Raw genomic sequence first — 53,755 nt, 5'->3', positions numbered from 1 at the left:
ATTTTTGTTAATCCTTTTATGTTATCTAAGCTACTTTTTCAGCAGCCTCAAGTGGTTTTCGCGGGGAATCTCGTGTTGTCCGCGGACGTTTTTCCCCGCCCAGGTCGTTTTGGCGGGTTTTCGGACTGTGATTTGGACTGATTTTCCCCGCCAAAGTGGTTTTGACGGGTTATTTCTGGGCAAAAATTCAATTCCCGAATAAAAGGGACAATACCACTACTGGTCGATTCCCAAAAACTGGGCCTCGTACAGGCGACGGTAGGTTCCGTCCTGAGCCAGCAACTCCTTGTGCGAGCCCTGTTCGGAAATCCCTTGTTCATCGACGACGATGATCCTGTCGGCATGCTTGATGGTCGTCAAACGGTGGGCGATGATCAGAGTCGTCCGGCCTTTCGACAGGTTATCCAACGATTCCTGGATGACTTGTTCGGTTTCGGTATCCAGCGCGGAAGTCGCCTCATCCAAAATCAGGATCGGCGGATTTTTCAGGAACATACGCGCAATCGAAAGCCGCTGCTTTTGTCCGCCGGACAATTTGACGCCGCGTTCTCCGATCATCGAGTCGAACCCATTTGGCATTTCCGCTATGACTTTTTCCAGATTGGCCATCTGGGCTGCTTGTTGGATTTCCGCATCGGTCGCGTCCAATTTCCCGTAGGCGATGTTTTCCCTTACGGTTCCCGGGAAGAGGAAGACATCCTGCTGCACGACACCGATTTGGTTGCGCAAGGACCGCAACATCAAATCCTGGATGTTGATGCCGTCGACTGTGACGGTCCCTTCAGTAGCTTCGTAAAAGCGGGGAAGGAGGTTGCACAAGGTCGTTTTCCCGGCGCCGCTTGGACCGACGAAAGCGACCGTTTCGCCAGCCCGGATCTTCAGATCGATCCTGTCCAACACTTTTTTGGAACCGTCATAGCCGAATGACACTTGGCTATAGACGATATCGCCTTTCAAATGGCTCACTTCGATGGCACCGGGTTTATCCAGAATATCCGGTGTGCGGTCCAACTCTTCGGTGAAGCGTCTGAAACCGGCGATGCCTTTCGGATAACTTTCGATCATAGTGTTCACTTTCTCAATCGGACGGACAAAAATGTTGGACAAGAGGATGAAACCGACGAACTCGCCGTAGGAAAGCTGACCCTGGATAGTGTAATAGGCTCCGAAGAACAGCGCGAACAAGTTGATCAGCCGGATCAGCAGATAGTTATAGGAAGAACTGATGCCCATCATTTTGTAGAAGGCAATTTTGGAGCGACGATAGGCCCGGTTCAATCCTTCGAACCGTTTCGCTTCATAGGCTTCGTTCGCGAATGCCTGCACGACGCGGATGCCGCTGACAGACGCTTCAATCCCCGCACTGAATTCCCCCAGCTCTTCAAAAATGCGGGTATTGATCTTGGTCATTTTCTTGTTGAAAAAGACGAGCGCAATCGTAATGAAGGGAATCATGACGAAAGTGGCGATCGCCAACGGCACATGGATCTGCAGCATCAAAAGGAAAGATCCCAACAAGGTGATGATGGTGATGAAGATATCCTCGGGCCCGTGATGCGCAACTTCGGAAATCTCGAACAGATCCGTCGTCAGCCGTGACATCAATTTGCCGGTTTGCTGGTCATCATAGTAACTGAAAGGCTGCTTCTGCATGTGTCCATACAGTTCCCGGCGCATATCGGTCTCGATGTTGACCCCGAGTACATGCCCGAAATAGACGACGATATACTGCATTGCTGTGTTGACGATGTACAACACCAACAGGCCCAGCGAAACCATGAGTATCAAATTCCACTGCCCGGAAGGCAAAATCGAATCAATGACGCTGTTGACGACGACCGGGAAAGAAAGTTCCAAGACAGCCGCCAAAATAGCGCAACAAAAATCAAGCATAAACAGATGCTTGTAGGGTTTATAATAGCCGAAAAAACGTTTAAGCATGAGTACCTCCTCTAAAATCATTCGAATATAGTTATAACATAGATTGCCGGAATGAGGTATTGATACGCTCCTTTAAATTCCTGCGGACTTCTGGAAAAAGTTTGTTTGAATAATGTTGCTTAACATCCGCATAGTGGTACAATTATATTAAAATAAATATCCCTCTATTGGCATGGTCCAGAAGGCTGAGCTCTTGAGTATCCGGACATCAAAAGCTGGACTCAATCAATGGGCGATACTACAGTCACAGAAACATTTGCTTAATCAATTGGGTAATCCGTAGGTGTTTATATAGAAGGATGCTTAGGATCACAATTCGAAAATTGGAGGAGTAAGAGAATGAGAAAATGGAGAACAATCGCAGTATCGATGCTGTCACTAGCTTTATTGGCCGGATGTAGTGGCGCTAAACCTGAATCAACAGTGGAGGAATTTTTCACGGCTGGCCAACAACTTGATACCGAAGCAATGGCAGCAGCTGTCCTTTCTACGAATGAGGAAGAAGTGACGGATCCGGAAGAACTTCTGACCGATGATTCGAATGAATACCTATTGGAATATTTCAAAACCAATGCTGAAAAAATGACTTACGAAGTAACCGGAAGCGAAATTGACGGCGACAAAGCAGTCGTGACGATGAACGCGAAATATGTTGACGGCGCACCCTTGATTAAAGCAACAATCAGTTCCGCATTCATGAAAATGTTACCCTTGGCATTCAGCGGTACGGAAATGACCGAAGAGGAAACGAATCAGATGTTTGCTGATACGATGAAGGAACAGGCAGAGATCGTTTCGGAAACGTTTAAAGAAGCTACTTTGAAAATCGATTTAGTAAAGCAGGACAACGAGTGGTATATCAAGGAAATTACTGATGAAATGATGGATGTGGTCATGTCAGGCTTTATGTCACTCAGCACCGAATTGGAGGGCGCTTTTGAGGAAACCGAGCCAGTCGATGAAACCAGCACAGAGGAATCTACTACTGACTCCTCTGCAGCCGGGAAAAGAAGCAATCCAGTGCCTTTAGGACAAGCCATTGAAATTCCGGTTGAGTATTCCAATGAGGATTGGACGGAAAACTATGAAGGAACCATTTCACTTCAGATCAATGGCATCACAAAAGGTCAGGCTGCCTTGGACACTCTAATGGCTGAAAATCAATTCAATGAAGCACCTCCTGAAGGCATGGAATGGGTCATTTTTGATGTAACGATGAAATTGTTGGATGGGAATCAAGACACACCTTTTACGATACTGCCAAATTTTGAAATCGTTTCATCATCCGGTAGCGAAATTGCCCAAGATGCATACGCTAGCCTCGATGGTAACGAATTCGGCTATTCGGATATTTTTCCTGGAGCAGAAGCATCTGGACGTGTAGTTAAATACGCTCCAATAGGAGACAACTTCTTAATTTCCTATGATGAAAATTATTCGGCGTCCTTCTACTTCAGTGCACAATAAAGGAAATGCTTATGACGGAATATGAAAAAATTAAAAAGATTGAAGCATCTGTCGGTGGCTACTTTGGTGGTCATTACCAAGTAGAGGTAGATTTGGAAAATAATTTGGTCAACTGGAATCATGGCGGTGGAGGAGAACCAGCAAATATGGCTCTTAGAAACATTCGCTTAGCCACTGCAAAAAAATTTGTTGAACAGCTGGAAACATTAGATTTGTTGAATTGGGAAGCCGAATATGTAGATCCGGGCTTCCTCGATGGAACTCAATGGCATGTTGAAATAGTGATGGATGGCCTTACAATTACTAAACATGGAGGTAACTGTTATCCTGAGCAATGGGGGGAATTCCGACAGGCTATCTCTAAAATCGCGAGAAAGCCATTCAGGTAAGTTTAAGATGTGAATCAAACATTCAACTATTTCCAGATCCATTCTCTGATAGGGCATAATAAAAATGAAGGGGTCGTCTCAAAATTAATATGTGAGGAGAATTGCATCATGAAAAAACTAAAGGAAAGGCTAGTGTCAATACTTGCTATAGGGTTTGTTTTGACAGCCGGATTGTTTATACTAAATAAAACTGAAATAATTTCCATCCAAACTAATAAAACCTCAGAAACAGCTTTAACGCAGGAAAAATTAGTAGAACTGTCAGAATTGGCGACATTAAAGTATGAATACAGTAATGTAATAATAAGCCGCACAGATAGGAGCATACCAGTGCCTGGATTTCCTGATTTTAATTTTGCAGAGGCAATCAAGCTAATCGAATATTCTGGGTATCTAAAGGCAGGAACAGATTTTTCTAAGGTTCAACAAACGTACGATGAAATTTCCAAACGATTATTAGTAAAAGTCCCGAAATCCTATATTCTCGATAATGTTGTTGAGACAGAAAAAACGAAAGTGGAGGATGTCAAAGGCAATATATTTTCGGATTATCCTGCTCAGATAATTTTTGACGAAATAAATGCTCATAAAAAACAACTTGAAGAAGAAAAAATTAGCCAAGGCTTTTTGGAAGAGGCAGACAAAAGAGCAGAGTTATTGTTGATTTCTCATTATAGCTCCAATGGTTACGAGGATGTTATAATCGAGTTCTATTAAAATTATTACTGGTGAGAATCACCGCCGAGCGGGTTCATTTTTTAATGCTGTAATCAGCTATGTCAACTTATGCTGAAAAACCACACAAAGAGGGACTGCCTCAAAGTCGATTTCAAATGACCTTGAGACAGCCCCTCCTTTTTTGTTATCGGATTTAGTTATCTTCCGAATGGCGTTCGCTGACCTGGAACTCGTCAGCATTCTCGAACATGTATTTCACCGTGAGGGCTTCCTCACCAGTCAGTTGTTTGAAGTCATTTGTGAAGTTGTCCATCTTGCCCAAGCGAATCGCTTCTCCGAAAGTGACCATGCCTTCTGAAGAGAAGGGTGCTTCGGAGTCTTTTTTGAATGCGCCTTCTGTTGTTCTCGGAACGCCCATCGCATCAAAGATGGCGTAGTTCTCATGGATTCGTAAAGCGGAGAATGTCGGGCGCTGCAGTAACGGTTGACTCTTTCGGTGTGATACAATTTGAGCAAAGAGGAAAAGTGAAAAGGTGTTGAAATCCGTCAGATCGTCCAAACTGTGCCAAGAAGAAAATAATATGGAATGGCCGCAACAGTACTTGATGTCGTTTGTGTGGCTGTGACTTAAAAATGAAAGCGCTTATTGATTTGCGGGTTTCTTTCGGAAAAGGAGTGGATTATTTGTGATTACGTTAAACGAGCTCGGTTTTATCCGAGCAGGAGTAGCCGTTCCAAAACTTCAGGTTGCGGATCCAACATTCAATTGTCGGCAAATATTGGATTTAAGCTTTAAAGCCGCTTCTCAAAAGGTCAACGTGCTTCTGTTCCCTGAACTCAGTATCACGGGCTACAGCAGCGGGGATTTGTTCCATCAGCGTCTGTTGCTGGAGGCGGCCGAGAAAGAGTTGACGGAATTGCTGCAGGGGACAAATTCTCTTGAAATGGTGATTGCGGCAGGGATGCCTGTGCGGGCAGACAATCAACTGTTCAATTGCGCTGTAGTATTCTTCAAAGGCAGAATATTAGGCATCGTCCCCAAAACCTTTATCCCTAACTACAATGAATTTTATGAGAAACGTTGGTTTTCTTCATCCGTTCACCGCATTTCCGACAAAATCAACCTCTGCGGGCAAGAGGTCCCGTTTTGCGAGAATCTGTTGTTCAAAGATGCCGGTTCGGAGTTGGTGATCGGTGTGGAAATTTGCGAAGATCTATGGGTTCCGATTCCACCCAGTTCCAACCATGCGCTGAACGGGGCCAACCTGCTCCTCAACCTATCGGCCAGCAATGAAGTGGTGGGCAAGGCAGCCTACCGAAAAAGTCTGGTGGCGGGACAGTCCGCGAAATGTATCGCAGCATATCTATACGCCTCGTCTGGCTCCAGCGAGTCTACCACCGATCTGGTTTTTGGCGGGCATGCCATCATCGCAGAAAACGGATCCTTGCTGCAAGAAGACAGGATGAACCTACAGGAAACCCTGCTCATCCAGGATATCGATATCGAGCGTCTCATGAATGACCGCAGAAAAATCAATTCCTTCATGGGCAATGTGGAACGCCGTGACTATCAAACCGTCATTTACCAGCTACATCACGCGGCAGCAGCTCCGGATGCGGAAAATGAAACGACTGACTTTCGCCGCAAGGTTGACCCTAAACCTTTTGTCCCGGCAGAAAAACAGACTCGTGAGCAGTCGTGTTCCGACATATTCACCATTCAAGCAACCGGATTGGCCCAACGTTTGAATAAGACAGGCATCAAGAAGGCGGTGTTGGGGATTTCCGGTGGCCTCGATTCCACCTTAGCCCTTCTGGTGACCTATCATGCGTATAAGCAGCTTCAGCGCCCAGCCAAAGATATCATCGGGGTCACCATGCCGGGATTCGGGACATCCAATCGCACCTACGCTAATGCCGCATCACTGATGCAGGCGTTGGGGATCACGACTAAAGACATATCTATCCGGGACGCCTGCATCCAGCACATGGAGGATATCGGCCATGATCCAAATGAAAAGGATATCACCTACGAGAATCTCCAAGCGAGGGAGCGGACCCAAATTTTAATGGATATCGCCAACCAGGAGGCAGGACTGGTGGTCGGTACGGGCGATTTGTCGGAGTTGGCATTGGGTTGGTGCACGTATAATGGCGATCAAATGAGCATGTATGGCGTCAACTCCAGCATACCAAAGACCTTGGTTAAATATTTAGTAGCATGGTTTGCGGTATCGGCTGAGCCCAATATCAAAAAGGTACTGGAAGATATCCTCAATACGCCGATCAGTCCCGAATTGCTTCCGCTGGATGAGACCGGGAATATCCAGCAGATGACGGAAAAGGTTATAGGCTCCTATGATCTGCACGACTTTTTCCTTTACTATGTCCTGCGGTTCGGCTTCAGCCCCGCCAAGATCATTTTCCTGGCTGAGCACGCCTTTGAGGACAGCAATAGGCAAACGATCATCAATCAACTCCGGGTGTTCTACAAACGTTTCTTCACCCAACAATTCAAACGCTCCTGCATGCCGGACGGCGTGAAGGTAGGTTCGGTCAGTCTTTCCCCCCGAGGTGATTGGCGCATGCCGAGTGATGCCAGCTATGAACTTTGGCTTAGTGAGCTGGAGCGGATGGTGTAACATAATAGGACTATGCTGGCCGTCTCTGGATCCGGAGGGCATTAGTAAATCTATGTTCTTTCTATGGATGAAAAACAAAAAAGAACGTGGGGCCATCAAGGCAACCACGTTCTTTTCTCGTATTATTTATCTTCCGAATGGCGCTCGCCGACTTGGAAGTTATCGGCATGCTCAAACATGTATTTCACTGTGATTGCTTCTTCTCCGGTCAGTTGTTTGAAGTCATCCGTGAAGTTGTCCATCTTGCCCAAGCGGATTGCTTCTCCGAAAGTGACCATGCCTTCAGAGGAGAAGGGTGCTTCGGAGTCTTTTTTGAATGTACCTTCGGTGGTTCTCGGCACGCCCATTGCGTCAAAGATGGCGTAGTTCTCTTCGTCGGAGATGGCTTGGTACGTGACGTTATTGCCGGTCGCTTCATTGCCGTAATTGACGAAATCCGTGATGGTCATCAATTCAGGCCCATTGATGTTCAGGACAGCATCGTGGTATTTATCGGTAGCCAATGCATTCGCAACCGCTTTGGCGCAGTCTTTACGTGAAATATAGGCCATTTTTCCGTCAGCCTGGTTGTTCTGCATGACGCCACCCATTTTCACAAAGGTGAAGTAATTGGTTACCATGGCTTCAGCGTATTGAGAGTTGCGCAGGAAAATATGATCCATTCCGACTTCATTGATGTAGTCCTCTGTGAAGATGTGGTCTATTTTTTCGATGCTCGGGTTGGATTCGTCAGCCGCGTTCACTAATGAAGTGTAGATGATCTGCTGAACGCCGGCTTCTTTGGCGGCATCCACCACATTTTTATGCGCGTTTTGGCGTTTTGCGCCGACGAAAGGCATCGAAATCAGCGCAACTTTATCGGCATTTGCGAAAGCTTCAGCCAAGCCGTCTTTGTGGTTAAAGTTTGTTACATGTGTTTCAATGCCTAGGTCTGCATATTTTTTCAGAGCAGCCTCGCTGTATGCGCAGAAGATCAGTTGATCTTTTCCGACTAAATCCAAAAGGTATTCTGCTGCCTGATTTCCAAGGTTTCCGTCAACGCCTGTCAATAATAATTTACCCATATTTGTATCGTCTCCTGTCTGTTTTTAACTATCTTCATGATATGTGAAACAGAGAGCAAACTCCAACACAAAAAGCGAATGGGTTATCCGGAAATCGAATAATGCGCTTTGATGGAACGGATAAGAGCTTGGATGCCTGGCTTTGCATTGACGGATAAATATCCCAAGGCGATCACGAAAGTATGGAAGGAGCCTTCGATCGGGATCATGCGGATTTCGTCTGACGGATAATTCAGATTGTAGTTGTCCGGAAAAAACCCGATCAGGTTTTCGGTCCGGATCGCGAACAATTCGGTTTCAACATCGTCCACTGTTTTGGCAATCTGGGGCTGATAACCGTCTTTTTTGGCATGCTGCACCATCAAATCGTAGGATGCGCCGATGACGGAAGGGTCCAGCATGACGAGCGGGTGCTGATACAGTTCAGCAAGGGTAACCGACGTTTTGTCGAACAATGGGTGGCCCGCGCCGACAACGGCTTGGTATTTACCGGCATACAAAGGCACTGTCGTGATGTCCTTTTTGCCTTCAAATTCGGAATCGAAAGCGATGGCCACATCATAGATGCCCTTTACGAGATAATCGGAAATATTCTTCAACAGCACCTTATTCAGATTCAGTTCGACCAGTGGGTTTTCTTTCCGGAAAGCCGGGATGACGGAAAGTAGCGTCTGGATATCCGTCATGGCCGAATATTCGATCGACAAGGTTTCCCGCTGATTGGCCTGAAAATTGCGCATTTTCTGCTGCATGCTTTGGTATTGCTTCCACAGCACCAGCGCTTCCTCGTAGAAAAGCTGGCCGGCTTCCGTCGGCTCGATCGGCGTCTTTTTGCGGTTGATCAACCGGATCTGGAATAATTCCTCCAATGAAGCGACCGTCTGGCTGATGGTCGTCTGCGACACATAGTTCCGCTTAGCTGTCTCCGTGAAACTGCGGCAGTCCACCAGGTCAATGTAGTATTTGATTTTTTCGATGTTGATGCGGTTCGCCTCCAATCAAAAATCCTTCTGTCTGTAAAGTACCATATCCTACTATTAAGAGGCAATCAGAGATTTTGACAGGAATGTTTCACGAATTCGAGTCTGAATGGAAGCGTACAGACAAATTTATTTCAACATAAGCGTTTTGCCAGTAATTATTAGATGAATGGCATATACTAACGTTAGTTATCGAGGAGGTATTTAAATGAAAATAGAACATATCGGTCTTTGGACTGCGGATTTGGAAAAAATGAAAGAATTTTACTGTGATTTCTTCAAAGCAACGGCAGGTGAAAAGTACCACAATCAGAAAACGGGATTCCAATCCTATTTCTTGTCCTTCGCGGATGGCGCTAGATTGGAGATCATGCATCGCGAAGATGTGATCAAAGGGTCCCAAACAAATGAAATACTGGGCTTTGCGCATTTGGCCATCGCAGTAGGCAGCAAAGAAATAGTGGACGCATTGACGGAAAAACTGGTGGATGCTGGCTATCCTTTGTTGAGCCCGTGCAGAGTGACCGGCGACGGCTACTATGAATCGGTCATCGGCGATCCGGAAGGAAACAGAATCGAAATCACGATTTGACAATAATATATGAGGTGAATTGAATGGATCTGAGAGCAATCGTTTTGGACATCGATGGCACATTATTGAATGACCAGAAAGAAATCAGCCCGAGAACAAGGGATTCGTTATTGAGAGCGCAAGAAGCCGGAATCAAAGTCGTGTTGGCGTCCGGAAGGCCGATATCCGCAATGGAGCGGTTCTCTAAGGAACTCAAAATGGAGCAGCACCACGGCCTGCTCTTGTCCTACAATGGAGCATGCGTGACGGATTGCGCAACAAACGAGACTTTGTTCAGCCAAAGCATGTCCGAGCAGGTGGGCAAGGAAATCCTGGTGCACCTTGCCAATTTTGAAGTGAAGCCGATGGTCGCGCACAAGGATTACATGTACGTGAACAATGTGTATGACTGCATGATCACCGCACCACCGCATGGATTGAAGAACATCATCGAGTATGAATCCCGCAGCGGCAATTTCAAATTGTGCGAAGTGGACAACCTTGCCGATTTCGTGGATTTCCCATTGCACAAAATCTTGGTCGCAGGGGAACCGGAATATCTGGAAGAAAATTGGAAAGAAATCCTGCTGCCGTTCGAGGGCCGCGTGAGCGGGTATTTCTCCGCGCCGTTCTACTTCGAATTCACCGACAAAGGCATCGATAAAGCCTTCGCGCTGGATAAATCCCTGCAACCGCTGGGAATCAGCAGCGAAAGTGTCATTTCCTTCGGCGACGGAGAAAATGATACTTCGATCATCGCCTACGCAGGAGTCGGCGTCGCGATGGGCAATGCGATTGATTCCATTAAAGCGAGCGCGAACGAAATCACGTTATCCAACAATGAGGACGGCATCGCGCACATGCTTGAAAGATACTTGTGAAAACAGAATATACCGAAAAGCCAGACCGCATCCTTAACTTTGGATGGGCTGGCTTTTTTCTACAAAGATATTACCCGGTGAGGAGCGCTTCACCGGGTAATATCCGCCAAATGAGGACCTCTTTCCCGTCGAGGGCGGCTTCACCGGGAATTATAAGTCAGATGAAGTCGAAATTACCGGCGAGGACTTCCTCACCGGTAATTCGTGTCCGTGGCGGCTGAGCATGTTAGTTAAGAATTGATTAAAAGAATAAATATTTATTGTAAAACGATAAATTATAGACTAAACTAGCATTAACAAATCCAAACGAGGTGTTGAAGAAATGAAACGAGAAACATTCTTTTTGAAGGCGGTCGTCGTTCTGATGGGACTTCCGGTGGTGGCGCTATGCATTTTTATTATCCCGGAAATTGCGGCTTTCCTGGTCGAACTGGTCCCAAGTCTTACTTATTTGCAATATCCATTTATGATCGGACTGTACGCATCTGCTGGCATCTATTTCGTCGCTCTGTTCCAAGTCTTTAAACTGCTGGGCTATATCGATAAGGACTTGGCATTTTCCGATTTGACTGTGCAGGTGCTGAAGAACATCAAACTCTGTGCAGCTGCGATCGGCGGGCTGTTCATCCTGTTCATGCCGCTCATTTTCATGATGGGAGACATGGATGACGCTCCCGGCATCGTCCTGATCGGTTTGATCATCATTTTTGCCTGCATGGTGATTGCCGTTTTTGCTGCCGTCCTTCAGAAACTCCTGCAAAATGCGATTGCAATCAAACAAGAAAACGACTTTACGATATGAGGTGCGTAAAATGGCAATAATCATCAATATAGACGTCATGTTGGCAAAACGAAAAATGAGCGTCACCGAACTGTCGCAGCATGTAGGCATCACGATGGCGAATCTCTCCATCCTGAAAACCGGAAAAGCGAAGGCGATCCGCTTCTCGACATTGGAAGCCATCTGCAAAGCCTTGGACTGCCAACCCGGCGATATCCTGGAATACCGGGACGAGGAAGAGGAATAACGGTTCCGCGCCAAAATCACCCAAATAACACCCAAAATACAGGGGAAACCCTTAGCCCGATATAGTGCGAACATTCACAATCCGTGGTAAAATAGTAGGAAAAATGGAGGTTTACCATGGCTAGATATGAAGAACAACGCAATTTTCTGAAATCGGATTTTAAAACATTCAGCGCAATCGAAACGGATAAACAAAAGGGGATTCCGCAGCCACCGAACGTCAAATCCTACGATGCGGATGCTGAAATCGTGGATTTGCCTGCCGTCGATGGTGGGGTTGTGAAGAAGGAAAACATCTACGAAATCATCAAGGAAAGAAGAAGCGTGCGTCACTATGCTAAAGATGCGCTCACAATAGATGAACTTTCCTACCTGTTGTGGAGCACGCAAGCCATAACGGGCACCAACCGTTCAGGCATCACCTTCCGCACGGTTCCGTGCAGCGGCGGGACACATTCGTTTGAGACCTATCTGTTCATCCTCAATGTGGATGGCTTGAAGAAAGGCGTATACCGTTATTTGGCGAATTGTCATAAGCTGTTGTACTTGAGCGAAGTCAACGACATCGATGAACAGGTCGACAAAATGACGCTCGATCAGCCATTCGTGCCGAATTTTGCCAAACGCGCATCGGTCATCTTCTCCTGGAGCTGCATCCCATACCGCTCGGAATGGAAATACGACATCACCGCGCACAAAAAAATTCTGATCGACATCGGCGCGGTCATGGAAAACTTGTACTTGACGAGCGAGTCGATCGATGCCGGTACTTGCGCATTGGGCATCTACGACCAGGACATGGTCGACGAGCTGTTGCATTTGGACGGCGATGATGAATTCACGATCTTCCTGGCGGCTGTCGGCAAGAAAGTGGAGAAGAAGGAACGCGGATAGGTCATCATAATATCAGGAAGAAACTCTATTCATTGGAGTTTCTTTTTTTGTGGTGAGCGAAGGAAGTAGCATTGGAATTGAATCTATGATCAGAAATAGCCCGCCAAAAGCATTTTGGCGGGCTATTTCCGTTCAAGTCTCAGTCAGAAAAACCGCCAAAACCCTCTTGGCGGGGAATTCCTCCACGAACTTAAAGTCTAAAAGTGTGAGCAAAAAGCGGAACGACTGTTTCGATACACAGTCGTTCTGCTTTTTGATTTTATTCTATTACATCTGCGTAAAGTGAGCTGTTTTTTTCTAGCATGCTTTTGGCGAAAGGGCAGCGAGGGATGATTTTTTTGTTTTCCTCCCTGGCCATTTCCACCACGCGATCAACCAACTGCGCCGCGATTCCCTGGCCGCGGTAATCGTCATTCACAAAGGTACTGTCGATGACGATCATGCTGCTGTCCTCAAAAAAATAGGTTATTTCGCAGATCAAGTTTTCGTTTTCGTCTTTTTTGTAGAAACGTGAGTCACCTCTATCAAAGTTCATCGTCAGATCTCCTTTTTATTTTTTGATTTATTTCCATCATTAAATATCCATTCTCCATTTCATATTATTCCTGCGGTTGGGACCAGTCAAGCGATTCGTACTGAAAAGATAGTCACGGCGAATGGGAACATCTACTTGTAAATCATTAATGAAACGGTATACAATAAAAATATTGTATAAGGAATTAAATGTTATAATCGTTGAGACATGAGTTGGGTACAGATCTGTTCAAAATTGTTTAATTCTTGTCGTAACCGACCATCCGTGGTCGATTTTTTTAGCAAGAAAGGGGAAATGATATGGTTTCGAAAAGATTTTATGAAGTCTTATTCACATCTTTGTTCATTTTTAGCCATGCATCCATAACTACTGGGGCAATGGCAGCCGAATCGCCAGCCCAGGAAGCAGTAACCGAAAACAGCTCGGCCGATTTTCAGGATGTCATTGTACGGTTTAAAGACAAACCGGGTCAGGCAGAGTTGCATGCATTCAAGGGCCTGGGTGGTGACGTCAGCAATGTTTTCACCATCATTCCTGCGATTTCCGGAAGGCTTCCGGCGAAAGCCATCGAAGCACTCAAAAATAATCCGCAAGTGGAAGTAGTCGAATTGGATTATGCTGTCAAGGCACTTGAATATTCGTCAGAAGATGAGCTTGGGAATAGTTGGGGTGCCGATCATATCAACGCCGATTCAGCTCTTGCAGCTGGTTTTTCTGGTGAGGGAATCAAGGTCGCCGTTTTGGACTCCGGAGTGAATTTCAATCACTTTGACCTAAGAGATAACTTTGACTTTTCTGAAAATGAGTTAGGCTACGATTTTGTTTCGGATGATTTATTCCCCGAGGATGTCTATGGGCATGGTACACATGTAGCAGGAACACTTGCTGCAGCGAGCAACGGTTTTGGGGTTGTCGGCGTTGCGTCAAACGCACAGATCGTGGCACTCCGAGTTCTGGATGAAAATGGGGAAGGTACCGCAAGCAGGATCATTGAAGCGCTGCAGTGGATTCAGAATTATAATGCCGTGCATCCCGATTCACCGATACGCATCACAAATAACAGTTATGGCACCGGATCCAATTCGTCACAGCTTGAGGCAGCCTTTGATGTGTTGGCCAGCTCCGGTGTTCTGCACATAGCCTCAGCAGGCAACGACGGGAGTGCTACGGGCAACGGAAATAATGTCAGTTATCCAGCCAAATATGCATCGGTAGTGGCCGTTGCGGCTCTCGACAAAACCAATCAGCGAGCCAGTTTTTCCAGTACGGGATCGGACGTAGAAATAGCTGCGCCTGGGGTATCCATTCTGTCGACATGGAAAGACGGTACCAACATCGCGGGCCCACAGCCATTTTCGTTCGCAGGTTACGCAGGCGAGTACTTCATTGAAGCGAACGGAACATCAATGGCTTCACCTCATGTCGCAGGTGTTGCAGCTTTGCTGATGGCATCAGATTCTAGCTATACTGCGGAGGAGGTCCGCAATAAAATGAATGAGACGGCTTTGGATTTAGGGGAAACTGGTCGGGATAAATTATACGGTTACGGATTGGTGGATGCTTCCTCAGCGCTGGGGATTGGGCCTATTACCAATAAGCCTCCTGTCGCGTATTACCAGACCGTTGGCACAACGCAAAACACTTCTGTAGTGATCACGCTCATCGCTGCAGATCCAGAAGGTGATCCGCTGACCTATACGATTGCCTCAGCTCCGGCAAATGGAACAGTGAGTGGGACAGGGGAAGATATCACCTATACACCGAACACTGACTTCACAGGCGCGGATACCTTTACGTATGAAGTAAAAGACAGCGCAGGATCGACCGCCAGTGCAACAGTGACCATAAATGTAGCGCCTACAGGTACAACTGCAAGGGCTGTGGACTTAGATGTCCAGATGAGCGCTACAACCAGAAAAATAAACAAAATAAATTACGTATGGGCTACAGCCAAAGTGAAGGTCATGGAAGCCGGTGTCCAAGTAGCTGATGCAACTGTCACCGGCCATTGGGAAGATGCAACAACAAGTCCTGATTCTGGGAGCACCGGAAAAAGCGGGACGGTATCATTCGCATCCGAAAAATTGATCCAGGCGACTGAACAACAAACTTTCACTTTTGTTGTCGATAGCGTGATTATAGGAAAAGTAAACTGTATTATTAGTAATCAGACGACTTATTCGATAATGAATTGATCGAACGTTAAGAAATTCTCTTTGTGTTGATAGAGGTCGGGACTTCGGTTCCGGCCTTTTTGCTGTTTTTTTTCAACTATTTAGTTTGGTTCTCATTATGAAAACAGATTCATTTATTTATGAATAAAAAAAGGTAATATAGCGAATTATACTGAAAGTTAATTTTAATTCAAGAAAAAGTTGAATTTCAGACAATATTTCAGAAAAACGTTGTTGCTGCAGTGTGGAAAGCGGATTCTGTGAAATTTTTCCCGTTTGACATGTTGGATGGACTCTCTATAATGAGGGATGTTGGTCTGGATGTATTCTGATGATGAATCTATCCAAAATACGTTAATTAGATTGAGTCCATTTGCTAGCTACCTGAAAATTGCCTTCAAATGAAAACAGATGGTAATAGTGTCTCGTAAATGAAAGCGGTATTTCCGGTGTGGGTAAATATAATTACATTACAGGTTAAACCTATTAGCTGTAATAGAGTATATCCAGTTGCGGATGGTGGTTTAATTTTTAACAACACAAAAAATATAAAATTGTGAGGAGCGTTTTATTTTGTCGAAAAAATATATACGGATTATCATTGCCGGTATGCTGTTGATGCTTGGTGTCGGGATCCCGATGAACGGGTTGGCATCCTTTTTCAAACCGGTAACGGAAGCAACCGGATTTTCAGTTTCTCAATTCAGTTTGGTGGGCAGCTTCCTTAATCTGACCGGGATTGTAGCGGTACCATTAGTCACCAAATTTTTACTTCCTAAAATTGGCTTGCGGAAAACATCCATCCTGGGAGGCATTTTCGGAGCGGTAGGCTTCTTCCTGTTGGCCAACGGTAAATCCTTGTTCGCATTCTACTTGGCGGCAATCGTCATCGGAACATTCATGATGTCGTCAACAGCTATCGTTGCCGTAACGCTTGTGAATAATTGGTTCCGCAAAAGCCACGGCCTGGTTATGGGACTCGTTGCTGCATCAATCGGGTTAAGCACTGCGATCACTAGCGCAATTGTTCCTTCTTTCATCCAAAATTATGGTTGGGAAAAAGGGTTCTTATTATTGGGCGGCATGTACGCTGTTGCTTTGTTCCTGGGGGCGTTCCTGTTGATTGAAAAGCCCGCTGACGTCGGCATGTTGCCTTATGGCGTGACGGAAGATTCGCTTGCAGCCGAAGCAGAGCAAGCGGCGAATGATTCTTCGTCGGTCGTCATAAAGCATAAAGATACGGATATGACCTATGCGCAAGCGCTGCGTTCGCCGGTATTCTACTTATTAGCCTTGTCATTCGTGTGTTTCGCGATGATTTCTACATTTACGCAACAAATTCCGATATTCTTTACGACAAAAGGCGCTACTGATGTTCAAGCAGGTATGGTTTTGTCGATCGCGTCCATTGTCATGATCGCTTCCAAAATCATCATGGGCATCATCAGCGACAAGCTGGGTGCAACAAAAGCATTCTACATCTTCACAGCAATCTACATCCTTGCATTCTGCATCTTTGCTGCAACGGATAACATCACGATCCTGATCGGAGCAGCGATGATTTATGCAGTGAGCACAGGCGTTCCTGCCGTAATGAACCAATTAGTGACGTTTGAGGTTTTAGGCAAAAAGGAATTCACGGCTATTTGGGGAATCTTATCGACAGCTAGCAGCCTGGGTTTAGCTTTGGGCGGCCCTCTGCTGGGTTACTTCTATGATGCAACCGGCAGCTACAACACGACAATCCTCGTCAGCATCGCCTTCATGGCTGTTTGCTTAGCTTCGTTCTTCTTCGCTGTAACGTTGAGAAAACGTGAGCTTAATAAGGCTTAATAGCCCATAAATAATAAAAAATATGGTCGGGACTTCGGTTCCGGCCTTTTTACGTATAGTAAATTATTTAGTTGTTGCTCAATATGTCAATCATTGAGATAATCAAATGAGTGATAATACTCATGTTGTTAAATGGGTTTGGGAGGTTTTGAAATGGTCTCTGTAACGAATAGAATAACGCAAGTAAAACAGCCTAGAGGTGGGTATATAAAGCCAAAAGATTTTAAGCTCGTTGAACTAAATGACAGCAAAGAATTGTTTCCTGATGAAAATACGCACAGTACTCTTGTCGGTTTGGCTGTTGATTATCTGACTAGATTTACTATGGGAACACCTGCTAAAGAAGCATTCCAAATTTCAATCCTCGGTTCCGTGCTTGTTCATGAGAATGATCATGCAATGGAGCTTGTAGATGCTGTTATTGGACTTGACGATAACTCTATTATCAATGCCTGCAAGTTAACTGGATTCGATGTAGCTCGCAGAGCGGGTGTTGCAGCTTATAAATCTGTTGAGACTATTCTTCCTGATCATGAAACCATTTCAAACATAAGGATTATGGTTGAGAGAAGTATTACTTTTCTAGAAGAGTTTGGCCCTGTAGTTAAAGATGGATTTACTTTTGAGGGTGGATACACCCAGATAGTTTCCAGTGGAGATGGTGATTTTTTAACGCAATCCACTCTTTGGGATTTTAAAGTTTCGAAAAAGGAACCCACTAATAAACATACCTTGCAACTCCTAATGTACTATTTAATGGGCTCACACTCTATACACGAAGAATTTCAAAGTGTAGATAAATTGGGGATTTTTAACCCCAGATTAAATAAGGTCTACTTATTGAACATTAATGAAATTCCGTCCGTGGTCATCACTCAAGTGGCTAATGATGTTATTGGGTATTAAACTGAATAACAAATACTAACATCTAGAAAGAAGGAAGAAAATTGAATATGGCTAAATTATTTATTGGCAGCTTCAACTTAGGTGATCAACTGGATAAAAATTATTATCGGATAGATACACTAGATGAAAATTTTCGAGATAAGCATTTTGGAGGGTTGGCTGTAGGGGATTATGTATTACCAATGCAGAAGGGCATGGTTTCTAAACTGTTCAAGTTTACAGGATTTGAAACCATAAATAATAACATTGAAGCAAAATTTGATGTTATCAAAAATTATGAGAAAGAAATATCCTTCTCAAAATTATGCTTTTGTAAATATTTTGAACCCGATTTAGTGCTCATGAATAAAGCCACCAAGGCAACAAAAGGTGTAGGTTTCCATGCACTGAAAATGTCTGATGATTCCCCACCCTATGATAAAATCGATTTTTTCAAAGATGTAAGGCGATATTTTATATGCAAGGAAGAAAAGCTTTCGGACACAGACTACTTCAAACAAGCGGATATATGTGTTGTTATCTCAGATGAAGAAAAAGATAGTATCATTGATATCGTTGAATTCAGTGGACACGAATTCAATCGGCAAGAAACTTTCTGGGAGTTGTTTAATGAAAAAGTGCAGCAAAGCAAAGAACAGTATTCTTTAGGAGAATTATTAACGTATGCTGATGCTAAAAATGATAACGCTCCATCGAAAAAAAAGTATTTACAATCCGTGCTGAAAGCGCTTAGTGAGGAATCTGTTTTTTCAGTAGATAAAATTGTAGCACTTTATGATAATGTCATTGTTGGACGAAAAAGAACACCCGCACCGAAGAAGTCTGTTATTGATCCTCCAATTGACGAAGATGATAACGATATAATTGATGCAACCATCGAGAATCAATCCGTTTATGAACAATACGCGAGCCTTATGGATTTTAATCCGAACATCATCCTTTACGGACCACCAGGAACCGGAAAGACCTTCGGAGCCATGAAAATAATTGAAGCATTTGAAAAGCTTTCAGGTAATACATCCTCATTCCAAGATGTAATTGATGAAGAAAGAGCGAAATTCATCACGTTTCATCAGGCGTTTTCTTATGAAGAATTTGTTGAAGGTATAAGGCCTAGAATCGATGAAGCAGGGAACATATCTTATCCAGTTGAACCTGGTGTTCTGAAAGAAATAGCCGATACTTGCAGAATTCAGAATAAGAAAAAAGATATACAAAATGATGCTCTTTCCAATACAACACAAAATAGCCGTGTTTGGAAAGTCTCACTTGGAAGAAGAAATTTAGATGAGCATATTTTTAAAGTATTGAGGGATGGAAACGAAATCGCTATTGGATATGGGCCGGATGAAGATATAAAAGAATGGGATGACAGCAAAATTGATGGCAGCGATCATTCAGGTCTTTTAAAGGTATTGCACTCCAAGGTTGAGATTGGCGATATCGTATTAATTTTTGACAGCATACGCACTATTAGATTAATTGGAGTAGTGACTAGTGATTACTTTTATACTGATAAAGATAGTTTTGGCTATCGACACCGTCGAAAAGTACAATGGCTCATGAATTGTGAAGAAGCTCCTATTAACATCCTTCCGCTAAATCAGGGTAAACAACTAACGCTTTCCTCGATTTATGAACTGAAAGTGCCGGTTTCGGATGCAGTTGCTCTGATTGACACCGAGGAAAATAAGGATTCCCCTATGAAACCGTACTACTTGATCATCGATGAAATAAATAGAGGGAATATTGCCAAAATATTCGGAGAATTGATAACATTAATAGAAAAAGATAAACGCGAGATTCTGTCCTGTACACTTCCTTATTCAAGAGCCCAATTAACATTGCCGAAAAATCTTTATATTATTGGAACAATGAATACCAGCGACCGTTCAATTGCCTTATTGGATACCGCGTTACGGCGTAGATTTGCATTCATCGAAATAAATCCAGATGTTTCGTTGATTGAAAAACAGCACCCAACACTTGGGGGTCATGTTTCGCCGTCTCTATTATTACAGGAGCTTAATAATCGCATCGCAATTAAAATTGATAGGGACCACCGTATTGGGCACAGCTATTTCCTAGGAGAGGATCTTGTCACTAAGAATGACCTCTTTAACCTTTGGTATTACAAGGTTCTCCCGTTGTTGATGGAGTACTTCTATAATGATATAAAACAAGTAAGCACCATTGTGGGATCTATATTTTTTGATGAAAAGACAGGCGAAGTGGTTCATTTGAATTTAAAGGCAGATGAGAATGGCATCTCTGATTTCGAACAGGCTCTAATCGCTATCTACGAAAGAGGAGAATAGTATGTCTCAGACAGTCATCACTGTTTATGAGGACAGAAAAAAACATGTCCCACTTACCCATTCACAAAAAGCTGATATTCTTTCTTTTAGAACAATAATTGGAGCGAATCACATCCATCTGGACTACGATGGTACTTTACAGGTAATGAAATATGTAGGATTCATATCGAAAGGGAATACGCGTTTACAGATATTACCTAAAATATATGAAAAAGTATTTTCTCATGAAACCGATGTGCAGCGAGAATCCATGCGTGTAATGCAAAATTTGCTGCGGGTATCAGAATTCAATAAAATACTTCAACTCCCAGACCAGGCAAGTTCTGCTGAGCAAATGGATTTAATGGAGTTATTCATCGGGATTTTTTCTGAAAAAATAATTAGCTTATATTCTCGTCAGATGTACCGCGAATACATTGATATCGAGGAGAACAGTTCTTTTATTAAAGGTCGAATTCAATTCTCTGAAAATATCAGGCAAAATCCTGTAAGAATGGATAAGCATGTCGTGAAATATCAAAACTATGAACAGGATAACGCGCTCAATAATATAGTCAAAACGATGGTGATAAGGCTGCTTAGGTTGACACAAGATTCCAACATCAAGAAGAGCCTTAAAAAGGCTCTACTGTTCTTTGATGATGCAAGTGAAGTTTCGTTATCCATAGAATTATTTGATTCAGTCAAATTTACACGGTTAAATATGCAGTTCAAACCTGTATTTGAAATGGCGAAGATGTTCTTCCTTAACCTTTCTCCTGAGAGTTATGCCGGAGATGAGACCATTTTCTCTTTTTTGGTTCCTTTGAATGAATTATTTGAGTACTATCTCTATAAAGTATTTTCTGCTTTAGGAAATGAGTTTTACGCTAAATATCAAAATCGTCATCGTTTTGTATTTTCTCCGCGGGGGGATGATATATATATTAGGCCAGACATACTTGTTGAAAAGAGCAATCAGTTGGTTCTAATTGCAGATGCAAAATACAAAAATCCAAATTACGAAAACGGGCGATACACAAAAATAAATCAAAGTGATATTTATCAAGTTTTTGCATATGCCCGGGCTTATGGAATCAACAAAGTAGCGTTGATTTATCCGTTATTTGATGACCATCAAACACCTCCGCAATATTCGACGCTTAAGGACAGTTATGGTGATATTGAATTAACCGTTGTATGCATAGATGTCAAAAATCCGGAAATCAGCGATCAGAGCAAGTACTTAAGGACCCTATTAATCCCAAGCAATTCATAGCAACTGGTTATGTTGTGCTAATTTAAAATATTATCGCTCAACATCGAACCGGATATTTGCATTCTGGGCGTTATGAAGTCTGCCAAATCAATGAAATCTAAAAGGGGGATGCAAATTGTGATTGCTGAAATAAAGGGGAAGCTGAGTCAAACAGGCCATAATTTGAATGACAGGTTAGAAGATAATCTAACCGGGAATTTTTTTGGAACATTAAGGTACATCCCATTTGATTTAGCTTTGCGAAAGATATTATCAGGTGGAGTGTATCCAAGCAAAACAGGCGATTTAATTGGAAAAATTAGCACTGACTTTTGGCGCGATAAAATTGAATTTTGGCCATACGATAAAGAAGGCGAAATTGATGCTTTACTGCATTTTGACGATACGATAATCGGTATTGAAGTAAAGTATGCAAGCGGACTATCATCTGATGACGATATAGATAACTCTGCTAATATAGACGAGCAATCCATAGAAGAAGAACAAAGCAGAAATCAGCTTTCACGAGAGTCCAGGATCGTTTCAAGACATGGTGCAGGTAAAATAAAAATTTTACTTTTCATAGCAAATAGCGACTCCTGCCGCGCTGTTTTTGATGATGTATTAAATCGCAAGATTATCAGTAATGATGTCAAACTGGCGTACATTTCCTGGCAAAGCATTTTGGTGGAACTGGAAAAATTGAAACTCGATAATCGATATTACCAAGTTATTATCGACGATTTAATTTCCTTGTTGAAGAAAAAAGGATTCGAAAGTTTCAAAGACATGAATGTACATTTTGCTGTGGATATTGATCAAACAAATTTTTATTCATTCGGTGCAACAGATTCTTTAGCTTTTAACTTTAAAACGTATAGTACGATTGAGGGGGACTTATACTATGAATTCAGTTGAAGAAAATATTCGGAATGCCTTTATTGCAGTGCATAAGACTTATGAAAATGTTGATAAGCTGATGGAATATAGCAGGACCATTGCGAATGAGAAAACAAACTACAAAACTGCCAATGGAAAGTTTTTAAGGTGGCGATCGGATAACGAAATTTCCGGTTGGTGTATTGATGATTTTATCCTTTTATTCCAAAGAGAGACGGATAAAAAGTTAAACAATGAGTGGCGTGATGGACCAATATATGTCATGGAAATCATGTTGAGCAATGATAAAGAACTGGAACAAATGCCCACTGTTTACTTGTCAAAGTTCGAGTATGAAGATATCTCCTCATGGTATAAGGGGTGTTCGCCATCAAACCATTGGCGATTTTATCACCCTTTAAGAAACGCGGATAATATGGTAATCCAAATGAATGGAGTAGAAATATCCCAAGCAATTCCCAAAACCAAAGAAATAGCAGACCAATACTACTGGGGAGTCAAAAAGGTGAGTTTTGTACACTTACCCCTAGTGGAAATAAACGCTGAAAATGTGGAAGAGAAAATATTTGGTAACTTTGAGAAATTGCATCTCTCCAAGTAAAATAGCCAGGATCAACGTCAAAAGTTAAAGTTACCATAACCAAATGTGATTAAATGCCTCTATTTAATAAATCAAATAAATAAACTGTTAGAAAAGTAGAGTCATCATCCGACGAAGGTGATGGCTCTTTTATTCGGCTGGGTGTATATCTAGTCCAACCGTTAAGAGCTTAAACTTCTTTTTTGAGTTGCTAGTAAAGTCGTATTTTCTCTAAGGGAATCTAAACATCCAAATGAAATATTTGCAGTTACTATTTACAAGTACCAAGGATGGCTTATTAAGAACATTGTTTTTCGGCCCTCACTTAAAGCATGTCTGCTGTATTTTTCTAATCAAAGCCAGAGGACAGGGAAGGGAAATTTTTCTTAAATACAATGAAATCATGTCATGCTTAGAGGAACAACCTTATTCTATTTCGCTCCCGTAGATTCGGCAGAAAGTGCTAGGAGCTAAAATAAGATTGAATAAATAATGGAATATTGAGATAATGAAAAAAGACAATCAAGTGATATTGCGTGCCGGAGGAGCAGGGATAGGATGAAAAGAGCACCAGCTGAATTATACACAACTGTAATGAATGAAGTGACCTTTTTGATAGCTTCACTTGGTGAAAAAACTGATGATAAAGAAGTTTTAGAACAGCAAAACCAAGCAAAGAAGAAATTGAATGGGGTATATAAGGAATTACAATTATCTCTCGAACACCTCGAAAAAAATGCTGAGTGGGATGTATTTACGATAGCATTTTACGGAGAAACCAACGCTGGGAAATCTACGCTAATTGAAACATTGAGAATATTGCTATCTGAACCCACCAAGTTAGCAGAGCGAAAAAAGTACTTTAGTTCCTCTCGAGCTATATACCACAGTGAGAACATACTCAGACAATTCGAAGAAGACTTGAATCAAGCTAATATTAGCTTTGAAAAAAATGTTGGACAAATTAATGAAAAACTGGAAAACGCAGCTTTTGAAATAAGAAAGTTAATTGCGGAAAGTGAATTGGAACATTGGAAAGTAGACATCTTGGACCTTTTGATTTTTAAAAAGCGTCGCTCTAGTTTGTATAACTTTATGATGAGTTTCTTTAATACTATGTATGAACAGAAGGAAATGATCCAAGCTAAAGAGCGAATAGTACAACTCGAAACAGAAATATCTATCACGAATCAAGCACTCGATCTGTCACGACAAGAATTAAACGAAATAAACGAAAAATGGCAAAAAAAAATTGCAGTAGTTTCTTTGGAAATATCAGAATTACAGAAGGTATTATCAAACGAAAATAGTGAAATTCTGAAATATACTGATGGCAAAATTATTGGTGATGGTCGCTCTGATTACACACAAACTGTTGGCGAATACAAATTTAGCTATGAGAGTCAGAATTTTGCAATTCTTGATTTACCAGGGATTGAAGGTAGAGAAGAAATTGTCATAAATGAAATTAATGATGCAGTTGAACAAGCGCATGCAGTTTTTTATATTAGCGGGAAATCGGCACCACCGCAAAACGGTGACGAAAAGTCAGAAGGGACTATCGAAAAAATTAAGCGTAATCTTTCTCAGCATACAGAGGTCTATTTTATTTATAATAAGCGTGTCAAGAATCCAAGACAACTCAAGAAAGTATTGATTAGTGAAGATGAGAAATTAGCTTTAAAGGATGTTGACGACGTTCTAAAAAAGGTTCTGCCAGATCAATATGAGGGGCATAAAGTTCTTAGCGCTTACCCAGCGCTATTATCAGTTGGGAATTTTTGGAAAGACAAATTTTGTAAGAATCAAGAAAAGTTTATTGAGCAGTTTGGATCGACTGTGAATATTCTAGAAGACAGTAGTGTTAAAGATTTTAGTGACTGGTTAAGAACCACGCTTGTAGATGAGAGCAAATCAAAAATAATCAAATCGAATTATCGAAAAATATCTGTGGTGATCGGTCATACACAAGAGAATATTTCAGAAATTCAAAAACAATTCAATAGCCTCGAAAAGGAACTTAAGCTAAATAAAAAATACACAGACCGAAAATTGGATGAAGAGTCTGAGATGCTTGTACAAAAATTGGACAATGAAGCATCTAGGATAATTGGAAATTTCAAGAATAGGTTAAGGAAAAAAATGTATGCCGAAATCGATAAGGAAATCGACAGAGACTCATTTAAAGCCATTTTTGTGAAAGAGAGCGATATTGCAATAGAAATAACCCGGCAGCAGCTCGAAGAGGAAATGAAATTTATCTTAAATGAATTTGAAGAGGAAATAAATGAAATTGTCAGCAAAAATGAGAGGTATACCGCTGAGCTACTGCAATCTTTTGAGGGTTCTGAACATTTTGATTTTGAGTTCGAACCAATTTTCAATATAAAAAGTAGTGGCAGCATTGCTGGTACAATTGCATCCCTTGTAACAGGAGTAACGGGAGTTATATTGTCTCTTACGAATCCAATTGGTTGGTTTATAGTGGCCTTGGCAGTAGGTGGAATGATAATAAGTGTTGGTAAAAATATTTTAAGTTTCTTCAATCATGGGTATCGTAGTTCACAGCAGAAAAAATCAACTGATGAAAACATTGAAAAAATGGCTAGTCAATTATCAGAAAGTGTACGCAAAAATATTAAAAAAACTAATGATCCTTTAATGGGAGGGATCGAGGAAGTTAAAGATAATTTGATTTTTAAGATCAAGTATGTAAATAGCATGAACCAAGTATTCCAAGAAGCAGAAAGAAAGCTAAAGATATTATCATGGGAAATAGAGCAAGAGGGGATGGACGGATCAAATGGAAACAATTGAAGTCTTTAAAAAACAACAAGCACAAACGATTGAGGTATTAAACCGATTGCTAAATTTTTTAAGGGAGGCTGAACAGTTTGGTATTACCATTGATCCGAAATTTATGAATAAAGTGGAGATTGCGATTAATCAAAAAGAGGAAGAAAAACTGAAAATTGCACTTGTGGGTGGCTTTTCTGAGGGGAAAACATCTATCGTTGCAGCATGGGCAGAAAAATATGATAAGGATAAAATGAAAATCAGCCAAGCTGAATCTTCTGATGAAGTGGTGATTTTTAATTTTGATGATTTTGAATTAATCGATACACCTGGGCTTTTTGGATTTAAAGAGACGTCGAATAAAGAAAAATACATGGACATCACAAAAAAATATATAAGTGAAGCGAATTTACTTCTATATGTCATGAACCCAAATAATCCGATAAAAGAAAGTCATAAAGATGAATTGATTTGGTTATTCAAAGATTTGAATCTACTTTCCCGAACCGTATTCGTATTGAGCCGTTTCGATGAAGAAGTTGATATTGAAGATGAGTCTGAGTACGAAGAGGGACTGCGCGTTAAGAGGGAAAACATTCTTGCCCGTCTTATTGACTTTGGAATTATATATTCATCTGAAGAATTAAGTATTGTGGCAGTTTCAGCTAATCCCTTTGAACAAGGTGTCGATTATTGGCTGCAACATATGGAAGAGTTTAAGAAAATCTCACATATAGGTGATCTTCAACATGCTACAACTGAAAAAATCGAAAAAGCAGGGAGCACAGGGGCCTTAGTTTTAGAATCTCAACGAAGCATTATCCGAGACATCTTAGGGAGAGAATTGCCATCAGCAGAACAAAGGGTACAGGAAGCAACAGTGGAGTTCCAGAAGTTCAGAGAGGCATGTGAAGATATTCAAGCAGATATTGATAAGACCGACCGCAAAATCAGCAATGCAAGAATAACTCTGCGGGAATTCATTACGGATTTATTTACTGACTTGATTCTCCAAGTTGAGGGAACGGATATGGAGACTATTGGCGCTTTTTTTCAAAGAAACATTGGTGATGAAGGGATTGTACTTGAAACGAGAATCAAAAATGAGTTTGAACGCCAATTAGGAAGCATGGAGCATGAAATTAAAAAGATGGAGACGAGTTACAATGCGAGTTTTGAGCACTACAACAGTATAGTAGGAGAGTTTGCTAAAAGTGGGATTAAAGCTGGTGGTCAGTTCATGAAAAAAGGAGGTTTAACACTAACCAACAAAGGAATATTAGCTGCAAGAGATTTTATTATGCCTTCATTTAAATTTAAACCATGGCAGGCAGTAAAAATTGCCAACGGTGCAAATACATTTTTTGCTGTGGCCGGAGCTGGATTAGGAATTGCTATTGAACTTTGGGATAGCTGGAGTAAGCTAAAACAACAGGAGGAATTCGCTCGGGGTATTACTAAATGGGTTGAGAGTTTTAATAAACAAAGAAAAGAGTATTTAGAATTTATTGATGATCAAAACACTTTCATTACCCAGTTTTTCCCAAGTTATAACGAATTGCAGGATAGGATTCAGATGATGAAGAGCGAAATGATAGTGAAGGAAAAATTTCAGTCAGACTTTCGGAAATGGCGTGATGATGGGGATATTATTGAGGCAGATTTTGAAGTGATTTCATAGACGAGGATTAAAATGATCAACACCAATCTTTCAATTCTCGCCATTCGTTTTAAAGGTTGTACTAAAGCTTGGGAACAGCGTGAGTTAGGAGAAATTTATACAGAGAGGAATGAACGAGGGAATGATTCGTTAAAGATCCTTTCCGTTTCCATCCATCATGGTGTTTCAAACGAAGAATTAGGCAATAATACTTTAGGGAAAAAAGTGCGAAGAAGCGAAGATAAGACTTTATATAAACATGTTTATTTTGGTGATCTTGTTCTAAACATGATGCGTGCGTGGCAAGGTGCAATCGGAGTCTCAAAGTCAGAAGCGATGGTTAGTCCGGCTTATATAACTGCTATTCCCAGTGCGCAGTTATACCCTTTATTTATGGATTGTTATTTACGTACAGATAAAATGATTGGTCAAATGAACAATCTTTCTTATGGAGTCACCGACTTCAGAAAAAGACTATATTGGGACTCGTTTATAAAAGTTGAATGTTATATACCTACTGTGTTTGAGCAGGAGAGAATTACATCATTCTTCAACCATTTCGACAGGCGTATCGACCTTCATAAGCAACAACTGGATAACTTCACAGAATTCAAGAAAGTTATACTACTTAAGATTTTTAATCGAGAATTACGCTTCAAAGACGATGGTGGAAAAGATTTTCCAGAGTGGGATGAAATTTGTCTCGGAATGGTAGGTTCATTGCTCAATGGATATGCATTTAAAAGTAATGAATATTCTTCAGATGGAAAATACAAAGTAGTAACTATTTCAAATGTAACTGGAAAACGTTATGCTGATACATCAAAAACAAACAGGATGAATTCCTTACCTTTAAATATTCAAGAACATCAAATGCTTGAGAAAGGAGATATATTAATTTCCTTAACTGGTAATGTTGTTAGAGTTTCTATGGTTAATGATGAGAACTGTGTATTGAACCAAAGAGTAGGTCTTTTGAAATTGGAAAGTGAAAGAGTGAATCATGAATATATTTATCAGTATTTGAAGAATGGTATTTTCGAAGCGAAAATGATTCAATCTGGTCAAGGGGCTGCCCAAGCAAATATTTCAAAAGGGAATATTGAGGAGTATGATTTATTATTGCCATGTAAAAAGGAACAACTAAAAATTTCTAAATTGTTATTTGAACTGGAGGAAAAGACTTTAACGATAGAAATGAAAATATTAAAATTGAGAGAACTGAAAAAAGGACTTATACAACAGACATTAGTATAGCGCTAGAGACATCTATATTAATCAACTATTGATACAATAAAATTCTATTTCTGCAATAGTAAACACACTATCATTTAATAGTGATTTAATGATTGCAAATGAATATTAGGAGAGCGTAGATGAAATATCAAATCAAGGATACACCATATTTTGTGCTTACAGAAGAAAAACCTATTTATCAGGGTGGTATTGGGAAAATCTACAATTGTAGTGTTGTGGATGAGAGTGGGAGTATAGTTCAAAATAATTTAGTATTGAAGAAGATTGGTAATGAGGAAGACTTTAAGCAATATCACAGATTTGATAGAGAAATGAGATATCTTCAGAAACTGAATCATAAAAATATATTAAAGCCCGTGTATTGTGATTTTGATGAATATTTCATTATTATGGATAGGTACCCTAATAATTTGGAAGATTATATAAAAAATCAAGAAAACAGTTTCGATGATTGCATTAACATATTTTCACAAATATTAGATGGGGTGGGGTTCTACATTTCGGAGGGTTATCTTCATAGAGATTTAAAGCCACAAAATATTTTGTTAGATTCTGAAAGTAATGTTAAAATTACAGATTTTGGAATATCTTCTAGGTTATTTAGAGAAGGAACGATTAACTTAACCGTACTAAGTGGTGGTGCAGGAACGTACTATTTTTGTGCTCCAGAACAATGGAAAGATTTAAAAAATGCTGACGAAAGGTCAGAAATATTTAGTTTAGGACGAATCTTATATGTGCTATTCACTAAGGATTTTAGTTATTATGAAATGACTAAAGTGGGTGAAATAAGTCCTCAAATTAGAAGAATAATAAAAAAAGCTACTGAATTCAATCCAGAAAAACGATACCAAACAATAGGTGGATTTGCGAGTGATTTTGATTTGCTCAAGGAACCAACTCCAAGTTTTAACGTTAAAGATTACAAACTGGATAAAGTTATCCAATTAATTTCAGAAAATCGTATTAGCGATATCAATTTTGAGGATGAGTTAGGTTTTATTCTAAATACGACTTATGAGGATAAGGTTGATTTAATGATAAAGCTTGATGTAAATTTGCACAAGAATATATGGGATAATCACACCGTTTTTTATACCGAATTTATCAGCAATATTTGTGATGATATCGAAACCCGAGGGTACCCTTTTAGTTATGTTGACTCTATTGTTTCATCAACGGTCTTGTTACTTAGGGGATTAAACGGAATTTTAGATATCGAATTACAATTACGAATAATTAAATCTAGTGCGAGAGTAGCAGTTTATCATAATAGATTTTGGGCGATGGGACATGTTGGCAACTATATTTCAGAAATAGATGATCCATTTCTGAAAAAATTACTACAGGATGATGATGGAATTCATTTTAAAGATGACTTAGAAATAATCTCGAATTATGAAGATAGCGATGTACTGCAAGAGATTATAGGGTAATACTTTTTGTGGGTCACAAAAGATAAATCATCAACAAATATCATTCACCTATGCTACGAACATGCATATCGTCTGAGCGGGTATTTACCGTTAAAATACTAAAAAGCGAAAATCTTGATTTTCGCTTTTTTATTTACCCCTAAACCCAATGTTCCACCACCCCCTTATGGTAAAATAACCATATTGACTTACACGAACAGGAGGCGATCCGATGGGGTTGCAGTTTATTTTAGGCAAGGAATCAGCGGACAAGAAACAAGCGATATATGAGCGGATTTCGCGGATCATGACGGAGGAGCCGGATGCGGAGGTATTCGTGCTGGTTCCGGAGCACGCGAAGTTCGAGGCGGAGATGTCGATACTGGAAAAGCTTTGGCAATTCGAGTCTTTCCGCGGTCAGGACATGATGGGCTCGATGAATCTGCAGACGTTCAGTTTCAGCCGGTTGGCGTGGTATTTGCTGAAGAAGTCACCGATCTTCCAACAGCAGCAATTGTCGGAAGCTGGCCTCAGCATGCTGGTGCGGAAGATTTTGATGGAGAAGGAGCAGGAACTGATCCTTTTCCGCCGGGAAGCCAACAAAGAAGGCTTCATCAAGCAGCTGACTGATCTATTTCTGGAGCTGCGCAGCGGCCGCATCGAGGAGGAAGATCTGCAGGGGATTCTAGCAAGCCAAGCCGAATCCGGCAACGAGGCTGATTTCCAGCTGAAGTTGACGGAACTGAAGGAGCTTTACCATGCCTTCAATGAAGCACTGCTGGACAAGTACCTCGAGAAGGAAGTCATCCTTGAGGCGTTGGCCGGCGTCATCGAAACACTGGACATGCAGAACACCTATGTCTTCATCGATGGTTTCTACCGTTTCACAGCCCGCGAGCTGCAGATTGTCACGACGCTGCTGCGCTCTGCCAAACAGGTCACGATCACTTTGGCGTTGGACAAAGCTTACGTCGACGAACCGCCGGCCATGCATCAATTGTTCTATACCGCAGGGTCGACGTACCACTCTCTCTATCATTTGGCGCGCAGCCTGCGCGTTCAGGTCATGAAGGACCACTGGGTTGCGAAAGACACTGATGGTTACAAGGGTGCGCTGTTGACTCTGGAGAATTATTGGATCGCATCCACCGATGCGACCGCCAACAAGGTTCAAGGCTCATTCGAGCTGACGGCCGACCAGAAGGAAGCTATCCGGGTCTGGGGCTGTGAAACGAAACAGGCGGAAGTTTTCCATGTGGCCAACGAAATCAAAAAACTGGTCGCTGAGGACGGCTACCGCTATAAAGACATCCTGATTTTGGCGCGGACGGTCGAAGAATACGAAACGATGGTGAAGCCGGTCTTCGACAAGGACGGGATGGACGTCTTTTATGATAAAGCTGACGCCATGAAGCACCATCCGTTCATGGACTTCATCGACGCATTGTTCCGCATCCGCCGCCATCATTGGCGCTATCCGGACATCATGCGCTTGCTTCGCACGGAACTGTTGACGCCGGCCAACCATGACAATCCGCAAGGGCTTGAAGAAACCGCGGCAGCCGTGCTGCGCTTCCGCGAGCAGGTCGATGTGATCGAGAATGTGTTGCTGGCATACGGCTATGAAGGCAACAGTTGGCTTTCGAAAGACGACTGGTATTTCGCGACATTCAGGGACGAGAACGGCAACAGCAACCAGAGTACCGAGGACAGACGGATGCAGGACACTTCCAACGAGGTCCGTAATTATCTGAGAGATCTGCTGCTTCCGTTCTTCCAGAAGATGGCGAAGGCCAAAACCGGACGGGAAGCCGCGAAGAACCTGTACAATTTCCTGATTGCCGCCAAAGTCGACAAACAGATGATTTTCTGGCGTGATGAAGCCTTGGAACAGGGGGATCTGATCCAGGCGCGGCAGCAGGAACAGATCTGGAAAGTTTTCCTGAATCTGCTGGACGAATACGTAGAAATTTTGGGCGACAGCCCTTTCCAGGCGGCAGCTTTCCAGGAGATCCTTATGACTGGTTTCCAGAACGCTACCTTCAGCTTGGTGCCGCCGAGCATCGATCAGGTCGTCTTCTCGAGCATCGAGGGGGCACGTTTCGAGCCGGCGAAGGTGGTATTCCTGATGGGGATGACCCAGGACCATTTGCCTGCGCAGAAAGAGAATAAATCTTTGCTGACAGAAGAGGACCGCGAGCGGCTCAGCGGTTCGTTGAATAATAATGAAGAGAAGTATCTGCACCCGACGACCTCCGAATCGATGGCCGCCGAACCGTATGTGGCTTACCAAGCTTTCCTTTCGGGGACTGAGAAGGTCATCTTCAGCTATCCGATGAGTGCAGACGACAGCAAGAAATCGCCGAAGATTTCGCCTTATGTGTCGCGCGTAGCCAATGCGCTGCAGATCCCCGTCGAAATCAAGCACCAGGACATCGCCGATGCGGAGGACACGACTGCCTTCCTCGGCAGCAAACAACAGAACATCAGCCAACTGGTCCATCTGCTGCGACACCAGCGCGCGACGAACGAGCCGGTTCCTACATTATGGAAATACATTTTGGCCTACATCTCCAAGGATCCGCAAGCCAAACGGATCATGCAGCAGGTATTCGCCAGCCTCTGGCACAAGAACGTGCCGAGCAAGCTGACGGCGCCGGTTGCCGAACAGCTCTACGGGAAAGAACTGTATCTGTCGGTCTCACAGCTCGAACGCTATTTCGAAGATCCGTACAGCCATTTCCTGCAATACGGCCTGAAGCTCAAGGAACGGGCGAAATACGAGCTGTCCGCTGCCGGCACAGGCGAATTTTTCCATGAAGCTTTGGAAAAGATCGTCAACCAGCTGAAGAGCAGGCTCATCGATTCTGCTGATCTGAGCGAGGAGACGGTCAAGCAGATTGCCGATGCCGTCCTGGATGAGCTCTACGGGAGCGAAAAATTCAAAATTCTGAGGACATCCAACCGGATGAACTTCATCCGCGACCAGTTGGGCGAAACGATCCAGAAGATGGCTTGGGTGCTCAACCAGCACAGCCGACGGACGGCGCTGAAGAACATCCGTACTGAAGCGGTCTTCGGGCAAATGGGCGGCGAACAAATGCTGGACGGGTTGGACATGCCGCTGAACAACGGCGGCACCCTGCATATCCGCGGAAAGATCGACCGGATCGATCTGGTGAATGCCGGGGATGCGAATTACCTGACCATCCTCGACTACAAATCGAGCGCGCACAGTTTCGATTTCTCCGACGCTTACTACGGCTTGGCGATGCAGATGATCACTTACTTGGATGTGGCTTTGCTGAACGCCGACAAGCTGTTGGCCGGGAAAACCTTGCCGGCAGGTGCCTTTTATCTTCACGTCAAGAACCCGTTCATCAAGCAGAACAGTTTCATGACGCTCGAGGATTACCAAAAGACGATCATCACCGATTACAAGCTGAAAGGGCTGTTGCTGAACGACACGGCCGTTTTGGACCTGATCGATCCGTCTGTCGAAAGCGGCCAGGCTTCGGAGATCTTCACCTTCAAAAAACTGAAGGCCGGCAACCTAGGAAAAAATGACGATTTGATCACACTGGATGATTTCAACCACCTGATCGCCAAGAACCGGGCAAACATGGTGGAAGCCGGCGACAAGATCCTTTCCGGCGACCTGAAGCTCGACCCAATCAAGGAACGGCCATATACGCCGACAGTCAGCGGGCCTTACCGCGCCATTTCGCAGTTCGACAACACACTGCCGGAGAACCGTTACCGCAAATTCAGCAAGTTGACGAAGGATGAGGTCTTTTCGAAGATCAAGGAAGAACTGAATGGGCATGATGGGAATAATCAAGAATCCAACGAGGAAGGGGAGGAGCAATGATGACGGGCATACCGGCACGCACACCCAATGAAAAATTCACGGAAACGCAATGGCAATCGATCTACCAGACCGGGGACAACATCCTCGTCTCCGCCTCGGCAGGTTCCGGCAAAACGACGGTCCTGATTCAGCGGATCATCGAAAAAGTGAAGGGCGGAACGAACGTCGATGAACTGCTCGTCGTCACCTTCACCGAATCGGCAGCCAAGGAAATGAAGGAGCGGATGACAAGCGCCATCCAGACCGCCATCAACGAAGCCCAGTCGCAGGAACAATACCTGCACCTGATCAAGCAGCTCTCGCTGATGCCGCAGGCGAACATCTCCACGATCCACGCCTTCTGCCTGAAGGTCATCCAGCGCTATTTCTATCTGATCGATCTGGATCCGGTCTTCCGCTTGTTGGCGGACACGATCGAAGTCGAGCTGCTGAAGGAGGACGTCTGGGAAGAGGTCAAGGAGGAGCTTTACGGGGAGCCGGATACGCACTTCAAGAATCTGGCCAAGGCCTACTCGAAGGACCGCAGCGACGACGATCTGATGAAGCTGATCTTCTCGCTCTACGATTTTTCGCGCGCGAATCCGATTCCTTACCGTTGGCTGGATTCTTTGCCGTCTTTGTACAACACCGAAGACGGGTTGACTAACAGCGTGCTCTACCAGGAGTTGCTGAAGCCGCAGCTGCTGAGTCTGATCGAAGGCATCCGCTACGACATCGAACAAGCGCGGCATCTGGCCGGTCAAGATGTGGAGACGGCTGGCCAACGGGAAATTTTCGAAACAGAACAGGGCTATGCCGACCGGCTGTTGGAAGCTGTCCAGCAGGATGACTACGAATTGGCCTACACGATTGCAAACGAACAAGTGCAGTTTGCGCGTTGGCCCAGCAGCAAGAAGGCCGACCCAGATGAAGTGAAGGATCAAAAGGCGCTGCTGAAAAACCTGCGCGACAAATACAAGAAGGATTTCGCCGCATTGAGCGCGCAATACCTCAACCGACCGCTTGCGGAACAGGAGGAAGTGTTGCTGGGAATCCACCCGTACGCCGAAGAGATGGCCCGGGTGACGAAACGCTTTTCCGAAGCCTACTGGGAACGGAAATTGGACGACAATGTGCTCGATTTCAACGACCTGGAGCATCTGACGCTGCAGATCCTGGCGCCGATTGCTGCCGACGGGGAACGCAAGATGAGCGACGCAAGCGCCTATTACCGCAACAAGTTTGAGGAAGTGCTGATCGACGAATACCAGGACGTGAACCAGCTGCAGGAGAGCATCCTCTATTGGGTGACGCGGCACCAGCCGGAAACCGAGAACCTGTTTATGGTTGGGGATGTCAAACAGTCCATCTACGCCTTCCGCTTGGCCGACCCGAGCCTGTTCCTGCGCAAATACGCGGCCTTTGCCGACAAAACCGGCGGGGAACGGATCATTCTGGCGGAAAACTTCCGATCGCGCGCAGAGGTCATTCATTTCACGAATTTCATCTTCGAACAGCTGATGGATGAAAAAGTCGGCCAGATGGATTACGACGAAGCCGCAAAGCTCCAAGCCGGCAACAAGTCCTTCCCGGAGAGCGAGCGCAACCAGACCGAACTGCTGATCTACCTGTCGGAGAACGCCGACAACGACGAGGAAGCCCTCACACCGGAGAACGATCTCGAAGCCGACCTGACGATCGACGACAAAACAGCCGGGGAAGTCACGATGGTGGCGCAGAAGATCAAGGCGCTGATCGATGAAAAGTTCCTGATCTACGACAAAAAGACCAAAGAAGAACGGCCGCTTTCCTACCGGGATATCGTGCTGTTGACGCCGACGAAGAAAAACAACCTCGTCATCCTAGAGATATTCAAGGATTTCCAGATACCGGTCATCCTGAACGACACGGAAAGCTATTTCCAGCGCACCGAAGTTTCGATCATCCTGTCCTTGCTGAAGGTGATCGACAATCCGCGCCAGGATATCCCGCTAGCGGCAGTACTGCGTTCGCCGATCGTCGGTTTGGACGAAAAGCAGTTGGCGCTGATCCGCATCCAGCAGAAGAACGGCGATTTCTACGAAGCCGTACAGCATTTCATCAAAATATGCGAAGCTTCCGGGATCGAACAGACTGCGGAAATCAAGGACGCGCACAGCAAATTGGCGCTGTTCATGGGTCGCTTGCACGAATGGCGCAACACGGCCAGACGGAGCAGCCTCGTCACGCTGATCTGGACCATCTACAACGACACCCATTTCCTCGACTACGTCGGCGGCATGGTCGCCGGCAAGCAGCGGACTGCCAACCTGCACGCCCTCTATGAGCGGGCCAAAAAGTACGAGGAAACGAACTACAAAGGGCTGTTCCAGTTCATCCGCTTCATCGAGAAGATCCAGCAGCGCGACAAGGATTTGGCTGAGCCGACCTCCTTCAGCGACGATGAGGATGCCGTAAGGGTCATGACTATCCACGCCAGCAAAGGTCTCGAGTTCCCGGTCGTCTTCCTGATGGATCTGTCGAAACGGTTCAACCTGAGCGACACGCAAAGCAAATACATCTTCTCCGAGACGCATGGGCTCGGGACCGATTATTTCGACGTCCAGCAGCGGGTCCAGTATCCGTCCTTGGCGCGCCAAGCGTTGGCAATCGAGAAGAAGAAAAAATTACTGGCGGAAGAGATGCGCAAACTGTATGTAGCACTGACCCGGGCCGAGCAGAAACTGTTCCTGGTCGGTTCCTACAAATCCGAAGAAAAGCTTTGGGCCGATTGGCAAGTGGCCGATGGAACAAGCGGGAAGCTGCTTCCGGATTATCTGCGCCTGCAGGCCAGCTCGATGATGAAATGGCTCGGCATGTGCCTGTACCGGCATGAGGATGCGGAGAACGACCATTTCCATAAAGAATACCGGGGCGAACTGACGCATTACCCGGTGCATTTCAGCATCCAGACTTTCCGCGAGGAAGACCTGCTGTCCTACATCCCGGTCGCTATGGAAGAGATCAACGAATCGCAGTGGAAAGACGAAATCGAGCAGATGGCGTCCGCCCAGGTCGAAGCGCATGAACATTCCCTGGCGGAGGAGATGAAGCTGGCCGTTGCCCTGATGGAGGCGAAATATCCCCACGAAGCGGCAACGACGACCACCAGCTACCAATCCGTTTCGGAGATCAAGCGGCTGTTTGAGGATCCGGACGAAAGCCATATGCTGAAGCTGGACCTTTCCGACACCAAACGGGTCTCCCGCTATGTGGAGCCCGAATTCCCGCGTCCGCGCTTCATGCAGGAGACGGTGATGCCGAATAGCGCCGAAATCGGTACCGCGACGCATTTCGTGATGCAGTCCGTGGATCTGGAAAAGGAAATCACCGCAGCCTATGTGGCGCAACTGTTGCTTGAATTGGTAGATGATGGACTGCTGGAGAAGGCTGTTGCGGAGAAGCTCGACGCCGAACAGATCGCGAAGTTCTTCCAAACCGAATTGGGGCAGGAAATCCAATCGAATGCGGACAAGGTGAGACGGGAGATGCCGTTCTCGCTGCTGATCCCGGCCAGCCGGATATTCGCTGAGATGCCGGAAGACTCAACCGACAATCTGCTGATCCACGGTATCATCGATGGCTTCATCGAATACGACGATCACATCGTCCTATATGACTTCAAAACCGATTTCGTGGGCGATCAAGCGCCGGTATTGCCGGAGAACATCGTCGAAAAATACCGCGGCCAGATGAACCTGTACAAGAAAGGCCTCGAGACCATCCGTCAAAAACCCGTCAGCGCGGCATACATCGCGCTGCTTTCGAACCAGACGAATGTGGTTGTCTGATTACGACGGTATGCTATTGAACGACAAACAGAAGGTGCAGCATCCTTGGTTATTGCCAAGTGTGCTGCACCTTTTTCTGATTTTTCAACAACTATGCGCTAAAGTTCAATCCAAAACAAGCTGACCATTGGCTTGGATTTTGCCAAGAATTGTCCGGGAAATAGGCCCAACAATCAACAATTGTAACGGCAGTGCGACAATAACATTCATTCTCCAAGCTTCACTATAGGCAGCCCATAAATTATCAGGGATGCCGCCTTCAATAAGAACACCGAATAATGACATGAAAGTGACCATCCCTAGAACCATCAAACTGGAGATTGTCAAAATTAACTGCAACTTATTTTCTTTTTTGATGGGTAGTCGAAAAGCAATTTTCTTTGCGATCATTCCTACAACGAATACGTCCAAAATAAAGGCGACAACAAAACCTGGCACTAAGCCTGCCGCAAGCGGCATAAGAGCTAAATTGTCATGTAACTGCAGATTGTAAAGGCTCATTCCTAACACCATCATCGAGCACATTATCGTCGTAAAAATAATTCCTTCTTTTTTGTTTGTGGGCATATAAACACTCCTTCTAATTTTTTGCAACGTCAACCATGGTATCACAAATATAGAATGTGTGTAAGAAGTATTTTCAGGATTAATTTAAATATTTTGAAAATCAGTATATTGCTAATATATAAGTGGGTTGTGAGCCTTACTCTTAAAGGCTCCTTTAAATGGCACTTTTCGTAAGCTTCCGCTTTCGTTTTTTTCGGGACTATGGTATTTTTATGATGATGGAACAGGAGGAATCTGGATGAAACGAATTGACCGAATCTACGAGTATATAAAAATTCGCTCGCAGGAGTATACAGAAGCTGCTTTTGAGCAGGGGAACGAAGGCGTGACGACTCAGGAAGTTGTGACGGAGCTTCAGATCATACGGCCCAATGCAAGCAGCGACTTAAATGAGCTCGTGCGTCAGGGAAAACTGATTAAATCCTCTGGACGACCGGTCAGATATGCGGATCACTCTTTGAAATGGCCTGAGCGACCACAAAAAAAGATGCACTCATATAAAGAAGACCAACCCAAGCCAACAGCAAGGCCAAAAAGCGAAACACGCGGCGCAGTTTCTGGAATTTCTCGTGTTCCCGCAACCCGTGAAGGAAATAATGCGGGCAGCCGAGAAACAAATAATGAGGTGTTTGCGAATGTAATCGGTTCAAATGACAGTATGCGGACTCAAGTTGATCAGGCAAAGGCGGCGATCCTCTATCCTCCTAAGGGGTTAAGCTGCTTGATCACTGGACCGACAGGAAGCGGGAAAACCTTTTTTGTTCATGCGATGTTTCGTTTCGCGCAAGCAAATCAAGTTTTTGCAGCTGATAAGGAGCTGGTTGTGTTCAATTGTGCCGACTATGCGCACAATCCCGAATTATTGATGGCTCATTTGTTCGGATATCGCAAAGGTGCTTTTACAGGAGCGACGGAAACGACGGACGGGTTGATCCAACGGGCAGACGGCGGCATGCTCTTTATGGACGAAGTGCACCGACTGCCGCCTGAAGGGCAAGAAATGATTTTTTATCTGCTGGATCACGGCACCTATAATCGATTAGGCGAAACCGATAAAGCCAATAAAGTCAATGTCCGTCTTGTTTGTGCAACGACGGAAGATCCCGCTTCCAGTTTGCTCCAGACCTTTGTGCGACGTATCCCGATAGTCATTAAATTACCGCAATTTTCGGAGCGCCCGATTGCTGAACAAGTGGATTTGTTGAAGCGGATGGTCTCAATCGAAGCTAATCGAATCCAAAAAAGTATCCATGTGAAACAGGATGCAGTGAAAGCTTTGATAGGCAGCGTAACCTACGGAAATGTCGGGCAGCTGAAATCGAATGTCCAGCTTGTTTGTGCGCGGGCCTTTTTGAATTATATGAATTCAAGTGAAATATCGATTACGTTGGATGAGCTTACACCAGAGATCCAAAACGGCCTGCTCAATCTGGCGAATAATCATCGCGAGCGCTTGAATGAACTCACTCGGATGCTGGAACCCGTGCTGACGTTGGTGCCGAATGAAGGAGCGGAAAGCCCGCTGAAAGGCGATTCCTATGAGCTTCCTTATAATCTGTATGAAATTATCGGGAATAAGGCTGCGCTGCTGCGGGAAGAGGGCCTTGATAAGGAATCCATCAATCATTACATTACGACCGACATCAATGTCCATCTGAAGTCTTTTTATCGTGATACAGGTTTGACCTTTGACACAGAGAAAAAGCTTTCCGAAATCATTGATCAGCGAATTATTCGCTTTGCAAAAGATATGTTTGAGTATGCGCAAGATCATTTGGATTATCACATCCAACGGAATTTCGTCTATGCGATGAGTCTTCATATCAGTTCGTTCTTAAAGCGGATTCAATTAGGGGAAAGCAGCCGGACACTCCATGCAAGCATCAAAAATATGGTGGAAGATTATCCTCAAGAGTTTACGGTCGCTAAATGGATGAAACAAGAACTGCAAAAAGAATACAGTATCAACATCCCTGAGGTGGAGACCTATTATCTGACTTTGTTGCTGGTTTCATTAAAGCAAGACAAGGTCACCGGACGAGTGGGTGTTGTGATTGCAGCCCATGGCAAGAGTACAGCAACGAGCATGGCGGAGGTTGTGACGACATTGTTGGGGGTCGACAATATTCGCGCTGTAGATATGCCTCTTGAGATGAAGCCCCAAGTGGCCCTCGAAAAAATTATTCATTGTGTCCAAGAAATCGATCGTGGAAGCGGCGTCATTTTGTTGGTCGATATGGGCTCGCTGACGACATTTTCGGAAAAAATCACAGAAAAAACCGGAATTGAGGTCAAAACGATCGACATGGTTACGACCCCGATCGTTTTGGAAACGGTGCGCAAGACGAATCTTGTTGAAACGACACTTGATGAAATTTATCGATCGCTCAAATCTTTTCGTGGTTATGCAGGCACCACCGTGACCACGAGAGAAGAGAACGGGCACACTCTAGAGCGCAAAAAGGCAATCATTGCAATCTGCGCTTCGGGTGAAGGAACCGCGCAAAAGATGAAAGAGCTCATCGACAAGCATTTAGAGAAATATTTTGATGTGGAAATCGAGGTACTGCCGATTTCGGTGATCGAAATGGATGAGCAGCTGGTCAACTTGCAACAGGAGTATGAAATCCTTGCAACAACAGGAATCGTCAAACCAAAAATCGATGCCGTTTACATTCCAATGGAACATTTCTTCAACGGAGATGCCGAAAAAGTATTGGACTATTTAGTGGAAGAGTCAGAATCCTATGATGATAGTGAGTTGACATTGGAAAAGGCAAAGCAGATATGCGTGGAATACATGACGCAAAGCTTTACTTTTTTGAATCCGCAAAAGCTGATCGAACCTTTGTGGAAGTTTAGTCTTTCCTTATTGAAGAATGAAGAAAATTATTCCCAAGCAATCAATCTTTTAATGCACATCGCGGGAATGTTTGAGCGGTCACTGCGCCAAGATACATTGATCGCGCCGCAAGAAGAGCTGGAAACGACCGAACAGACAGAAACATTTAAGCAGCTGGAACAGTCCTTAAATCTACTGAGCGGCACCTTTCAAATTGAAATGCCGAAAGATGAAGTATATTATCTGCAGCAATTGTTGGCCTATCAAGAATAACGATACACTGTCTCATACACTAACAATGAATAGAAACGATACACTAAAACACTGTGGGTTTTAGTGTATTTTTATTGTTTTTTTCTCCAAGAGAATGAGCCATACACTAAGTTGGCACGCTTTTTGCATATAGTTAAGTGTCTGGGAAATAGCCTACCAAGCTATTTATCCAAACAGTCACAAAATTTATTCAATAGGAGGTATACAAATGGTAGGAATTATCCTAGCAAGTCATGGGGATTTCGCTGAAGGCATTCTGCAATCTGCTTCGATGATTTTCGGCGAACAAGAAAACGTCAAAGCAGTGACCTTGGCACCTAGCGAAGGACCTGACGATGTCAAAGCAAAGATGCAAGAGGCCATCGCATCTTTTGACAACCCAGAGGAAGTGTTGTTTTTAGTCGACTTATGGGGCGGAACACCGTTCAATCAAGCCAACAGCCTTTTCGAAGCGCATAAAGACACATGGGCAATCATCGCCGGAATGAACCTTCCAATGGTCATCGAAGCGTATGCTGCACGTCTGAGCAGTGAATCGGCACAAAAGATTGCCGCTCAAATTCTTCCAGCAGCGAAGGATGGCGTAAGAGCTAAGCCTGAAAGTTTAGAGCCAAAGAAAGTGGAAGCGGCTTCTAAGGGGCAACAGCTAAAAGGTAGCCTTCCCGCAGGGACAGTCGTGGGCGATGGCAAAATCAAGTTATCTCTAGTTCGTTTGGATTCACGGTTGCTTCATGGTCAAGTGGCAACAACATGGGCGAAAACAACCGGAACAGATCGGATCATCGTGGTTTCGGATGATGTCTCAAGAGATGAATTGCGGAAAAACCTCATCGTGCAGGCGGCTCCTCCAGGAGTCAAAGCCAACGTGATTCCAATCAAAAAAATGATCGAAATTGCCAAGGATCCTCGTTTTGGGAACACGCATGCGCTCTTGCTTTTTGAAAACGTGCAAGATGTCGTTCGGGCAATTGAAGGCGGCGTGGAGATTAAAGAATTGAATGTCGGATCAATGGCTCACTCAGTCGGCAAGGTTGTTGTGAATAAGGTCTTGTCAATGGGGCCTAAAGATGTGGAAGCATTCGAAACATTGAAAGCAAAAGGCGTTAAATTTGATGTCCGGAAAGTTCCGAATGATTCATCGGAAAAAATGGATGCGTTGCTGAAAAAAGCTAAGGAAGAATTAGCTAAGGCATAACAAGAAAAGAGGAGGTATATTATGTCAGTCGTTTCAATTATTCTTGTCATCATCGTGGCATTCTTTGCCGGGATGGAAGGCATTTTAGATGAATTCCAATTCCATCAACCGCTCGTTGCATGTACACTTATCGGACTTGTCACAGGTAATCTTGAAGCTGGTATTATTCTTGGCGGATCATTACAAATGATCGCATTAGGTTGGGCAAATATCGGAGCCGCTGTTGCACCTGACGCAGCACTTGCTTCTGTTGCATCGGCAATTATTTTAGTTTTGGGTGGTCAAGGCGTAAATGGTGTATCTTCCGCTATCGCCATTGCGATTCCTCTGGCTGTAGCTGGATTAGTCTTGACGATGTTCGTTCGTACACTCGCTGTTCCTATCGTTCATTTGATGGACGCAGCTGCAGAACAAGGCGACTATCGCAAGATTGAATGGCTTCAAATTGGGGCTATTGCTATGCAAGGTTTGCGTATCGCAATTCCTGCTGCATTGCTTCTGTTCATCCCTGCAGACGCTGTCCGTTCTGGGTTGGAAGCAATGCCAGGTTGGTTGACTGATGGAATGGCAATCGGTGGCGGTATGGTCGTAGCTGTTGGTTATGCAATGGTAATCAATATGATGGCCACCAAAGAAGTATGGCCATTCTTCATCATTGGTTTCGTTGTTGCCGCTGTATCTCAATTGACGTTGATCGCATTAGGAGCCCTAGGTGTTGCAATGGCCTTGATCTACTTGAACCTTTCTAAAATGGGCGGTTCCGGTAATGGCGGTTCTGGCAATACTGGCGATCCACTTGATTCAATACTCAACGACTATTAGGAAAGGAGACTGCAAACATGGCACAAAATACGGTAGATAAAAAATTCGTATTAACTAAAAAAGATCGATTAGCGGTTGCTTGGCGTTCCACCTTCATTCAAGGATCATGGAACTATGAGCGGATGCAAAACGGTGGCTGGGCTTTCGCAATGATTCCAGCAATCAAGAAACTTTATCCAGAAAAAGAAGATCGCGTCCTAGCATTGAAACGCCACTTGGAATTCTTCAATACACATCCATATGTGGCATCTCCAGTATTAGGAGTAACGCTGGCTCTGGAAGAAGAACGCGCAAACGGAGCTCCAGTAGATGATGTTACGATTCAAGGTGTGAAGGTCGGAATGATGGGACCTCTTGCCGGTGTTGGTGACCCTGTGTTCTGGTTTACAGTCCGTCCAATTCTTGGGGCTTTAGGTGCATCATTGGCCTTAACAGGAAACATCTTAGGACCTATCCTATTCTTTGTTGCATGGAACGTTATCCGTTGGGGATTCATGTGGTATACCCAAGAATTCGGTTATAAGGCTGGATCAAAAATCACTGAGGATTTGTCTGGCGGAATACTTCAAGATTTGACAAAAGGAGCTTCCATTCTTGGGATGTTCGTATTGGCTGCCTTGGTGCAACGTTGGGTATCCATCTCGTTTGCTCCAATCGTTTCTTCAGTGAAACTTTCAGAAGGTGCATTTATCGATTGGGAAAACCTGCCAAGTGGCACTGCCGGCATCCAGCAAGCGCTGAGCCAATACACTTCAGGCTTGTCACTGACCGACACAAAAGTTACAACCTTGCAAAATAACTTGGATCAATTGATTCCTGGCTTGGCAGCGTTGCTGTTGACATTCCTTTGCATGTGGTTGTTGAAGAAGAAAGTTTCTCCAATCGTGATCATTCTTGGACTGTTCGTTGTTGGTATCGGCGGACGCTTGATCGGATTGCTATAATTTTCGGATGCATCAAAAATGACGATTATGAGGCTCAGGCAAACCTGCCTGAGCCTTGTTTTTCTTGTAAAAAGTAAAGAGTGTATATTATACTCAAACCAGACGAAAAGAGAGAGGGGCATATGCAATGGTTGAATCCCTGAATGCAAAGGTTGATATGGCAGTGGATGGTACTTCTTATATGGGGTTGACGGACTATGGGAAAATTATGATCGGAGATAAAGCGTTTGAATTTTATCATCATCGTGATCCGCGAAAGTTCATTCAAATTCCTTGGGAAGAGGTCGATTATGTCTTGGCATCCGTGATGTTCAAAGGAAAATGGATTCCACGTTTTGCGCTTCAAACAAAGAAAGATGGTACGTATACTTTTTCAGCCAAAAACCCCAAGGACGTGTTACGTGCAATCCGCATCTATGTTAGTCCAGATCACATGGTTCAATCATTGGGTTTCTTCGATGTTATGAAGAATGCCTTCAAGCACTTGTTCAAAAAGAAAGCATCCTGAATTGCGGCGGGAAATTTAGATGCATGCGGTTGGCGGTTGCTGGATGAGCGATTTAAGGAGGTTCTAAGGTGGTAATGGATATTCGATTAGTACGAATCGACGATCGTTTGATTCATGGACAGGTGGCAACCGTGTGGACAAAGCTAAGCAAAGCAGAGCGGATTATTGTCATCAGTGATGAGGTGGCGAAGGATCATCTGCGTAAGACGCTCTTGCGTCAGGTCGCTCCACCAGGTGTAAAGGTCAATGTGATTCCGGTAGAAAAGTTTATCGAAATTTACTTTGATGACACACACAATAAATTCCGCGCGATGCTCTTGTTTACGAATCCTACAGATGTCGCACGAATCGTACAAAGTGGCGTTCAAATTGATTCCGTGAACATCGGCAGTATGAGCTATTCAGATGGCAAGAAGATGATCACAAACGCAGTAGCGGTTGATAAACGCGATATTCAGGCTTTTGAGTATTTGAACTATAAAGGCATCCACTTGGATATCCGGAAGGTCGTCGCTGACAATAAAGTAGATCTCATGCAAGTGCTGAAAAAAGAAGGATTAGTTTGAGGGCATATTAAAAGAAGACACAAAGCGAATGGAACAGCGCCTTGTGCCTTCTTTATTTTTAGACGGAACGGTATACTATCCATGAGGTGACAGAATGCTAAAAGAAGCATGTGTAGAAAATTTTACGAACATCCCAGGAGTAATCGAGCGCGGGGCTAAACGGATTGAATTGTGTGACAACTTGGCAGTAGGGGGAACAACACCCAGCATTGGCGTCATTAAAATTGCAACGGAGTATTGCTCCGACAAAGATGTGTCCATCATCGTGATACTGCGACCACGAGGCGGGGATTTTGTTTATTCTATTATGGAAAAAGCCATCATGATGCGGGATTTAGAAGAAATAATTGCCTTGCATGCCAATGGTATAGCAGTAGGTGCTTTAACCGCAGCCAACGAATTGGATAAACCCTTTTTGGAAGAAATCGCCAAGCTGCCCTGCGATAATGGAACCGAGCTTGCTTTCCATATGGCATTTGATCAAATTCCGGAAGATAAGCAAAGAGATGCATTATTATGGTTGGAAAAAATTGGTTTTACACGGATTTTGACGCATGGCGGTCCAGCAGAAAATACGATTTTCGATAACGCAGCGCACATTGCCAAACTTGCGAAAATCAGTCCCGACATGACGATCATGCCGGGTGGCGGCATTACGAAAGAAAATCTTGCAGACCTTGAAAAGGTTTTGGAATTCACCGAAGTACACGGGACACGAATTGTGTAGGAATCTCTATTACTGAATAGACTTCTTTGATCATTTCAGTGGAATAGCCGATAATGGCGACAAAAAAGCTCGGCCGGGAAATTTTCCCGGCCGAGCTTTTTGTTAGGCATTTTTAATAAGTGTAGTTATTCAGTGCGTTCCACAACAGGAACTCGTTGACGCCGGCATCGGCTAACGCTTGAACCTGCGCATCGACTTGCGCTTTGCCGTAGGTTTGGTAGAACCCAGAACCCAGATAAGAAGCGGTGAAGTCCTGCAGCCATGGTCGGCTGGTAGGCGGTGTCTCAAGGGTTGCAAGCAACTCATTTTCGACCTTTATGTATTCGGCGACCAGTTCATACGGGTACAGATCCGGCTTGTAGATACCGAAGTAATCGGTGCCCCAGTGACTTGGGTAGATCATCGACGAGATGACATCGACGTTTTCGGAAATCTGCGGGAAGTTCTGGCCGATGCCTGATGCTTCGACGACAGAAGCGGTATAGCCGAAGATATCAACGGATACATCCACGCCGTAAGGCATCAGTTTTTCTTTCGCATAAGCGGTAAAGTCGGTGATGGCCTGCACACGTTTTTGGTCGTCGGTCATTTCCAAGTCTGCGTAGTCGCCCATGTCGTAATTTAAGTCATCGCCCCAAACTTCGAAACCTTCCGGGAAGCGGACATAGTCGAACTGAACTTCCTTGAATCCGACTTTAGCGGCTTCAATCCCGACATTGACTGCGTAATCCCAAGTCTGCTTCAGGAACGGATTGATGAATGATTCACCGTTGGAAGCGACCCAGACGGAGCCATCACTGTTGGTGAAGGACATTTCGGGTTGTTCATTTGCCAACAAGGTGTCCTTGAAGGTAACGATGCGGGCGATCGGATAGATCTGTTTCTCTTCCATCACATCCATCAGTTCCTTGATATCCGGGATATACTCTTCCGTGTTTTCTTGAATATGCGAATCAGCGGAGTTGAAATCCGCCGTCACGACGCCCATATCATCCTTGATGTCGATGACCATGGCGTTCAGATCGTTCGAATCGACGTAATCGACTAATTTGTTGAATTTTTCTTCATAGCCGACCGAATAGGCCGTCACATAGATCCCTTTTACGCCGTCAGCAGGATAGGCGATTTCGACGCCGCTGTCGTAGAAGAATTTCTTCGGCAGTTCCTTGGCAGTAGGTGTCTTCAAAAGGGCACCTTGGCGCAGCGTAAGCGTGCTGGTGGCTGCTGTAGTTTCGGCTGAGCTTTCGGTTTCGCTGGCCGATGCAACTGTCGTGCCTGATAGGAAAAACAATAAACTAGCGGCAGCGAGTGTCTGTTTAAAATATGTCATCATTACATTTCCTCCCGTTCAGGCGATTCGATTACGTTCGGGTCCACGATTGTGATATCTTTCGCGCGCAAGCCATCGATGATGGCGCCGATCGCGTCGTTTGTCCATGGGCGATCATGCATCAGCAAGTTTGCACCGTCACCTAGGTACTGCGAGTTCACCATGACATCGGCTAAAGCAGTGCCTTCCATGAATTCCTCCACCCAGTCATAGCCGTAGGTCCAGTTCATGATCGTCATGCCTTCCGCGGCTGCAATCGCCATGGTGTCGTCATTGTACTGTCCGTAAGGGGCACGCAGGAAGCGCGGACGCTCGCCGGTGATTTCTTCGATCAGGTCGTTCGTTGATTTGATTTCTTCCAGTTGCTCATCGTAGGTCAAGGATTGGAAATCGGGATGCGAATAGGAATGGTTCCCGATTTCGAAGCCCATGTCATAGACGGTCTTGATGTCTTCGCGCGCTTGTTCATTCGTAAGGAATTGTCCCATCACGAAGAAAATGGCATTGGCATCCTTCGATTTGACAGTTTCGGCAATTTCCACGGTATAGCTGTTCGGTTGCTGCGGCGCATCATCGAAAGTCAGCAAAGCGACTTGCGTGTTGCCGTCCTCAGCGATCGGTTGGACAGTGGAAATCTCCGGATTGATGCGGTATTCATAGCTGACAGGTTCAGCTTTTTTTGCTGGCGTTTCCGCAGCGGCGGCCTCAGAGGATTCCTCAGCTCCGGCAGAAGAATCGCTTGCTGTGCTTCCTTCCGTGCCGATTGCCGCGATGGCTGCTTCCAATTCAACCAATTGCGCATCCAGTGTCGTCAAATTCTCAGCGACGGGGGCGAGGTTGGTCTGGTTTGTTTCGGCAGTCAGGTTGATTGCTTCGATGCCCGCAAAGAAGGTCTCAAAAGTGGCATCATCAGCTCCGAACCCGGTCAACAGTTCTTCTTCCTTATCCAAGCTGTCTCGATAGGCAGCTAGGTAAGCCAATGAATTTTCGCTGAACAAATCCAGCGTTTCACCGATTGCCTGCATCTGATCCAGCGGCAAGGTTTCTTCGTCGAATGCAACGAATTCGGTTTTAGTCTCGGCCAAACCTTCCAAAGCGCTTTCAATTGAATCGGCTAAAGTGCGGCGTTCTTCAAGGTTGCTGAACACAGCTGCCGAGCCATCTTTGAAAGTCTTCAATTCTTCATCGCTGGCCAGCGATTCATCGAATGTTTTCTGTAACGCGGTCTCCAATTGTTGCAGCTCATTCAATTGGGAAACAATTTCGGTTTCCTCGGTTTTGATCTTGGTGATTGTTTCTGACGCTTCTTTCACTTGGTCCGCGCAGGCTGACAATACCAGAGCACCGGCAAAAACTAATGCAATCTTCTTACCTCTCAACATAAACAAGCTCCTTTATTACGTGATATATAACAATACAATCTTCATTATACCGAAAATGACGATTCTTTATCAAGGTTGTTTGCGATATCTTCGGAAATTTGTTAAAAATTCATTAAAAGTATAGTCGCAACAAACATGATGAATACGCCCGCAAGCGGAAATACCGGAATCAATGACTATACAATTTTGAAAATTAGTTTACAATAGATAGAGGCAAAAGATACGGAAAAACGTTAATTTCAGAATAAGTGAGGCTATCGGATGATTATCTATTATATATTGGCCATCTTGCTGTTGGTCCTGGACCAGTGGAGCAAACTTGCCATCGTAAATAATTTTGCATTGCACGAAGTAAAGGAAGTCTTACCGGGTATTTTGTCCCTGTTCTACATCCAGAACGAGGGCGCTGCCTGGGGAATTTTTGAAGGAAGAATGTTCTTTTTCTTCATCATTACCGTAGTTGTCGTGGGCGCGATGGTTTATAATGCGCACAAGCAAGGATTCGACAAAAAAATCGTGGGCATCAGTTATGCTTTTCTTTTGAGCGGTGCGCTCGGCAATTTCATCGATCGGATGCGTTTGGGATACGTGGTGGATATGTTCCGCCTGGACTTCATCGATTTTCCGATTTTTAATGTGGCGGATGTCTGTTTGACTGTAGGCGTCATCCTGATGACGATCTATATCCTTTTCATGGAAGAGGAAGAAGAAAAAATAAGTTCAAAAAATAAGCTAAAGTAAAGTGGGATTCAAATGACAGAAAAAATCGTTTTTAATATTGATGGTCAAACCGGCAGGATTGATAAGATCTTGGCGGATTTCATGACCGGTACGAGCCGTTCGCAAATTCAGGCATGGGTAAAAGACGGCAATCTGATGGTGAACGACAAAGCCGTCAAATCGAATTATAAGGTCCAAGAAGGGGATCTGCTGGAATTGACGATTCCGGAACCAGAACAAATCAACGTAACGCCCGAGGACATTGCATTGGATGTCATCTACGAAGACGATGCGCTGTTGGTCGTCAATAAGCCATCCGGGATGGTTGTTCATCCATCCAAAGGGCACCTTTCAGGCACTCTGGTCAACGGCTTGTTGTTCCACGTAAATTCGCTATCCGATGGCACGGCGAATATCCGTCCGGGAATCGTTCACCGCATCGATATGGATACATCCGGTTTATTGGTTGTTGCGAAGACGAACGAAGCGCACCAGAAATTGGCGGAGCAGCTTGAGAACCACACGATGGAACGGGCCTATCTTGCTTTGGTCCATGGCGTGATCCCGCATGATGACGGCACAATCGATGCGCCGATCGCCCGGATGTTGATCGACCGCAAAAAACGCACAGTGGCTGACGGCGGCAAAAAGGCAGTGACGCATTTTGATGTCATCGAGCGTTTCCGTGACTTCACTTTGCTGAAATTGCACCTTGAAACTGGCCGTACACACCAAATCCGCGTCCACATGAAATACATCGGCCATCCAGTAGCCGGCGATCCTATGTACGGACCGGCTGAAACGCTCAGCGGCCATGGCCAATATTTGCATGCGTCCACTTTGGGCTTCATCCACCCGACGACGGGCAAGGAAATGCGCTTCGAAGCACCTTTGCCTGATTTCTACAGCGAAAAACTGGCGGAACTGCGCAAAAACTGATTGACAGCAACGCCTCTATTCGTTATCATTACAGTAATATTGAAGGAACCTTTAAAATAGTCCAGAGAGGCTAAAAGGTGCATCACATTTTGTATAGCGTCACGTGACTGTACCCTTATGCCCACATGCATAAGGGTATTTTTTTTCATTTTGACGATGAAGGAGTAGTGGACATGTCAGAAGAAATCGAAATCATGGATGCCCAGACGATGAAACGCGCGCTGACCCGCATCACACATGAAATATTGGAAAAGAACGATGGCACCAAGAACCTTATTTTGGTGGGCATCAAGACGCGCGGCATCTACTTGGCCAAGCGCATAGCCGAACGGATCAAAGATTTTGAAGGTGTTGAGCTGCCTGTAGGGGAATTGGACATCACGCTTTACCGTGATGATGTCCATCGCGATACGAATGACAACCCTGTGCTGCACGAAACGAACATTCCGTTTTCGGTTGCCGGCAAGCATGTCGTGTTGGTGGATGATGTCCTGTTCACCGCCCGCACGATCAGGGCCGGCATGGATGCGGTGATGGATCTCGGGAGAGCGAAACGGATCACGGTCGCGGTCCTGATCGACAGAGGCCACCGGGAACTGCCGATCAAGGCGGATTATGTCGGCAAGAACATTCCGACTTCCCAGGCGGAACAGATTTCCGTCCAGTTGGATGAAGTCGACGGCATCGAAAAAGTTACATTGATCAGAGCGTAAACAATAGGTCGGTGATTCTTTAACTGTGTCCAGAGAGACACAGAAGAATTTGCTTTGAAGCTTGCTCCATCGCATTTTTTTAGATCACCTTTTTTGTAAAAATTAAGGAGGAAAATAATTATGAGTCAAGCTATGATGACAGTCGTCAGTCAGACAGAAATCGCAAAGGATATCTTCGAATTGCGCTTGAAAGGCGCATTGGTCAATGAAATGGGAGCACCGGATCAGTTTTTGCATATCCGTGTCCCAGGGGATGAACTGCTTTTGAGACGCCCCATCAGCATCGCTTCAATCGATGCCGAAAAGGAAGAATGCGTCATTATCTACCGTACCGAAGGAAAAGGCACCACCATCATCAGCCAACTTACAGCAGGCGACGAATTGGATATCCTAGGGCCATTGGGCAACGGTTACCCGATCGACATGCTTGAAAAAGGGCAGAATGCTTTGCTGATCGGCGGCGGTATCGGTGTTCCTCCGCTTTATGAATTGGCGAAACAATTGCATGCGAAAGGCATCAATGTGGTGAGCTGCTTCGGTTTCAAAAATAAAGAAGAAGTTTTCTATGAAGAAGAATTCGCGGCGTTCGGCAAGGTGAACATCGCGACGGATGACGGCAGCTACGGCAAGCAAGGCTTCGTGACGCAATACTTCGATGAACTGGACGGCTTCGTTCCGGACGCAGTCTTCGCTTGCGGTCCAAAAGGCTTGTTGGTTGCGGTAGCGAAGACATTCGACCCGAGCAAAACCTACCTTTCGTTGGAAGAGCGCATGGCCTGCGGTATCGGAGCCTGCTACGGCTGCGTCTGCGACAAGAAAAACAGCACATCAGCTTACGATAATTTCAGAGTCTGTGTCGAAGGACCGGTCTTCAGAGCAGAGGAGATAGTATTATGAATCGATTAGCAGTCAGTTTACCCGGTTTGGAATTAAAAAACCCGATCATCCCTGCAAGCGGATGTTTCGGCTTCGGCGAGGATTACGGCAAGTTTTATGACCTGAGCCTGTTGGGCGCCATCATGACGAAAGCGACGACACTGGAGCCCCGCAGAGGCAATCCTACGCCGCGTTTGGCGGAAACGCCATCCGGCATGCTGAATGCCATCGGCTTGCAGAACCCAGGTGTTGAGGTTGTTGTTGCACAGAAGCACACGGCGCTTGAAAAGTACGATGTGCCGTTGATTTCGAACGTTGCCGGAAACACAGTCGATGATTATTACCAAGTCTGCAAAGCCGTTTCCCAATCACCGAATGTCAAAGCGATCGAATTGAACATTTCTTGCCCGAACGTCCACAAAGGCGGCCTGCAGTTCGGCACCGATCCGGAGATGGCAGCTGCCGTCACGCGTGCGGCCAAAGAAGGCGCAACCGTTCCGGTTTACGTCAAGCTATCACCGAACGTTACGGATATCGTCGAAATCGCCAAAGCGGTTGAAGCAGCCGGCGCGGATGGCATTTCAATGATCAATACTTTGGTGGGCATGCGCATCGATCTGCACACGCGCAAACCGATCATCGCCAACAAAACGGGCGGTCTTTCTGGTCCTGCCATCAAACCAGTAGCGATCCGCATGATCTATCAAGTGGCGCGCGCAGTCAATATTCCAATCATCGGGATGGGCGGCGTCTACACGGTGGATGATGTGCTGGAAATGTTCATGGCAGGAGCAAGCGCAGTCGGAGTCGGCATGGCCAACTTCACCGATCCCTTCGTTTGCCCGAAACTGATCGAACAGCTTCCGCAACGCATGGACGAACTGGGCATCAACAGCCTGCAGGAATTAATCAATGAAGTGAGAGAAGGCATCCTCAATGAACGATAAACCGATAATAGCGTTGGACTTTTCAACGAGCGAAGAAATCAAGGACTTCCTTTTGTTATTCAAAGATGAGCCGCTTTATGTAAAAGTGGGTATGGAACTGTATTACCAACACGGAGCGGAAATCGTGAAAAAGATCAAGGAAATGGGCCACGAAATCTTCCTGGACCTGAAATTGCATGACATCCCGAACACCGTGCACCGCGCCATGAAAGGCTTGGCCGCTTTGGATATCGACATGGTCAATGTCCATGCAGCAGGCGGTTCGGAAATGATGAAAGCCGCTAAAGAAGGTCTGATCGCCGGCACGCCGGCAGGAAGCGCCGTTCCGAAACTGATCGCGGTCACGCAATTGACTTCCACTTCCGAAGAAGCGATGCAGTCGGAGCAGTTGATCAAAGTCAGCCTGCAGGAGAGCGTCCTGCATTACGCAGACCTTACCTGCAAATCCGGACTCGACGGCGTCGTATGTTCCGCATGGGAAGCGCGCATGATCAAGGACCACACGAACGAAGACTTCATCTGCTTGACACCGGGTATCCGGCCGGCCGGCAGTGCGGTTGGGGATCAGAAGCGTGTCGC

43 protein-coding genes (1 of these 43 only partly in view) are annotated in these 53,755 nt (G+C 44.6%); 35 read left to right on the top strand and 8 right to left on the bottom strand.

Annotation, left to right across the window (positions count from 1 at the left end; all coding sequences use genetic code 11):
• Positions 1-216 precede the first annotated feature (216 nt).
• Positions 217-1,941 (bottom strand): ABC transporter ATP-binding protein, encoded by a 1,725-nt coding sequence (locus C7R73_RS05790; RefSeq protein ID WP_106449572.1) that lies wholly within the window; start codon positions 1,939-1,941, stop codon positions 217-219.
• 339 nt (positions 1,942-2,280) lie between these two features.
• On the opposite strand from C7R73_RS05790, the gene C7R73_RS05785 reads away from it, so the two are divergent.
• The 3 genes from C7R73_RS05785 (at position 2,281) to C7R73_RS05775 (ending at position 4,514) form a co-directional block, all read left to right on the top strand.
• The gene (locus C7R73_RS05785; protein WP_106449571.1) at positions 2,281-3,408 is read left to right on the top strand and encodes a DUF4878 domain-containing protein; all 1,128 of its coding nucleotides are present in this window, start codon (positions 2,281-2,283) and stop codon (positions 3,406-3,408) included.
• An 11-nt stretch (positions 3,409-3,419) separates the two neighbouring features.
• Complete coding sequence (locus C7R73_RS05780; RefSeq protein ID WP_106449570.1) at positions 3,420-3,797, top strand: hypothetical protein; 378 nt, start codon at positions 3,420-3,422, stop codon at positions 3,795-3,797.
• A 108-nt stretch (positions 3,798-3,905) separates the two neighbouring features.
• Positions 3,906-4,514 (top strand): DUF4230 domain-containing protein, encoded by a 609-nt coding sequence (locus tag C7R73_RS05775; protein ID WP_106449569.1) that lies wholly within the window; start codon positions 3,906-3,908, stop codon positions 4,512-4,514.
• A 154-nt stretch (positions 4,515-4,668) separates the two neighbouring features.
• Here the strand turns inward: C7R73_RS05775 and C7R73_RS05770 are convergent, their stop codons facing one another.
• Positions 4,669-5,034 (bottom strand): NmrA family transcriptional regulator, encoded by a 366-nt coding sequence (locus tag C7R73_RS05770; protein ID WP_239992576.1) that lies wholly within the window; start codon positions 5,032-5,034, stop codon positions 4,669-4,671.
• Positions 5,035-5,161: 127 nt separating this feature from the next.
• Between C7R73_RS05770 and C7R73_RS05765 the strand changes: the two genes are divergently transcribed.
• Positions 5,162-7,117: an NAD(+) synthase gene (locus tag C7R73_RS05765; protein WP_106449568.1), complete on the top strand. Its 1,956-nt coding sequence runs from the start codon at positions 5,162-5,164 to the stop codon at positions 7,115-7,117.
• Between the two features lie 122 nt (positions 7,118-7,239).
• Here C7R73_RS05765 and C7R73_RS05760 read toward each other — a convergent pair whose 3' ends face one another.
• On the bottom strand, positions 7,240-8,181 hold the full coding sequence (locus tag C7R73_RS05760) for an NmrA family NAD(P)-binding protein (RefSeq protein ID WP_106449567.1): 942 nt from the start codon (positions 8,179-8,181) through the stop codon (positions 7,240-7,242).
• An 83-nt stretch (positions 8,182-8,264) separates the two neighbouring features.
• The gene (locus C7R73_RS05755; protein ID WP_205076474.1) at positions 8,265-9,179 is read right to left on the bottom strand and encodes a LysR family transcriptional regulator; all 915 of its coding nucleotides are present in this window, start codon (positions 9,177-9,179) and stop codon (positions 8,265-8,267) included.
• 190 nt (positions 9,180-9,369) lie between these two features.
• On the opposite strand from C7R73_RS05755, the gene C7R73_RS05750 reads away from it, so the two are divergent.
• From C7R73_RS05750 to C7R73_RS05730, 5 genes are all read left to right on the top strand, one after another.
• Complete coding sequence (locus C7R73_RS05750) at positions 9,370-9,753, top strand: VOC family protein (protein WP_106449566.1); 384 nt, start codon at positions 9,370-9,372, stop codon at positions 9,751-9,753.
• A 23-nt stretch (positions 9,754-9,776) separates the two neighbouring features.
• The gene (locus tag C7R73_RS05745) at positions 9,777-10,613 is read left to right on the top strand and encodes a Cof-type HAD-IIB family hydrolase (RefSeq protein WP_106449565.1); all 837 of its coding nucleotides are present in this window, start codon (positions 9,777-9,779) and stop codon (positions 10,611-10,613) included.
• 322 nt (positions 10,614-10,935) lie between these two features.
• The gene (locus C7R73_RS05740) at positions 10,936-11,415 is read left to right on the top strand and encodes a DUF2975 domain-containing protein (protein WP_106449564.1); all 480 of its coding nucleotides are present in this window, start codon (positions 10,936-10,938) and stop codon (positions 11,413-11,415) included.
• Between the two features lie 10 nt (positions 11,416-11,425).
• Entirely contained in the window at positions 11,426-11,641 is a 216-nt protein-coding gene (locus tag C7R73_RS05735) for a helix-turn-helix domain-containing protein (RefSeq protein WP_086941475.1), read from the top strand.
• Between the two features lie 116 nt (positions 11,642-11,757).
• Complete coding sequence (locus C7R73_RS05730) at positions 11,758-12,534, top strand: SagB/ThcOx family dehydrogenase (RefSeq protein ID WP_106449563.1); 777 nt, start codon at positions 11,758-11,760, stop codon at positions 12,532-12,534.
• A 259-nt stretch (positions 12,535-12,793) separates the two neighbouring features.
• On the opposite strand, the gene C7R73_RS05725 is transcribed toward C7R73_RS05730, so the two are convergent.
• Positions 12,794-13,069 carry a GNAT family N-acetyltransferase gene (locus tag C7R73_RS05725; protein WP_106449562.1) on the bottom strand — a complete coding sequence of 92 codons (276 nt, stop codon included), beginning with the start codon at positions 13,067-13,069 and terminating at the stop codon, positions 12,794-12,796.
• A 299-nt stretch (positions 13,070-13,368) separates the two neighbouring features.
• On the opposite strand from C7R73_RS05725, the gene C7R73_RS05720 reads away from it, so the two are divergent.
• From C7R73_RS05720 to addA, 13 genes are all read left to right on the top strand, one after another.
• The gene (locus C7R73_RS05720; protein WP_106449561.1) at positions 13,369-15,264 is read left to right on the top strand and encodes a S8 family peptidase; all 1,896 of its coding nucleotides are present in this window, start codon (positions 13,369-13,371) and stop codon (positions 15,262-15,264) included.
• Positions 15,265-15,816: 552 nt separating this feature from the next.
• Complete coding sequence (locus C7R73_RS05715) at positions 15,817-17,076, top strand: MFS transporter (RefSeq protein ID WP_106449560.1); 1,260 nt, start codon at positions 15,817-15,819, stop codon at positions 17,074-17,076.
• Positions 17,077-17,229: 153 nt separating this feature from the next.
• On the top strand, positions 17,230-17,982 hold the full coding sequence (locus tag C7R73_RS05710) for a hypothetical protein (RefSeq protein ID WP_106449559.1): 753 nt from the start codon (positions 17,230-17,232) through the stop codon (positions 17,980-17,982).
• Positions 17,983-18,029: 47 nt separating this feature from the next.
• Positions 18,030-20,300, top strand: coding sequence for an AAA family ATPase (locus C7R73_RS05705; RefSeq protein ID WP_106449558.1), 2,271 nt, complete (start codon positions 18,030-18,032; stop codon positions 20,298-20,300).
• 1 nt (position 20,301) lies between these two features.
• Positions 20,302-21,558, top strand: a complete 1,257-nt coding sequence (locus C7R73_RS05700; RefSeq protein WP_106449557.1) for an McrC family protein — start codon at positions 20,302-20,304, stop codon at positions 21,556-21,558.
• Between the two features lie 117 nt (positions 21,559-21,675).
• Entirely contained in the window at positions 21,676-22,455 is a 780-nt protein-coding gene (locus C7R73_RS05695) for a hypothetical protein (protein ID WP_106449556.1), read from the top strand.
• Complete coding sequence (locus tag C7R73_RS05690) at positions 22,442-23,038, top strand: hypothetical protein (RefSeq protein ID WP_106449555.1); 597 nt, start codon at positions 22,442-22,444, stop codon at positions 23,036-23,038. Before C7R73_RS05695 ends, C7R73_RS05690 begins: the two co-directional genes overlap by 14 nt.
• A 537-nt stretch (positions 23,039-23,575) precedes the next feature.
• Positions 23,576-25,834, top strand: a complete 2,259-nt coding sequence (locus C7R73_RS05685) for a hypothetical protein (protein ID WP_106449554.1) — start codon at positions 23,576-23,578, stop codon at positions 25,832-25,834.
• The gene (locus C7R73_RS05680) at positions 25,821-27,494 is read left to right on the top strand and encodes a LeoA/HP0731 family dynamin-like GTPase (protein ID WP_106449553.1); all 1,674 of its coding nucleotides are present in this window, start codon (positions 25,821-25,823) and stop codon (positions 27,492-27,494) included. Before C7R73_RS05685 ends, C7R73_RS05680 begins: the two co-directional genes overlap by 14 nt.
• Before the next feature lie 12 nt (positions 27,495-27,506).
• On the top strand, positions 27,507-28,730 hold the full coding sequence (locus C7R73_RS05675) for a restriction endonuclease subunit S (RefSeq protein ID WP_106449552.1): 1,224 nt from the start codon (positions 27,507-27,509) through the stop codon (positions 28,728-28,730).
• Positions 28,731-28,849: 119 nt separating this feature from the next.
• Positions 28,850-30,166 carry a serine/threonine-protein kinase gene (locus tag C7R73_RS05670; RefSeq protein ID WP_106449551.1) on the top strand — a complete coding sequence of 439 codons (1,317 nt, stop codon included), beginning with the start codon at positions 28,850-28,852 and terminating at the stop codon, positions 30,164-30,166.
• Between the two features lie 211 nt (positions 30,167-30,377).
• The gene (locus tag C7R73_RS05665) at positions 30,378-34,016 is read left to right on the top strand and encodes a PD-(D/E)XK nuclease family protein (RefSeq protein ID WP_106449550.1); all 3,639 of its coding nucleotides are present in this window, start codon (positions 30,378-30,380) and stop codon (positions 34,014-34,016) included.
• The gene (gene addA / locus C7R73_RS05660; RefSeq protein ID WP_106449549.1) at positions 34,016-37,825 is read left to right on the top strand and encodes a helicase-exonuclease AddAB subunit AddA; all 3,810 of its coding nucleotides are present in this window, start codon (positions 34,016-34,018) and stop codon (positions 37,823-37,825) included. The genes C7R73_RS05665 and addA overlap by 1 nt, the downstream gene beginning before the upstream one ends.
• Before the next feature lie 105 nt (positions 37,826-37,930).
• Here addA and C7R73_RS05655 read toward each other — a convergent pair whose 3' ends face one another.
• Positions 37,931-38,392: a DUF2798 domain-containing protein gene (locus tag C7R73_RS05655; protein WP_106449548.1), complete on the bottom strand. Its 462-nt coding sequence runs from the start codon at positions 38,390-38,392 to the stop codon at positions 37,931-37,933.
• A 238-nt stretch (positions 38,393-38,630) separates the two neighbouring features.
• On the opposite strand from C7R73_RS05655, the gene C7R73_RS05650 reads away from it, so the two are divergent.
• From C7R73_RS05650 to C7R73_RS05620, 7 genes are all read left to right on the top strand, one after another.
• On the top strand, positions 38,631-41,507 hold the full coding sequence (locus C7R73_RS05650; protein ID WP_106449547.1) for a sigma-54-dependent transcriptional regulator: 2,877 nt from the start codon (positions 38,631-38,633) through the stop codon (positions 41,505-41,507).
• A 208-nt stretch (positions 41,508-41,715) separates the two neighbouring features.
• Positions 41,716-42,702: a mannose/fructose/sorbose PTS transporter subunit IIA gene (locus C7R73_RS05645; protein ID WP_106449546.1), complete on the top strand. Its 987-nt coding sequence runs from the start codon at positions 41,716-41,718 to the stop codon at positions 42,700-42,702.
• A 21-nt stretch (positions 42,703-42,723) separates the two neighbouring features.
• The gene (locus C7R73_RS05640) at positions 42,724-43,524 is read left to right on the top strand and encodes a PTS mannose/fructose/sorbose transporter subunit IIC (RefSeq protein WP_106449545.1); all 801 of its coding nucleotides are present in this window, start codon (positions 42,724-42,726) and stop codon (positions 43,522-43,524) included.
• A 17-nt stretch (positions 43,525-43,541) separates the two neighbouring features.
• Complete coding sequence (locus C7R73_RS05635) at positions 43,542-44,468, top strand: PTS system mannose/fructose/sorbose family transporter subunit IID (protein WP_106449544.1); 927 nt, start codon at positions 43,542-43,544, stop codon at positions 44,466-44,468.
• Positions 44,469-44,595: 127 nt separating this feature from the next.
• Entirely contained in the window at positions 44,596-44,976 is a 381-nt protein-coding gene (locus tag C7R73_RS05630; protein WP_106449543.1) for a DUF956 family protein, read from the top strand.
• Between the two features lie 68 nt (positions 44,977-45,044).
• Positions 45,045-45,542, top strand: a complete 498-nt coding sequence (locus C7R73_RS05625) for a mannose/fructose/sorbose PTS transporter subunit IIB (RefSeq protein ID WP_192875242.1) — start codon at positions 45,045-45,047, stop codon at positions 45,540-45,542.
• A 94-nt stretch (positions 45,543-45,636) separates the two neighbouring features.
• Positions 45,637-46,269: a copper homeostasis protein CutC gene (locus C7R73_RS05620; protein ID WP_106449542.1), complete on the top strand. Its 633-nt coding sequence runs from the start codon at positions 45,637-45,639 to the stop codon at positions 46,267-46,269.
• A gap of 112 nt (positions 46,270-46,381) precedes the next feature.
• Here the strand turns inward: C7R73_RS05620 and C7R73_RS05615 are convergent, their stop codons facing one another.
• Positions 46,382-47,602: a putative glycoside hydrolase gene (locus C7R73_RS05615; RefSeq protein WP_239992575.1), complete on the bottom strand. Its 1,221-nt coding sequence runs from the start codon at positions 47,600-47,602 to the stop codon at positions 46,382-46,384.
• Positions 47,602-48,981 carry a polysaccharide deacetylase family protein gene (locus C7R73_RS05610; protein ID WP_106449541.1) on the bottom strand — a complete coding sequence of 460 codons (1,380 nt, stop codon included), beginning with the start codon at positions 48,979-48,981 and terminating at the stop codon, positions 47,602-47,604. Before C7R73_RS05610 ends, C7R73_RS05615 begins: the two co-directional genes overlap by 1 nt.
• Before the next feature lie 261 nt (positions 48,982-49,242).
• Here C7R73_RS05610 and lspA point away from each other — a divergent pair, with 261 nt between their 5' ends.
• The 6 genes from lspA to pyrF form a co-directional block, all read left to right on the top strand.
• Positions 49,243-49,722 (top strand): signal peptidase II, encoded by a 480-nt coding sequence (lspA, locus tag C7R73_RS05605; protein ID WP_106449540.1) that lies wholly within the window; start codon positions 49,243-49,245, stop codon positions 49,720-49,722.
• A 12-nt stretch (positions 49,723-49,734) separates the two neighbouring features.
• Complete coding sequence (locus tag C7R73_RS05600) at positions 49,735-50,640, top strand: RluA family pseudouridine synthase (RefSeq protein ID WP_106449539.1); 906 nt, start codon at positions 49,735-49,737, stop codon at positions 50,638-50,640.
• A gap of 173 nt (positions 50,641-50,813) precedes the next feature.
• Entirely contained in the window at positions 50,814-51,353 is a 540-nt protein-coding gene (pyrR, locus tag C7R73_RS05595) for a bifunctional pyr operon transcriptional regulator/uracil phosphoribosyltransferase PyrR (protein WP_106449538.1), read from the top strand.
• A 120-nt stretch (positions 51,354-51,473) separates the two neighbouring features.
• Positions 51,474-52,250 carry a dihydroorotate dehydrogenase electron transfer subunit gene (locus C7R73_RS05590; protein ID WP_106449537.1) on the top strand — a complete coding sequence of 259 codons (777 nt, stop codon included), beginning with the start codon at positions 51,474-51,476 and terminating at the stop codon, positions 52,248-52,250.
• Entirely contained in the window at positions 52,247-53,176 is a 930-nt protein-coding gene (locus tag C7R73_RS05585) for a dihydroorotate dehydrogenase (protein ID WP_086941438.1), read from the top strand. Before C7R73_RS05590 ends, C7R73_RS05585 begins: the two co-directional genes overlap by 4 nt.
• On the top strand, positions 53,166-53,755 hold the 5' portion of the coding sequence (gene pyrF / locus C7R73_RS05580; protein ID WP_106449536.1) for an orotidine-5'-phosphate decarboxylase. It continues 124 nt past the right edge of the window; 590 of the gene's 714 nt are visible here — the first part of the coding sequence; its start codon is at positions 53,166-53,168; the stop codon falls past the right edge of the window. The genes C7R73_RS05585 and pyrF overlap by 11 nt, the downstream gene beginning before the upstream one ends.

It is taken from the genome of Trichococcus alkaliphilus, from assembly GCF_003008695.1.
Classification (GTDB): Bacteria; Bacillota; Bacilli; order Lactobacillales; family Aerococcaceae; genus Trichococcus; species Trichococcus alkaliphilus.
This window is presented reverse-complemented; position numbering and strand designations above follow the sequence as displayed.

What these genes read in the sequence shown, in the direction of transcription:
- C7R73_RS05760 (WP_106449567.1), bottom strand. Translation starts at nt 8,181, where the DNA reads ATGGGTAAATTATTATTGACAGGCGTTGACGGAAACCTTGGAAATCAG.
- C7R73_RS05710 (WP_106449559.1), top strand. Translation starts at nt 17,230, where the DNA reads ATGGTCTCTGTAACGAATAGAATAACGCAAGTAAAACAGCCTAGAGGT.
- C7R73_RS05590 (WP_106449537.1), top strand. Translation starts at nt 51,474, where the DNA reads ATGAGTCAAGCTATGATGACAGTCGTCAGTCAGACAGAAATCGCAAAG.
- C7R73_RS05585 (WP_086941438.1), top strand. Translation starts at nt 52,247, where the DNA reads ATGAATCGATTAGCAGTCAGTTTACCCGGTTTGGAATTAAAAAACCCG.
- addA (WP_106449549.1), top strand. Translation starts at nt 34,016, where the DNA reads ATGACGGGCATACCGGCACGCACACCCAATGAAAAATTCACGGAAACG.
- C7R73_RS05635 (WP_106449544.1), top strand. Translation starts at nt 43,542, where the DNA reads ATGGCACAAAATACGGTAGATAAAAAATTCGTATTAACTAAAAAAGAT.
- C7R73_RS05720 (WP_106449561.1), top strand. Translation starts at nt 13,369, where the DNA reads ATGGTTTCGAAAAGATTTTATGAAGTCTTATTCACATCTTTGTTCATT.
- C7R73_RS05645 (WP_106449546.1), top strand. Translation starts at nt 41,716, where the DNA reads ATGGTAGGAATTATCCTAGCAAGTCATGGGGATTTCGCTGAAGGCATT.
- C7R73_RS05630 (WP_106449543.1), top strand. Translation starts at nt 44,596, where the DNA reads ATGGTTGAATCCCTGAATGCAAAGGTTGATATGGCAGTGGATGGTACT.
- C7R73_RS05740 (WP_106449564.1), top strand. Translation starts at nt 10,936, where the DNA reads ATGAAACGAGAAACATTCTTTTTGAAGGCGGTCGTCGTTCTGATGGGA.
- C7R73_RS05745 (WP_106449565.1), top strand. Translation starts at nt 9,777, where the DNA reads ATGGATCTGAGAGCAATCGTTTTGGACATCGATGGCACATTATTGAAT.
- C7R73_RS05675 (WP_106449552.1), top strand. Translation starts at nt 27,507, where the DNA reads ATGATCAACACCAATCTTTCAATTCTCGCCATTCGTTTTAAAGGTTGT.
- C7R73_RS05730 (WP_106449563.1), top strand. Translation starts at nt 11,758, where the DNA reads ATGGCTAGATATGAAGAACAACGCAATTTTCTGAAATCGGATTTTAAA.
- C7R73_RS05775 (WP_106449569.1), top strand. Translation starts at nt 3,906, where the DNA reads ATGAAAAAACTAAAGGAAAGGCTAGTGTCAATACTTGCTATAGGGTTT.
- pyrR (WP_106449538.1), top strand. Translation starts at nt 50,814, where the DNA reads ATGTCAGAAGAAATCGAAATCATGGATGCCCAGACGATGAAACGCGCG.
- C7R73_RS05680 (WP_106449553.1), top strand. Translation starts at nt 25,821, where the DNA reads ATGGAAACAATTGAAGTCTTTAAAAAACAACAAGCACAAACGATTGAG.
- C7R73_RS05705 (WP_106449558.1), top strand. Translation starts at nt 18,030, where the DNA reads ATGGCTAAATTATTTATTGGCAGCTTCAACTTAGGTGATCAACTGGAT.
- C7R73_RS05670 (WP_106449551.1), top strand. Translation starts at nt 28,850, where the DNA reads ATGAAATATCAAATCAAGGATACACCATATTTTGTGCTTACAGAAGAA.
- C7R73_RS05790 (WP_106449572.1), bottom strand. Translation starts at nt 1,941, where the DNA reads ATGCTTAAACGTTTTTTCGGCTATTATAAACCCTACAAGCATCTGTTT.
- lspA (WP_106449540.1), top strand. Translation starts at nt 49,243, where the DNA reads ATGATTATCTATTATATATTGGCCATCTTGCTGTTGGTCCTGGACCAG.
- C7R73_RS05600 (WP_106449539.1), top strand. Translation starts at nt 49,735, where the DNA reads ATGACAGAAAAAATCGTTTTTAATATTGATGGTCAAACCGGCAGGATT.
- C7R73_RS05700 (WP_106449557.1), top strand. Translation starts at nt 20,302, where the DNA reads ATGTCTCAGACAGTCATCACTGTTTATGAGGACAGAAAAAAACATGTC.
- C7R73_RS05665 (WP_106449550.1), top strand. Translation starts at nt 30,378, where the DNA reads ATGGGGTTGCAGTTTATTTTAGGCAAGGAATCAGCGGACAAGAAACAA.
- C7R73_RS05735 (WP_086941475.1), top strand. Translation starts at nt 11,426, where the DNA reads ATGGCAATAATCATCAATATAGACGTCATGTTGGCAAAACGAAAAATG.
- C7R73_RS05615 (WP_239992575.1), bottom strand. Translation starts at nt 47,602, where the DNA reads ATGATGACATATTTTAAACAGACACTCGCTGCCGCTAGTTTATTGTTT.
- C7R73_RS05640 (WP_106449545.1), top strand. Translation starts at nt 42,724, where the DNA reads ATGTCAGTCGTTTCAATTATTCTTGTCATCATCGTGGCATTCTTTGCC.
- C7R73_RS05610 (WP_106449541.1), bottom strand. Translation starts at nt 48,981, where the DNA reads ATGTTGAGAGGTAAGAAGATTGCATTAGTTTTTGCCGGTGCTCTGGTA.
- C7R73_RS05725 (WP_106449562.1), bottom strand. Translation starts at nt 13,069, where the DNA reads ATGAACTTTGATAGAGGTGACTCACGTTTCTACAAAAAAGACGAAAAC.
- C7R73_RS05685 (WP_106449554.1), top strand. Translation starts at nt 23,576, where the DNA reads ATGAAAAGAGCACCAGCTGAATTATACACAACTGTAATGAATGAAGTG.
- C7R73_RS05780 (WP_106449570.1), top strand. Translation starts at nt 3,420, where the DNA reads ATGACGGAATATGAAAAAATTAAAAAGATTGAAGCATCTGTCGGTGGC.
- C7R73_RS05650 (WP_106449547.1), top strand. Translation starts at nt 38,631, where the DNA reads ATGAAACGAATTGACCGAATCTACGAGTATATAAAAATTCGCTCGCAG.
- C7R73_RS05785 (WP_106449571.1), top strand. Translation starts at nt 2,281, where the DNA reads ATGAGAAAATGGAGAACAATCGCAGTATCGATGCTGTCACTAGCTTTA.
- C7R73_RS05750 (WP_106449566.1), top strand. Translation starts at nt 9,370, where the DNA reads ATGAAAATAGAACATATCGGTCTTTGGACTGCGGATTTGGAAAAAATG.
- C7R73_RS05690 (WP_106449555.1), top strand. Translation starts at nt 22,442, where the DNA reads ATGAATTCAGTTGAAGAAAATATTCGGAATGCCTTTATTGCAGTGCAT.
- C7R73_RS05655 (WP_106449548.1), bottom strand. Translation starts at nt 38,392, where the DNA reads ATGCCCACAAACAAAAAAGAAGGAATTATTTTTACGACGATAATGTGC.
- C7R73_RS05620 (WP_106449542.1), top strand. Translation starts at nt 45,637, where the DNA reads ATGCTAAAAGAAGCATGTGTAGAAAATTTTACGAACATCCCAGGAGTA.